The sequence below is a fragment of the Variovorax sp. JS1663 genome (assembly GCF_002157355.1).
Classification (GTDB): domain Bacteria; phylum Pseudomonadota; class Gammaproteobacteria; order Burkholderiales; family Burkholderiaceae_C; genus Variovorax.
The window spans coordinates 57,672-112,774 of sequence record NZ_LYMK01000003.1 but is presented as its reverse complement, the minus strand read 5'-3'; the positions used below and the strand labels follow the sequence as shown (position 1 = coordinate 112,774).

Genomic DNA, 55,103 nt, shown 5'->3' with positions numbered 1-55,103 from the left:
AACACGATCTGGATGCGGCGCAGCTCGTCCTTGTCGCGCTGCTGCAGCGCGGGCTCGAGCGCGCGGCCTCGGAACAGGATCTTGCCGTGGCTGGGCTTGATCAGCCCGGCCACCGCCCGCGCCAGTGTCGTCTTGCCCGAGCCGGACTCGCCGATCACGCCGATCGCCTGGCCGCGGTAGAGCTTGAGATCGATGGCCTCCAGGATCGGCTTGGCCGGGCGGCCCTGCGCATCCACCGGGCCGTAGCCGGCCGAGAGCTGCTGCACCTCGAGCAGCAGCTCGGCCTGGTCGTTCGCCGCCCGCCCCGATTCGCGCACCACCGGGCGCGCGGCGGCCAGCAGGCTCTTCGTGTAGTCGTCCTTCGGCGCGGCGAGGATCCGATCGGTCGCGGCCAGCTCGCGCATGCAGCCGCTGCGCAGCACCAGGATGTGGTCCGCCATCTGCGCCACCACCGCCAGGTCGTGGCTCACGTACACCGCGGTCGCGCGGCGCTCGCGCACCACCCGGCGGAAGGCGCGCAGCACCTCGATCTGCGTGGTCACGTCCAGTGCCGTGGTCGGCTCGTCCAGGATGACCAGGTCGGGCTCGCCGATCAGCGCCATCGCCGCCATCAGCCGCTGCAATTGCCCGCCGGAGACCTGGTGCGGGTAGCGCGCGCCGATGGTCTCCGGATCGGGCAGCGCCAGTTCGCGGAACAGCTGCACCGCCCTGGCCTCGGCCTCGGGCCGCTTGCACAGGCGGTGGATCACGGTGGGCTCCACCACCTGGTCCATGATGGTCCGCGAGGGGTTGAAGGAGGCCGCCGCGCTCTGCGCGATGTAGGCCACCGTGCGGCCGCGCAGAGCGCGCTGCTGCGCCGCATCGAGCGCCAGCACGTCGATGTCGCCGATGCGCACGCGCCCCCCCGCGATGCGGCAGCCTTGGCGCGCGTAGCCCATCAGCGCCAGCGCGGTGGTGGTCTTGCCCGAGCCCGATTCGCCGATCAGCGCCAGCACCTCGCCGGGCTTGACCGAGAAGCTCACCGGCTCGACCAGCGTCTGCGCGCCGGCCATGATGTGCAGGCCTTCGACTGTGAGAGGTGCTCCCATCAGCGTGCTCCTTTGTCGCGGGCGCCGCGGCCCGGCAGGTTGTCGATGACGAGGTTGACCGCGATGGTCAGGCTCGCGATGGCCAGCGCCGGCACGATCACCGAGGCGCCGCCCATGGCCAGCGCGCCGATGTTCTCGCGCACCAGCGAGCCCCAGTCGGCCGCCGGCGGCTGGATGCCCAGGCCCAGGAAGCTCAGGCTCGCCAGCAGCAGCACGATGTAGACGAATCGCAGGCCCAGGTCGGCCAGCATCGGGCCGACGATGTTGGGCAGGATCTCGCGCAGCATGATGTAGAGCGTGCCCTCCCCCCGGGTGCGCGCCACCGTCACGTAGTCGAGCGCGTTGATGTTGACGGCCAGCGAGCGCGCGATGCGGTAGGCGCCCGGCACGTAGATGATGCCCGCCATGACCACCAGCATCGGCACCGAGGAGCCGAAGCCCGCCACCATGATCAGCGCGAACATCTTGCTGGGGATCGCGGTGAGCGTGTCCAGGCCGCGGCTGAGCAGCGCATCGATCCAGCGGCCGCTGGCAGCGGCCAGCAGTGCCAGCACGGTCCCGGTGCCGCTGGCCAGCAAGGTGGCGACCAGTGCGACCCCGACCGTGTAGCGCGCGCCCTCGATGATGAGCGCCAGCATGTCGCGGCCGAGGTAGTCCGTGCCGAGCCAGTGCGCCGCGCTCATCGGCGCGAAGACGGCCGAGGTGCCCGTGGGATCCGTCCGGTGCGAGAGCAGCCAGGGTCCGAGCAGCGCGGCGAGCAGCCAGAACAGCAGCACTGCGAGGCCGAGCAGGCCGGAAGGGCCGAAGCCCGACAGCCAGCGCAGTGCACTGCGCCGCTTCCGGGGCGGCGGCGCCGCCGCGGTGGCGGCCGCGTTCACGGCCGATGGGGATGTAGACGATTCCATGGTCCCTGCCTCTTTTCAGCGGTGCCGCAGCCGGGGGTTGGCGACGATGCCGCAGATGTCGGCCGTCGTCACCAGGATCAGGTAGGCGCAGCAGAAGATCATGGCGCAGGTCTGCACCAGAGGCATGTCGCGCTGCGAGACGCCGTCGACCATCAGCTTGGCGATGCCCGGATAGTTGAAGATGGTCTCGACGATGATCACGCCGCCGAGCAGGTACGACAGGCTCAGTGCCACCGCATTGGCGATCGGGCCCACCGCGTTGGGCAGTGCGTGCGCCAGCACCATCCGCATCGGCGAGGCACCCTTGAGGCGCACCATCTCGATGTAGGGCGCTTCGAGCTGGTCGATGACCGCGGCGCGCGTCATGCGCATCATCTGCGCGACGATCACGCAGCACAGCACCATCACCGGCATGGCGAAGGCGCGCAGCAGCTGCCCGAGCGACTCGATGTCGTTGACGAAGGAGAGCGCCGGCAGCCAGCGCAGCTTGACCGCGAAGACCAGCACCGCCAGCGTCGCGACCAGGAATTCCGGCACCGACACCACGCCGACCGCCGCCGTCGAGGCCGCACGGTCGAACCAGGAGCCGCGCCAGACCGCCGAGGCGATGCCCAGCGTCAGCGCGATCGGCACGGAGAAGAGCGCGGCAACCGCCGCGAGCAGCAGCGAGTTGGGCAGCCGGCTGCCGACCAGTTCGGCCACCGGCACCTGCGTGGCCGTCGACACGCCGGGGTCGCCCTTCACCATGCCGAGCAGCCATTTCAGGTAGCGCTCGGGCGCGGGCACGTTCAGGCCCATCTGCGCCCGCAACGCGGCCAGCGCCTCGGGCGTGGCCTCCTGGCCGAGCTGTTCCTGCGCGGCATCGCCGGGCAGCACGGCGGTGATCGAAAAGACGATCACCGACACGGCGAGCAGCGAAACGAGCGCCAGCGCGATGCGCTGGGCCAGAAGCTTCAGGATGACGTGGTTCATATCGGTCCTCCAGCGCGCGGGACCTGCGGCGGCGCAGGCCTCATGCCTCCAGCCATACGTTCTCGGCGAAGTTGTAGCCCATGAGGCCGCCGAGCGGGATGGGCGACAGGCCCTTGAGCTTGGCGCTGTGGCCATCGATGCTCGCCAGGAACAGCGGGATGCCGATCCCGGCTTCCTGGTGGATCATGGTCTGCATGTCGGCATACATCTGCTTGCGCTTGGCCAGGTCGGTCTCGGCGCGCGAGGCCAGCAGCAGCTGGTCGAACTTCTCGCTCTTCCAGCGCGACTCGTTCCAGGCGGCACCCGACTGGAAGAACTGCGTCAGCAGCACGTCGGCGCTCGGGCGCGGGTTGACGTTGCCGAAGCCCACGTGGCTGTTGAGCCAGTGGTTGGACCAGTAGCCGTCGGCCGGCATGCGCTTGATGTCGAGTTCCAGCCCGGCGCGCTGCGCGGCCTGCTGCAGCATCACCGCGATCTCCACCGAGTAGAGCGCCGCCGGCGACACCACCACCGGCACCTTGCCGCCCACGCCCGCCTTCTGCAGGTGGAATTTCGCCTTCTCCGGGTCGAAGGGCCGCTGCGGCAGGCCGGCGAAGTAGAAGCGGTTGGTCGGGTCGATCGGCTGATCGTTGGCGACCACGGCGTAGTCGAGCGCGATGGTCTTCTTCATCTGCTCGCGGTCGAACAGGTGCTTCATGCCGAGCACGAAGTCCGGATTGGCGCCCGGCCCCACGTCCTTGCGCATCACCAGGTCAGAGTACTGGCCGGACTGCGTGACGAAGATGCCGTAGCCGGGCGTGCCCTTCACCCGCTCGACCGAGCGCGGATTGACCGAGCCGACCAGGTCCATGCCGCCGGACAGCAAGGCGTTGACGCGCGCGCTCTCGTCGCCGATGCCCACGAACTCGATCTCGTCGAGGTAAGGCTTGCCGGGCTTCCAGTAGGCATCGTTGCGCACCACCAGCGAGCGCACGCCGGGCTTGAACTCCTTGAGCTTGTAGGGCCCGGTGCCGATGCCGGCGTTGAAGTCGGTCGTGCCTTCCTTGACGATGTGGAAGTGGAAGGTGCCGAGGATCACGGGCAGGTCGGCGTTCGGCGCGCTCAGCACCACCGTCACCTCGTTCGGGCCGCTGGCCTTCACGCTCTCGATCTGGTCGGCCAGCACCTTGGCCTTGGAGGCGGTGGCCGGGTCCTTGTGGCGCATGATGGAGAACGCCACGTCGGCCGGGGACAGCGCCTTGCCGTCATGGAAGCTGACGCCCTTGCGCAGGGTGAAGACCCAGGTCTTCGCGTCGCGGGTATTGAAGGACTCGGCCAGCGCGGGCTGCGGCGTCAGGCTGCCGTCCAGCGAGGTCAGGCCGTTGTAGATCATGTTGCAGCGCGAGTAGTCGGTCTGGTTCGACTGCTTGGCCGGATCGAGCGTATCGGTGGCGGCGGCGGTGGCGCCCGCCACCCGGATGCGGCCGCCCTTGCGGGGCGTCTGCGCATGCGCGGTCATCGCGGTAGCGGCCAGGCTTCCGGCCAGCGTGGCCTGCATGCCGCCGGCCATCAGCATCGCAAGGATGTCGCGCCGGTTGGCGCCGCGCCGGAGCGAATCCATCACGCGCAGGCTTTCGCGCGGACCGACAAGATGGGCCAACGGGTTGTGGTTGTCGCTCATGGTGTGTGCTCCTGGGTAGACCTGTGGTTGTGGAAGAAAACGTGGGTGGAGGAATCGTTGCGCGGCGGCTCAGCCAAGACGGTCCTTGAGCCGGTAATACAGGCCCACCGCCGGCAGGAACCACGGCGGCCCGAAATGCCCGGGGATGGCGCGCCAGTCGCGGTCGCGCCACGGGTTGGCCTCGGCATCGCCGGCCATCACCGCGGCCATGCGCTGGCCCATGTGGACCGACATCTGCGTGCCATGGCCGCTGTAGCCCATCGAGTAGTAGAGGCCGTCGCGTTCGCCGGCATGCGGCAGCCGGTCCTGCGTCATGTCGACCAGACCGCCCCAGCAGTAGTCGAGGCGCACGTCTCGCAACTGCGGGAAGGTTTCGGCCAGCCCGGCGCGCAGGATCTCGCCGCTGGCGGCATCCGACTGCGGGCTCGAGACGGCGAAGCGCGCCCGTCCGCCGAAGACCAGCCGGTGGTCCGCGGTCAGCCGGAAGTAGTGGTGGATGTTGGCCACCGTCACGTAGGTGCGGCGCGCCGCCAGCAGGGCCTGCGCGCGCCCGGCGCCCAGCGGCTCGGTGACCACGATGAAGCTGCCGATCGGCACGATGCGCCGGCGCAGCCAGCCGAAGCTGCCGTAGCCGCCGTGGCGGCTGGCGCCGGTGGCCAGCAGCACCTGCTGCGCCTCGACCGTGCCGCGCGCGGTATGGAGCCGGTGCGCATGGCCGCCACCCAGGCGCTCGAGGCGCTGCACCGGCGTGGCGGTGTGGATCTGCGCGCCCTGGCGCTCGGCCGCCGCCGCCAGGCCCTGCGCGAAGCGGCCCATGTGCATCTGGCCGCTGCGCTTGTACAGCAGGCCGCCGTGGAAGCGCTCGCTCTGCACCTCGGCGTGCACGCGCGCGGCGTCCAGGATCTCGACGTCAGTGTCCACGCCGTCGGCCATCAGGCGCTCGGCGCTGCGCTGGAGCGCGGCCATCTGGTTCGGCCGGGTGGCGAGCTTGAGCTTTCCGTGACGCAGGAAGTCGCAGTCGATCGCTTCCTCGCGCACCAGGCGCTCCACCGTGTCCACCGCGTCGTCGTAGGCGTGGTACCAGGCGCGGGCGCGCGCCATCCCCACCTTGGCGGCGACATCGGCATAGTCGACCGCCAGGCCGTTGTTGACATGCCCGCCGTTGCGCCCCGAGGCCTCCGCGGCGACGCGCTCGCCGGCCTCGAGCACGACCACGCTCGCACCGCGCCGCGCCAGCGCCAGCGCCGCGGACAGGCCGGTGAAGCCGCCGCCGATGACGGCGACGTCGGCCCGGGCCGGCAGCCCGGCCCGGTGGCCTGCGAAGGCCGGCGCCGAGTCGGTCCAGTACGAATCGAGCTTCATGAGGTGGGTCGGACGCATGGGCGGGGCCGGAAGATCAGAGGCCGACGACGCCGGGCAGGCCGCCGATGTCCTTGATCTCGACATAGCGGTAGGCGGGATTTCCCGGCCCATGGCCGCGGTTGACGAAGACCTTGTTCACGATGCCCAGGTCGTCGGCCGACATCAGGTCGTAGCGCAGGCTGGAGGAGACGTGCAGCACATCCTCCGGGTTGCAGCCCAGCGAGTCGAACATGTACTCGAAGGCCTTCAGGCGCGGCTTGTAGGCCTGGGCCTGCTGCGCGGTGTAGACGCGGTGGAAGGGCGCGCCCAGCATCGCCACGTTCTTCTGGATCTGGTCGTCCGAGGCGTTGGACAGGATCACCAGCGGGATCTCCTTCGCCACCTTCGCCAGGCCGGCCGGCACGTCCGCATGCGGGCCCCAGGTGGGCACCGCGTCATAGTACTTCTGCGCCTCGTGGTCGAGGTACTGGATCTTCCACTTCCTGCACAGGCGCCGCACCGCGTTCTTCAGCACCACCTCGTAAGGCTGCCAGTCGCCCAGCACTTCGTCGAAGCGATAGGCGGTGAAGTCGGCGACGAACTGCTCCATCTGCTCGGCCGGGATACGGTCGGCGAACATGTCGCGCGCCAGATCGCCCATGCGGAAGCGCGTGAGGGTGCCATAGCAGTCGAAGGTGATGTACTTGGGACGGAAGCTCATGGTCTCGGATCCTCGTGTGTATGTGCCGGCTGCCGGCCGGGTCGGGTCGCTGGCTGCTGCATGGCTTGCGACAAATTCATGACGAAGCGATTGCAGCACGCGGTGGCGCAGGGGATGTAGGGAAATGGGGGCGTCGCGCACGATGAAGCTGCGGTTTGCAGGGGTGGCGACGGCATGCCATGCGGTCTGCCCTGCGGACGTGCGGCCATGCACCTTCGTGTGCCGCAGCAAGACCCGTGGGCACGCTCTTGATGCGCGATCCACGCGCAAAGCAGATTCTTCTTTCCGCACGCGAACAACAGCATCGTCATTCGCATGGCCGCATCGTTCCGGCATCACCCGATGCGTGCCCGCGCCTACGATCGGTCGCATGCTCCCGCGCAATCCGTTGCGTGGGTGGCGCAACAGAAGGATGCCCCCGTGACCTCTCCCCTGATCGAGCAGCTCGGACGCGCCGGCCGCCTGGATCGCATCTTCATCTCCGGCGAATGGGTCCTGCCTTCGGGGCGGGATCGAGCGCCCGTCATCGATCCCTCGACGGAGCAAGCCGTCGCCCACGTCGCGCTGGGCAGCGCGCAGGACGTCGCGGTCGCGGTGGACGCGGCCCGCCTCGCCTTCGCGACCTGGTCGGTGAGTTCCCCCCGAAGCAGGGCCACCCTGCTCGAGCGGATGCACCGCCTGATCCTGGAGCGCGCGGAGTCGTTCGCGCAGGCCATCTCGCAGGAGATGGGCTGCGCCATCGGCATGGCGCGCGGCACGCAGGTGCCGGTGGCGGCGGAGCACATCCGCGTGGCCGGCGAGCTCGCGGCCGGCTACCCCTTCCTCAGCCGTCGAGGCGACATGGCCATCGTGCGCGAAGCCATCGGCGTGTGCGGCCTCATCACGCCCTGGAACTGGCCGCTGTACCAGATCACCGCCAAGGTCGGCCCGGCGCTGGCCGCCGGTTGCACCGTGGTCCTCAAGCCCAGCGAGCTGTCGCCGCTGTCCGCCGCGCTGTTCGCGGACGTGACGCGCGACGCCGGCATCCCGGCGGGCGTGTTCAACCTGGTGAACGGCGAAGGACCGGAGGTCGGCGCCGCCCTCGCCTCGCACCCGGACGTGGACATGGTCTCCATCACGGGCTCCACCCGCGCCGGCGTGCTGGTGGCGCAGGCCGCGGCGCCCACCGTCAAGCGGGTGGCCCAGGAGCTGGGCGGCAAGTCGCCCAACCTCATCCTGGCGGATGCGGATCTTCCGCGCGCGGTGGCGGCGGGCGTCGCGGCCGGCCTGCGCAACGTCGGCCAGTCCTGCAGCGCACCGACCCGCATGCTGGTGCCGCGCGAGCGGCTCGCGGAGGCCGAACGGATCGCCGACGAGGCGGCTTCCGCGCTGGTCGTGGGCGACCCGCGCTCGCCGCAGACCACTCACGGCCCAGTGGCCAACCGGGCGCAGTTCAATCGCGTGCAGGAAATGATCGCCGCCGGGATCGCCGAAGGCGCACGCCTTGTCTGCGGCGGCCCCGGCCGGCCGCCCGGCCTGGAGCGCGGCTTCTACGTGCGTCCCACCATCTTCTCCGACGTGCTGCCGCAGATGCGCATCGCGCAGGAGGAGATCTTCGGGCCGGTGCTCTGCATCATCGCGTACGACAGCCTCGACGAAGCCGTGGAGATCGCCAACGGCACCGTCTATGGCCTGGGCGCGCACGTCCAGGGACGCGACCTCGCTGCCGCCCGCGCGGTCGCGGCCCGGCTGCGCTGCGGGCAGGTGCACATCAACAACCCCGCGTGGAGCCCCCATGCGCCCTTCGGCGGCTACAAGCGCTCGGGCAACGGACGCGAATACGGCGTCGAGGGCCTGGAGGAATATCTCGAGACCAAGGCCATCCTCGGCTACGGGGATGATCCAGCGGCCGATGCCGCTGGAGCCGGCGACGCAACGAACACCCGCATCCCGAAGGAACAACGACCATGACCGTGGCCCCAGGCATGTCGCAACCCCTCCCCTCGCAACCGCTTCGGCTCGTCGAAAGTTCGCCTGGCCTGCCGGCCCGTGCCGATGTCGTCGTGATCGGCGGGGGCATCATCGGCGTCTTCACCGCCTACTACCTCGCCCGGCGCGGGCTGTCGGTCGCCGTGGTCGAGAAGGGCCGCATCGGCGCCGAGCAGTCCAGCCGCAACTGGGGCTGGTGCCGCCAGCAGAACCGGGACGCACGCGAGTTGCCGATGGCGACCAGAAGCCTCCAGCTGTGGGAGCGCTTCTCCGCGGACAGCGGCGAGGACACCGGCTTCGACCGCCACGGACTGCTGTACCTCAGCGACGACGAGGCACAGATCGCGCAATGGGCGCGCTGGCGCGAGTTCGCGATCACCACCGGCGTGACCACGCACATGCTGAGCAGCCGCGAGGCGACGGAGCGAGGCCGCGCGACCGGCAGGGCGTGGAAGGGCGGCGTCTTCTCTCCCAGCGACGGCACGGCCGATCCGGCCAAGGCCGCGCCCGCGGTGGCAGCCGCGCTCATGAAGCTGGGCGGCACCGTTCTTCAGCACTGCGCCGCGCGCGGCATCGAACTCGAGGGCGGGCACGTCTGCGGCGTCGTGACCGAGGCCGGCACCATCAAGACCCGCACCGTGGTGCTCGCGGGCGGTGCGTGGGCCTCGTCGTTCTGCCACCAGCTCGGCGTGCGCTTCCCGGTGGCCACGGTGCGCCAATCCATCGTGCGCCTGGCGCCGGTGCCACAGGCCCTGCCCCATGCCCTGGCCGGCCCCAACGTCGCCGTCACCCGGCGGCCCGACGGCCACTACGTGCTGGCCATCAGCGGCCGTGGGCGCCTCGACCCCACGGCGCAGCTGGTGCGCTTCGCGCCGCACTTCGTTCCCATGTTCGCCAAGCGCTGGCGCAACGTGTTCCCCGGCGGCCTGGAAGGCATCCGCTGGGGCCACGAGACCCGCGCGCGGTGGAAGCTCGACACACCCACCCCCATGGAGCGGGCCCGCATTCTCGATCCGAAGCCCGATCCGGCGGGTGTGCGCGAAACCCACCGCCGCGCCGTCCACCTGCTGCCCGCACTGCGCGAAGCCCGCATCGCGAACACCTGGGCGGGCTACATCGACAGCACGCCCGACGGTGTGCCCGGCATCGGCGCCGTGCCCGAGGTGCCGGGACTGATCCTGGCCGCGGGCTTCTCGGGACACGGCTTCGGCATCGGTCCCGGCGCAGGCCACCTGATTGCCGACCTGGTCACCGGCGACAAGCCGATCTTCGATCCGGCGGCCTTCAATCCCGGCCGGTTCAAGCAGTCGTCCTGGGGCAAGGTGGCGGAGTTCTAGCCTTGCCGCCGCTGGTGCGGTGGCGATGACTGGGAGAACGGCTTCAGGCGAGCTTGTCCTTGAGCCGGTAATAGGCCCCTACCAGCGGCAGGAACCACGGTGGTCCGATATGGCCCGGGATCGCGGGCCAGTCGAAGTCTTTCCAGGGATTGAGTTCGGCGCGCGTAGACCAGCCCGCCGTAGAAGCGGTCCGACCCCACCTCGCGGGCCAGGTCGGCGCGGCTGACCATCTCCGTGTCGGGGTCGACGTTCGCCGCCAGCAGTTCCTGGCTGCGCGCCAGCTTGTCGTAGTGCTCGGGCTTGGCCGACATCGTGCCGTCGTCCTGGGCAAAGCCGTTGTTGCACATGCCGCCGTTGCGCCCGGAAGCGGCGTGCCCGATGGTCTCGGCTTCCAGGAGCACGACGCGTGCCCCCTTCTTGGCAAGGGCCAGTGCAGCCGAACAGCCCGTCAGGCCACCGCCGATCACCGCCGCATCGCAGTTGCCCTGCACCGGTCCTGCGGTGGCACTGCGGAAGGGCTCCGAGGGACCTGCAGGCCACGGGCTGGGCCAGGCGGGAGATCCTGGATCGGCTCATCCAGGCCGGTGACGGCCACGTGCTCGTGCGTGGCGGCGAGCCGCGCGGCTATGCCATTTCACGGCTGTTCGGCCGCGGGCACGTCATCGCTGTTGGATGGCGCCGACACGCACGAAGCCGCGCTTTTCATAAAGCGTCAGACCTTCGGCCGTCGAGTTCAGCGTGATGCGCCGCGGCCGAGCCGCCGCCAGCAACGCATCCATCAGCCGCGCACCGTGCCCCCGGCCTTGAGCAGCCTTGGCAACGATGATCATCCCCATCGAAGCATGGTCCTCGCCGTAGGCCCACCAGGCCGCCGTCGCGATCACCTTGCCGGCGCGGTTGCGGAGCACGAAGCCCTGGCCGAGTTCGAGCGCGAAGGCCCAGTCCTCGAGCCGGTAGGGCCAGGACATTTCCTGCGAAAGCTGGCACCACGTCGTCGTCGTGGTGGTCGGCGGGCGGGGTCGCTGTGGCGGTCATGGTTCGCGCACCGCGACGGCGTCGATCTCGACCGGATACCCGAAGTGCAATTCCGGCACCGGGACCACGGTGCGCGCGGGGCAAGCATCCGGCAGCATGGACGATCAGAGCCCCGGCGGGCTCAAGCCATGATCCACACCTTGCGCACGGTCTCGAGGGTGCGCCAGGTACCGGTATAGCCCGGCTTCATGATGAAGATGTCGCCGGCCTTGTAGGTGATGGGAGCCTGGCCGTCTTCGGTGATCTCGACCAGCCCGGACAGGATCAGGCAGAACTCCCAGGTCTCGCCCTTGATCGAGCGGTTGACGCCGGGTGTCGATTCCCACACGCCGGCGCGCACCTTGCCGTCCTTGGCGCTGTCGACGTCCCAGTTGCGGCACACGATGTCGCCTTCTAGGACGCGTTCCGCCGGCGGCCGGTATTCACGCGGCTCGCCGAGCCGATCGAGGTTGAAGTGGATGAGCAGGCTGCTTGACATTGGAAGTGGATCCTCGGGAAGTGGTGGGCTCGGGCACATCCGCAGGAACGCGCCGAGGCCTGTGGATGCTAGGCGTGCAAGCGCGGCATTTGTGTGCGTAAGCGCGGTTGTGGCCGCAGCGAATTGCGAATCTGCAGCCTCGCTCGGACGAAGCTTGCAAGTTGCGGCCAGGCCCGCATTCGATCTGGCGCGGGAGAAGAATGTCGTCCAAGATGGACGCGCATTTCTCTTCAGCAAAGACCATTCCGATGCTTGCCCAGACCTTCACGACCGCTGCCGATGGGGTGCTGCTGCGCCCCATGACTTCCGCCGACCTGCCCCGCGCCCATGCCCTGACGACCGAGATGCGCTGGCCGCACCGGCCCGCGGATTGGGAACTGGCCTTCAGCCATGGCGAGGGGCTGGTGGCCGAGCGCGATGGCGAGGTGATCGCCACCGGCCTGCGCTGGCGCTGGGGCGAGCGCCACGCCACCATCGGCCTGGTGGTCGTGAGCCCCGCCTGCCAGGGCCGCCGGATCGGCCATCGCATGATGAGCGCCCTGCTCGAAGGGCTGGACGGGCACACGGTGCTGCTGCACGCCACCGCCCAGGGGCGGGGCCTCTATGAACGGCTGGGCTTCATGCGCACCGGCGAGATCCGACAGCACCAGGGCGTGGCGCAGCCGGCGCCGCTGGTCGCGCCCGGGCCCGGCTGGCGGCTGCGGCCGGCCGGCCTGCAGGAGGCGCCCGCGCTCCAGGCACTCGATGCCGCGGCACGCGGCATGCCGCGCCATGCGCTGATCCAGGACTTGCTCGACAGCGCCGAAGCCTGCGTGGTCCTCGACCATGAAGGCGAGCCGAAGGGTTTCGCCATGCTGCGCCGCTTCGGCCGCGGCCATGCGATCGGCCCGGTCGTCGCGCCCGATGCCGAAGGCGCCAAGGCGCTGATCGCGCACCTGGCGGGCCTCAACGCCGGCCACTTCACGCGCATCGACATCGACTTCGCGAGCGGCCTGGCCGAATGGCTGGAGAGCTTCGGGCTGCTGCGCGTCGATGCACCCACCACCATGGTGCGCGGAGCGTCCGTGGCACCGCCGCCGGGCGCGCCGGCCCTGTTCGCCATCGTGATGCAGGCCCTGGGATGAGCAGCACGATGAGCGCCGCCACCTTCCTGTACAAGTCCGACCCCGCACGCGGCCGCCAATGGGCCGAGGTGTTCCGGCGCCGCGCGCCGGAGATCGACTTCCGCATCTGGCCCGACATCGGCGACCCGGCACAGGTGCGCTTCCTCGCGGCCTGGGAGCCGCCGCCGGACATCGCGGCGCGCTTTCCCGCGCTCGAGGTTCTCTTCTCCTCGGGCGCGGGCGTGGACCAGTTCGACTTCACCATCCTGCCGCCCGCGCTGCCGGTCGTGCGCATGGTGGAGCCGGGCATCGTGCGCGGCATGGTCGAGTACGTGACGCATGCGGTGCTCGACCTTCATCGCGACATGCCGGCCTACCGGCGCCAGCAGCAGGAAGGCCTGTGGCAGCCGCTGACGGTGCGGCCCGCGGGCGAACGGCGCGTGGGCGTGCTGGGCCTCGGCTCGCTGGGCCAGGCCGTGCTGGCGCAGCTGGTGGGGCTGGGCTTCGACTGCGCGGGCTGGAGCCGCTCGCAGCACCACGTCGATGGCGTGCAATGCCATGCCGGCAGCGAGGCGCTGCAGGACTTTCTCGCACGCACCGACGTCCTCGTGTGCCTGCTGCCGCTCACCGATGCGACGCGCGGCTTCCTCGATGCACGGCTGTTCTCGCTGCTGCCCCGCGGCGCGAGCCTGGTCCACGTGGGCCGCGGGCCGCAGCTGGTGGAGGCCGACCTGCTGGCCGCGCTCGCGAGCGGGCAGCTCGCCGAGGCGGTGCTCGACGTGACCGACCCCGAGCCGCTGCCGCAGGCGCATGCCTTCTGGCGCCATCCGAGGATCCGCCTCACGCCGCACATCGCCAGCATGACGCAGCCGCTGAGCGCGGCGGAGGTCGTGATCGACAACCTGCAGCGCTTCGAGCGCGGCGAGCCGATGCTCGGGCTGGTCGATCGCGCGCGCGGGTACTGAAAGCAGGATCTGCTGTGGCGGCGCACACAACCGCAGCCTTCATCGCGGCAGGGCCTCAATGCAGCATCCACATGAGGGTCGGCCGCCCTAAGCTTTCGGACATCCAACCGCCCTCCTTGCCGCCGCCATGACGCACCCCACCGCATTGCCCCACCACGCCGCGCTCGACGCGATCGACCGCGCCCACCTGATCCATCCCGTCTCGCCCTGGCGCGTGCACGAAGAGCGCGGCCCCATGGTGCTGGCCTCCGGCCGCGGCGCCTGGCTCACCGATGCCAACGGCCACGAGCTGCTCGATGCCTTCGCGGGCCTCTGGTGCGTGAACGTCGGCTACGGCCAGGAAAGCGTGGTGCAGGCCGCGGCCGAGCAGATGCGCCGCCTGCCCTACGCCACCGGCTACTTCCACTTCAGCAGCGAGCCGGCGATCCGCCTGGCCGACAAGCTGGTGCAGATCACGCCCGCCTCGCTCACCCGCGTGTACCTCACGCTGGGCGGCTCCGACTCCATCGACGCCGCGGTTCGCTTCATCGTCCAGTACCACAACGCGATCGGCAAACCTTCGAAGAAGCATTTCATCGCGCTGGAGCGCGGCTACCACGGCTCTTCCTCCACGGGCGCCGGCCTCACCGCGCTGCCGGCCTTCCACCGCGGCTTCGACCTGCCGCTGCCGACCCAGCACTACATTCCTTCGCCCAACCCGTACCGGCATCCGCAGGGCGCCGACCCGCAGGCGCTGATCGCCGCCTCGGTCGCGGCACTGAAAGCCAAGGTGGCGGAACTGGGCGCCGACAACGTGGCGGCCTTCTTCTGCGAACCCATCCAGGGCTCGGGCGGCGTGATCGTGCCGCCCCAGGGCTGGCTGAAGGCGATGCGCGAGGCCACGCGCGAACTCGGCATCCTGTTCGTGGTCGACGAGGTCATCACCGGCTTCGGCCGCACCGGCCCGATGTTCGCCTGCGAGGCCGAGGGCGTGGAGCCCGACCTGATGACGGTGGCCAAGGGCCTCACCGCCGGCTATGCGCCGATGGGCGCGACGCTGCTCTCGGAGAAGGTGTACGCGGGCATCGCCGACGGTGCGCCTGCGGGCGCCCCCATCGGGCACGGCGCCACCTACTCGGCGCACCCGGTGAGCGCGGCCGTCGCCCTCGAGGTGCTGCGGCTCTACGAGGAAGGCGGCATCCTCGCCAACGGCCAGCGCGTCGCGGCCCATTTCGCGGCCGGGCTCGATGCCCTTCGCGCGCATCCGCTGGTAGGCGATGCGCGGCATCGCGGGCTGCTGGGTGCACTGGAACTGGTGAGCGACAAGGCGGCCAGGCGCGGCTTCGACCCGGCGCTCGGCCTCGCGGACCGCATCTTCGCCACCGGCTACCGCAACGGCCTGGTGTTCCGCTCCTTCGGCGATCACATCCTCGGCTTCGCGCCGGCGCTGACCTTCAGCGAGGACGAGTTCGCGCAGATGTTCGCGCGCCTGAAGAAGACCCTGGACGAGGTGCTGGCCGCGCCCGACGTGCGCGCCGCGCTCGCCGACTGAGCGCCCGCCCACGCGCGTCGGCCGACGCAGAATCGAAGCCTTTCCAGCTCATCGAACCGCCATGTCAGAAGCCTTCAAGATCGACCGACTCGACCTGCGCATCCTCGCGCAGCTGCAGAAGAACGGGCGCATGACCAACGTGGACCTGGCCGATGCGGTGGGCCTGTCGCCCAGCCCCTGCCTGATCCGCGTGAAGCGGCTCGAGCAGGCCGGCTACATCGCCGGCTACGGCGCGCATCTGCGGCTCGAAAAGCTCGGCGACACGCTGACCGTGTTCACCGAGGTCACGCTGTCGGACCACCATCGCGAGGACTTCACCCGCTTCGAGACCGCGATCCGCGAGGTCGACGAGATCCTGGAGTGCCACCTGGTGAGCGGCGGCTACGACTACCTGCTGCGCTTCCTGACGCGCGGCGTCAACCACTACCAGGAGATCATCGAGGAGCTGCTCGAGCGCAACATCGGCATTGCGAAGTACTTCAGCTACATCGTCATCAAGTCGCCGTTCATCAAGACGCACTGTCCGATCGAGCGGCTGTTCCCCCACCCGCACTGAGCGCGCCATTCCCGCTCCATATCCGACACCCCGCCCCTCCCCGACCAGCGGACGTGCGGGAGGTCAGGCGGACGCAAGCTCGCGCTCGGCCACCTCGCACAGCCAGCGCACACCCAGCGGCAGCGCGTCGTCGTTGAAGTCGTAGCAGGGGTGATGCAGGGCACGCTCGCCCTCCGGCCCCGGGTCCGCGCGCCCCTGTCCCAGCCACAGGTAGGCGCCCGGGCAGTGTTGCAGCATGAAGGCGAAGTCTTCCGAGGTGAAGGCGGGACGCGCCATGTCGGCTTCGAGTCCGACCGCGCGGGCCGCCTCCAGTGCCAGACCGGCCTCCTCCGCGGTGTTGATGGTGGCCGGGTAATAGCGCTGATAGCGCAGCTCGGCCGTTGTACCGCTGGCCAGTGCCACGCCGTCGACCGTCGCCCGCAACGCGGCCTCGATGCGGTCCTGCGCGTCGGGGTCGAAGCTGCGCACGGTGCCGGTGATCGACACCTCTGCCGGCAGCACGTTGTGGCTGTGGCCGCCCTCGATGCGGGTGACCGACAGCACGGCCGATTGGCCCGGGTCGATGCGCCGCGAGACGATGGTGTTCAGCTGCGCGACCAGCTGGCTGGCCGCGAGGATCGCGTCGGGCGTGTGATGCGGCTGTGCCGCGTGCCCGCCGCGCCCGCGCAGCACGATGTCGAAGCGGTCGGCCGCCGCCATGATCGGCCCCGCGCGCGTCTGCGCCCGGCCCAGCGGAAGATCGGGCCAGTTGTGCAGCGCATAGACCGCGTCGCAGGGGAAACGCTCGAACAGGCCGTCCCCGATCATCCTGCGCGCGCCGGCCTGGCCCTCCTCCGCCGGCTGGAAGATGAAGTGCACGGTGCCGTCGAAGCGCCGTGTGCGCGCCAGCTGGCGGGCCGCGCCGATCAGCATGCTGGTGTGGCCGTCGTGCCCGCAGCCATGGTGCACGCCCGGCGCGCGGCTGGCATGCGCCGATCGGCCCAGCTCGACCATCGGCAGCGCATCCATGTCGGCGCGCAGGCCGATGCGCCTGCGGCCCGTGCCGCAGCGCAGCGTACCCACCACGCCGGTGCCGCCCACGCCCTCGCACACCTCCAGGCCGAGCAGCCGCAGTGCGCCGGCCACCACGCCGGCGGTTCGCCGCTCCTCGTAGGCGAGTTCGGGGTGCGCATGCAGGTCGCGCCGCAGCGATACCAGGTCCGGCAGCAGGTCCGCGACCGGCGCCGCGATGGCTTCGAGCGTCAACGCCCGGCCTTGGCGAAAGCCGCGTCGGCCGCGTCGGCCAGCTGGGCCAGGGTGTGGAAGTGGTAGTCGGGCTCCGTGCGCTCGGATTCGAGCGTGCCGCCGCTGCCCTCCTGCCCGTGGCGGCGCTCGATCCAGCAGGTGGTGATGCCCAGGCGCCTGGACACGCCGATGTCGTGGTACTGGCTCTGCGCCACGTGCAGGTTGTCGGCCTGCCTGCAACCCCACGCGCCCTCGTAGCGGCCTCGCGCATAGGCAAAGTAGCGCGGGTCGGGCTTCTCGCACAGCGCGTCGTCGCAGCTGAGCAGCATGTCGAAGGGCGAGCCCAGCGTCCGGTCGAAATGGGCCAGGGCCCATTGCTGGGCATTGGTCATGGTGACCAGCTTGTAGTGCTTGCGCAGGCGCTTCAATGCCTCCACCGAGTCGGGGAAGGCCGGCCATTGCGCCACCGAATCGCGCAGGCCGCGCGCCAGCGCATCGGTGTCGGGCAGGCCCAGCTTCGATGCGACGACATGCCAGCAACGCTCCAGGTCGTCGGGATACCAGGTCGCCTTGTCGTCGGCGCGCGCGCGGCGGTAGGCGGCGAGGAAGTCTTCGTCGGTGACCTGTGAATCGGGCACGGCAGCGCGCAGGTAGGCGAGCATGCCGCCTTCGAAGTCGATCAGCGTGCCGACGACGTCGAAGGTCAGAACCTTGAAATCTTGAAGTTGCATGGGCTGGAATCCGTGGCGAGGTGGAGGAAGAATCCTGGTCGCGACGAGCATAAGAGCGGCATCGCGCTCCTGCGCGCTGAACTGCCGGCCTTTCAAGGCACAGGATTGCGTAATGCCTCGGCTGCCGGCATCTTGTTCTGGATCGCTGGGCACGCTCCATCCGGTCCCCGCCGAGACGACACTGGCAGCCCCGCTCCCCTACGAAGGCCTCGATCCGCCCAGCCCCAACACCAGATCACGCACCCAGCGCTGCGCGCTCGAGGCCCGCGCCGCGCCCGGCGACAGCAGCACGATGCGCACGGGATCGATCTCGAACGGCGGAGGCTGCAGCGCGATGGCCGCGCGGGCGGCGCCTTCGAGATCGGAGAACACACCCTGCGCGAGCGTGGCCACCAGGGCCGAGCCTTCCAGCATGGCCGGCACGCGCAGGAAGCTGGGGACGATGCAGCGGATGTCGCGCCGGTGCCCGGCGGCCTTCAGCACCGCATCGACGGCGCTGTACTCCCCCTGCCCGACCGCCACGCGCAGGTGCGGCGCCGCAAGGTAGGCAGGCAGGTCCATGAGGGCGTCGTGCGCTCGCCGCGCACACGCGACCACGTAGGGATCGGCCAGGAGCTCATCGCACTGGATGGCGGGATCGGCCAGCACCGGGTTGCCGACGATCGCCATGTCGATCGCGTCGCCCAGCAGCATGCCTTCGGCGGCGTAGCGATCGATGGCGCGCACGGTCAGGCGCACGCCCGGCGCGCGGCGCTCCAGGGCCATCCAGAGGCGCGGCGAGAAAACCTTCTCGGCATAGTCCGTCATCCCGATGCGCAGCTCGAAGCCGTCGTGCAGCGGGTCGAAGAGGCGGCGCTCCTCGTGCAGCGAGTCGATCAGCGTCACGGCCTCCTGGATGGTGGGGTGGAGCTGCTGCGCGACCTGGGTCGGCCACATTTCGCCGCCGCGCAGCACGAAGAGCTCGTCGCGCAGCAGTTCGCGCAGGCGCGCCAGCGAATGGCTCAGCGCCGACTGCGTGCGGCCCAGGCGCCGCGCAGCCAGCGTGACCTGGCGCTCCTCGTAGATGGCGAGGAAGGCGAGCAGGTGCTGGATCTCCACGCCGAAGGGGCGGCCCCGCAGCGGGTGCCGGTGCGAGGCCGGTGCGCCATTCATGGGTTTCATACCGGGTTTCATCCATATTCATGCCGCCGGGGCCCGGAGGCAGGTGCCGCCACTAGCATCGATCGCACGCAGGCGGCATGGCGCCGCCATTCTCAATGCAATCGATCCAATCGATCCAATTCCAGGAGACAGCATGAGCCTCGTCATGGACCGCGTCGACGCCATCCCCGTGATCGACATCCAACCTTTCTTCAGCGGCTCGCCAGCCGGCCGTCGCGAGGTGGCCGCGGCGGTGCAGCGGGCCTGCGAAGGCCTCGGCTTCCTGGTCGTGACCGGCCACGGCGTGCCCGACGCGGTGATCGACGACCTGTACCGCGAAGCGCTCGCCTTCTTCGACCTGCCGCTGGAAGAGAAGAACCGCATCCGCAAGCCCGTCGGCACGGCCTACAAGGGCTACGGCGCGATGGGCGTGAAGACCATCGGCAAGCACATCGACCCGACGCTCAAGCCCTCGCTGCACGAGAGCTTCGCCATCGGCCCGCTGGACGTGGGCGACGACCCGTACTACACGCGCCCCGAGGCCGGCAACAACTTCGCGCCCAACCTCTGGCCCGAGCAGCCCGCGGCGCTGCGCCCGGCGATGACGGCCTACTACCGCGAGATGGAGCGGCTGTCCGCCGGCATCCTGCGCATCTTCGCCGAGGTGCTGGACCTCGATCCCGCCTACTTCGCATCGCGCATCGACCGCCACACCAGCATCCTGCGCACCATCCACTACCCGGCGCTCGAGCGGCCGCCGGAGAAGGGCGAGGAGCGCTCCGGCGCGCATTCCGACACCACGGCCATCACGGTGCTGAAGGTCGACGACGCGCCCGGCGGCCTGCAGGTTCAGCTGCCCGAGGGCGGCTGGCTCGACGTGCCGAAGATCGCGGGCGCCTTCGTGATCAACATCGGCGACATCATGATGCGCTGGACCAACGACCGCTTCGTCTCCACGATGCACCGGGTGGTGAATCCGCCCGAGGGTGCGGGTGCGCGCGCACGGCGGCTGTCGATTCCCTATTTCTGCATGCCCAACTACGACGCGCTGATCGAGTGCATTCCGAGCTGCGTGGGGGACGGTGCCCGCCACAGCCCGATCGCCTCCGGCCAGCTGCTGGCCGACCGCTACGCGGCGACCTACGCCAAGGACAAGTAGCACACCCCGCCCGCTTCCAGGAGTTGCCGCCATGACGCCTTCGACCTCTCCGACCCCAACGGCCCGCAGGATCTGGTGCCGGGCCTTCCTCGCAGCGGCGCTGGCCGCCGCGGGCGCGGCCGCCTGGGCGCAGGGCGCGACCGGCACGCCGATCCGCATCGTCGTGCCCTACCCGGCCGGCGGCGGCGCGGACATCGTCACGCGCCGCATCGCCGAACGGGCCAAGGACATCCTGGGCCAGCCCATCGTGGTCGAGAACAAGACCGGCGCGGCCACCGCCATCGGCGCGCTCGCCGTGCAGAACGCGCCGCCCGACGGGCACACGCTGTTGCTCGCCACTTCCACCACGCTGGCAGTCAACCCGAACCTGCAGCGCAATCTGGCCTACGCACCCGACAAGCTGGTGCCGGTGGCCGCGCTGCAGGCCGTGCCCTTCATGCTCGGCGTCAACCGGCAGTCGCCGATCGCCTCGCTGCGCGAGCTGCCGGCCTATGCCCAGGCGCATCCCGGCATGGTGAACTACGGCACGCTGGGCGTGGGCAGCTCCAACCACATGCTGGGCGGCCTGCTCGAGAAACGCGCACCGGGCCTGGTGTCGATCCACTACCAGAGCTCCGGCCAGGCGATGCTGGCGCTGGCGCGCGGCGACATCCATCTCTACTTCGACGGCATCTCGACCTCGGTGGCGCGCGTCAACGCCGGCGAGCTGCGCGGGCTGGCGGTGACCAGCCGCCAGCGCGTGCCGGCGGTGCCGGGCATTCCCACGGTGGAAGAGGCGGGCTTTCCGGAACTCGGCCTGTCCATCTGGTACGGGCTGGTCGCGCCGGCCGGCACGCCCGAGGCCGTGATCCGGCGGCTCAACGCTGCCTTCAACCAGGTACTCGCGCAACCGGAGGTCATCGGCTTCATGACAGCGGACGGCACCGCGCCGATGGCGATGACGCCGGAGGCCTTCGGTACGCTGATCCGCGAGGACCGGGCGGTGTGGAAGCGCGCGATCGACGCGCTGCAGATGCGGCTCGAGTGAGCCCGTCAGAACGGCGCGGACAGCGCGGCGCCCTGCTCCGCCTCGCCCGACTGCAGCGCGGCGAGCTGCCGGCGAAGCGCCTCGTTCTCGGCGGTGAGCTCGGCCACGCGGCGGCGCAGGGTCTGCAGCTCATCCTCGGGCTGCGCGGCCTCCTTCTGCGTTTCCTCCCCCTCCTCGCGCGGCTTGCGCCTGGATTCGCGCACGCGCTTGGCGGCCTGCTTGAGCTCGTCCTTGCCGGCGGCGACGGCCGCCACCTGCTCCTCGGCCGGCAGGCTGGCGACCGCGGCCGCGGCGTTGATCGAGATGGTGCCGGAGCGGACCGCCTGCACCAGTTCCGGCGCGGCCTGCTTCTGGATCTTCTCGATCATCACGACCTGGCTGCTGCGCAGGCGCGCGGCACGGGCCACGGCCTCGCGGCTGTCGAGCGGTGCGGCGTCCGCGCCGATGGCCGCAGGCGCGGAAGCGGGTGCCTCCTCCGCCTGGGGCGCCGCCTCGGGCGCGGGTGCGGCGGCCGCGCGCGTGCGCCGGTCCGCCACGATCTCCTTCTTGCGCAGCGCCAGCACGCCGCGCTGGAAGTCCGAGAGGCTGCGCCGGCCCAGGTGTTGGTCGATCATCCAGAGGTGCACGTCCTCGATGGAGCGGAAGCGCGTGTTCTGCACCGTCTGGAAGGGCAGGCCGTGTTTGCGGCAGATGCCGTAGCGGTTGTGCCCGTCCACCAGCACGTCGCCCCACAGGATCAGTGCGTCGCGGCAGCCTTCGTCGAGGATGCTGCGCTCCAGCGCTTCGTATTCTTCCGGCGACAACGGGTCGATGTAGGCCTTGAGTTCTTCGTTGACGACGATGTCCATGGGTGCGCGGTACCGGGCAGAGTGCAAAGGGCCCGCATTGTAGAGACGCCCATCAGGCCGCCGGCGCGCCCCGGCCCGGCCTGCTGCTGGTGCCGGGCTGGGATGACAACCACCGCGAGCGCTACCGCACGCTCGAGCAGGCGCTCTGCGCCGACGGCTGGGCCTGCCGCCTGGTCGACCTGCCGAACGCCGAATGGACCCGTGCCCAGCGCATGTCGGTCACGCGCGAGGACAACCTGCAGGACGTGCCGGCCGCCTTCGATGCGCTGGCCGCCGAGCCGGGCGTGGCGCGCAACGCGATCGGCATGGTGGGCGTCAGCTACGGCGCCTACCTGGCTGCGTTGGCGACTCGCCTTCGGCCGGTGCGCTGGTTGGCGCTGAGGGCGCCGGCGCTGTACCGCGACGACGGCTGGCCGCGGCCCAAGGAAGACCTGGACAAGGACGATCTCGCGGTCTACCGCCTGCTGCGGCTGAAGCCCGCGGACAACCGCGCGCTCGCTGCGCGTGGAAACCATCGACGGGGCGGATCACGCGCTCTCGCATCCCGATTGGGATGCGGCGTTCCGCCGGCTTCTGTTCGACTGGCTGGTGCCGCTGGGGGCCGGAGCGCATGCAGCCCTGGCGGGACGCCAGGCCTGAACCGCGCCCTGCCGCTCAGCCCAACGCCAGCCGCTCGTGCTGGTGGCCCAGGGTGCGCGACAGCGTCTGGGCCGCCTCGCGCAGCGCGTTGGCCACCGGCCCGCTCCAGCGGTGATCGAAGCCGGCCTTGTAGCCCAGCACCGTGATGGCCAGCACCAGCCGGCCCCGGTCGTCGAACACCGGCGCGGCGAAGGCGCTCATGCCGGCCATGAAGTCGCCTATGGCGCGCGCCATGCCGCGCTCGCGCACCTGTTCCACCGTCTCCACGGTCTCCGCCGGCGGCTCACTGGAATAACTCCGCCTGCGGCTGCGGTCGCCTTCGGAACGGCCGTGCGGCTCATGCCGTGCCTGCGCGCCAGCCGGGGCCTGGTGCGCCTTGAGCTGCTCGGGCGGCAGGAAGGCCGCGAACACGCGGCCGGTGGCCGAGCGGTCCAGCGGGAACACCGAGCCCAGCCCGATGTTGACCATCACCGGCAGCGCCGGCTGCTCCCAGCGCACCACCGTGGGCCCGAAGCTGCCCCAGACCGACACCGCCACCGTGTGGCCGAGCGCCCGGCACAGCCCCTCGGCCGCGCGGGTGGCCAGCGAGATGGGCTCGATGGTCGCGAGGCACGACAGGCTGAACTCCAGCGCCACCGGGCCCATCCCGTAGAGGCCCGTCTCCGGGTCCTGCGCCAGGAAGCCGGTGCGCAGGAAGCTCACCAGGTAGCGGTGCGCCTTGCTGGGCGCGATGCCGGCCTGTTCGGCGATGTCGGTGATCTTCATCGGGCGCCGGTGGTGGGCCACGATCAGCATCAGGTCCAGGCCGTTCTCAACGGACTGCACGCCGGCCTGGGGTGTCTTGTTCATCGCGGTGTCCTCCTGTCTCTCGGGAATTCTTGTTCGTTCATCCCGGGCCGACTGTACGAGATCGCAGCCCGCCGGGCGTCCTCGGATTGACACCGGGGTGCCACAGCATTTACGCTAAACGTAAATAATTTTCGCATCTCGTAAAGGCTTCGAGCATGCTGACTGGAGACATGCTGCGCCGCTCGGCGCACCGATTCCCCGACAAGCCGGCCATCGTGTTCTGCGGACCGCAGCGCAGCCAGCGCGTGCTCTACCGCGAGCTCGATGCCATGGCCGATCGGGTCGCGCACGCCGTGCTGGCACTGGGCCTGCCCAAAGGCTCGGTGGTCTCCATGCTGTGCCGCAACCTGCCAGCCTACGGCGCGGTGTTCTTCGGCGTGGCGCGCTCGGGCTGCGTGATCAACAACATCTCGGTGCTCTACGCGCCGGACGAGCTGGGCTACGTGCTCGCCAAGTCCGAGACGCGGGTGCTGATCTACGACGCGCAGTTCGCCGACAAGGTGGCGGCGGTGCGCGCTTCCTGCCCCGGCATCCGGCACTACGTCTCGATCGGCGGCAGCGCCGGCGAGGTGCCGGGCGCGATCGCCTTCGACCGCTTCATCCACGGGCAGCCCGAAACGCCGCCCGCGGTCGTCATCGACGAGCGGGACGCCTTCTGCATGACCTACACCGGCGGCACCACCGGCCATCCCAAGGGCGTGCTGATGAACCACCGCGCGCGCGCCATCACGGCCCACACGGTGGCGGTGGAGGAGCACCTGGAGGCGGACGACGTGGTCGCGATCGTCACGCCGCTGTTCCACGTGGCGGCGCTCAACATCATGTTCCAGCCGGCCATCCTGGTCGGCGCCACCGCCGTCTTCGTCACGCCCTGGTCGCCCGCCGCCTTCGTCGATGCGGTGGAGGCCGAGCGCATCACCGCCACCTTCATGGTGCCGACGCAGGCCAATGCGCTGGCCATGCTGCCCGGCCTGGAAGACCGCCAGCTGAAGAGCTGGACCAAGCTCTCCTTCGCCGGCGCGCCCATGCCCGACTGGGTGCAGGTGGAGCTGATGCGCCGCCTGCCGCAGCTGCGGCTGACGCAGATCTACGGCCAGTCGGAGATGGGCGTGATCGCCGCCCTGCCCTGGCAGCGCGCGCGGGACAAGCTGGGCACGGTGGGCCGCCAGCCCTACAACGTGGACGTGGCGGTGCTGCGCCCCGACGGCACGCCGGCCGAGCCGGGCGAGCTGGGCGAGGTGGCCTCGCGCGGCGACAACCTGATGATCGGCTACTACGGCGAGCCGCGGCAGACGGCCGAGTTCTTCCGGCTCGGCGAGGGATGGGGCCTGTCGGGCGACGTCGGCGTGATGGATGCCGAGGGCTACATCACGCTGATCGATCGCGCCAAGGACATGCTCATTTCCGGCGGCGAGAACGTCTATCCCAAGGAGATCGAGCAGGTGCTGTACGAGCTGCCCGAGGTGGCGGAATGCGCGGTCTTCGGCATCCCGGACGAGAAGTGGGGCGAGGTGCCGGCCGCGTACATCCAGCTCAAGCCCGGCAGCCGCCTGGACGAGGCGCGCGTCCTCGCCCAATGCGAGCAGAAGCTGGCGCGCCACAAGCGCCCGCGGGTGGTGCGCTTCGTCGAGGACTTTCCCAAGACACCCATCGGCAAGATCCAGAAGAACCTGCTGAAGGAACCGTACTGGGCCGGAAGGAAGAAGATCTAGCCTCCCGCAACCCGAGAAGGACCGAACCATGGCCAACGAAGCCCCCTACGCCCACTACAGCGCGCTGAGCCTGCGGCGCCATCCCGACGGCATCCTCGAGGTGGTGATGGGCGCCGCGCAGAGCGCCAACAAGAAGCTCTCCACCGCCGACCACAACCTGCACCGCGAGCTGGCCTCCATCTGGAGCGACATCGACCGCGACCCCGAGACCCGCGTGGCCCTGATCCGCGGCGAGGGCAAGGGCTTCTCCGCCGGCGGCGACCTGGGCCTGGTGGAGGACATGGCCAACGACTTCCAGGTGCGCGCCCGCGTCTGGCGCGAGGCGCGCGACCTGGTCTACAACGTGATCAACTGCTCCAAGCCCGTGGTCTCGGCCATGCACGGCCCGGCCGTGGGCGCGGGGCTGGTGGCGGGGCTTCTGGCCGACGTGTCGATCGCCAGCACCACCGCGCGCATCATCGACGGCCACACCCGCCTGGGCGTGGCGGCGGGCGACCATGCGGCGATCGTGTGGCCGCTCCTGTGCGGGATGGCCAAGGCCAAGTACTACCTGATGCTGTGCGAGGCGGTGTCCGGCGAGGAGGCCGAGCGCATCGGCCTGGTTTCGCTGGCGGTGCCGGAGGACCAGCTGGTGCCCAAAGCCTTCGAGGTGGCCAGGAAGCTGGCCAATGGCTCGCAGACGGCCATCCGCTGGACCAAGTACGCGCTCAACAACTGGCTGCGCCTGGCGGGCCCGAGCTTCGACAGCTCGCTGGCGCTGGAATTCATCGGCTTCTCGGGGCCGGACGTGCACGAGGGCATCGCCTCGCTGCGCGAGAAGCGCGACCCGAAGTTCGATCCCTCCTGCCCCTTCTAGGAGAGCACGCCCATGGACCTCGGCATCGCAGGCCGCACGGCGCTGGTGCTCGGCGGCACGCGCGGCCTGGGCCATGCCTGCGCGCGGGCGCTGGCCGAGGCCGGCGTGCGCGTGATCCTCAACGGGCGCGACGCGGCCCACGGCGCGGCGGCGGCGCGCGCGCTCTCGCCGCTGGCGGTCTTCGTGCCCGGCGACATCGGCCGCGAGGACGAGCGCACGCGGCTGGTGGAGGCAGTCTCGCGCGTGGACGCGCCATCCATCATCGTCACCAATGCCGGCGGCCCGCCGGCCGCGCCCTTCGAGGAGACGCGCCTCGAGGCCTGGCGCGCCAGCCACGAGACCAGCGTGATCGGCCCGCTGGAGGTGGTGCGCGCCTTCCTGCCCGCGATGCGCGCGGCGCGCTTCGGCCGCATCCTCAACATCACCTCCTTCGTGGTGAAGGAGCTCTATCCGAACATGGCGCTGTCCAACAGCCTGCGCGTGGGCCTGACCGGCGCCATGGGCTCGCTGGCACGCGAGGTGGCGCCGCACGGCATCACCGTCAACGGCCTGCTGCCGGGGCTGATGGACACCGGCGCGCTGCAGCGCGTGATCGCCGACCGCCAGCGCCGCATGAACCTGGACGAAGCCGCGGTGCGCGAAGACATGGCCCGCAGCATCCCGATGCAGCGCCTGGGCACGGCCGAGGACTTCGGCGGCCTCTGCGCCTTCCTGGCCTCCGTGCACGCGGGCTACATCACGGGCCAGAACATCTGCGTGGACGGCGGGCTGACCCGCAACGTGATCTGAAGCCGGACGGCCCCTGGGCTGCCACCACAACGAAGGAGACATCGACGTGAACAGACTCGCATGGCTGGGTGGCGCGGCCGCCCTCGGCATCGCCTCGCTGGCCCAGGCGCAGCCCCAGGGTGACGGTGGCATCTCCGACGGCGCGGTGCGCATCGGCGTCATCACCGACATGGGAGGCGTGCTCTCGGAGCTCTCGGGCCGCGGCTCGGCGATGGCGGTGAAGATGGCGGTGGAGGACTTCGGCGGCCAGGTGCTGGGCAAGCCCATCGAGGTACTGGAGGTAGATCACCAGAACAAGGCCGACATCGCCGCCAACAAGGCGCGCGAGTGGTTCGACGTGCAGAAGGTGGACATGATCACCGACCTCACCAACTCCGCGGTGGCGCTGGCCGCGGTGGACATGGCGAAGCAGAAGAACCGCGTCGCCATCGTCAACGGCGCGGGGGCGCTGCGCCTGACCAACGAGAGCTGCACGCCCAACAGCATCCACTACGCCTGGGACACCTATGCGATGGCCAACGGCACGGCCCGCGCGATCGTGAAGAACGGCGGCGACAGCTGGTACTTCCTGACCGCCGACTACGCCTTCGGCCACCAGATCGAACGCGACGTGACCGAGGTGGTCACCAGCTCCGGCGGCAAGGTGGTGGGCACCTCGCGCCATCCGTTCAACGCGAGCGACTTCTCCTCCTTCATGGTGGCGGCCAAGGGATCGGGCGCGAAGATCATCGGCCTGGCCAACGGCGGCAGCGACACCATCAACGCGATCAAATCGGCGCAGGAGTTCGGCATCGACCCGGCGAAGCAGAACCTGGCGGGGCTGGCGGTCTTCATCACCGACATCCACGGCGTGGGGCTCAAGGCCGCGCAGGGCGTGATACTGACCGAGGCCTTCTACTGGGACGCCAACGACGAGACCCGCCAGTGGTCGCGCCGCTTCTTCGAGCGTATGAAGAAGATGCCCACCGCGATCCACGCGGCCAACTACTCGTCGACGATGCACTACCTGCGCGCGGTGCGCGATGCCGGCACCGACGCGACCGGCCCGGTGATGGCGAAGATGAAGGCCACGCCGGTGAACGACTTCTTCGCGAAGAACGGCCGCATCCGCGAGGACGGGCGGATGGTGCACGACATGGTCCTGATGCAGGTCAAGAAGCCGGGCGAGTCGAAGTACCCGTGGGACTACTACAAGCGGCTGGCGACCATCCCGGCAGCGGAGGCCTTCCAGCCGCTGGAGAAGTCGAGCTGCCCGCTGGTGAAGAAGGGATAGGCGACCAGCGCCGGCCGGAAATCTCGCCAATGTTCCCGGCCCACCATGGGATACCGGGTCGCGCTGGTAGATATGCAGTCCCTTGTCTGCATGCGACCTTTCGACCATGGCTTTCCGCACGCTGTGCCATCTTGTCTTCCTGCTGATCGTGCTGTCGCTCACCTGGCTGGACGCCGCCGCGGATCCCCGCCCGAGTTACCGCCCTTTCGAGGTCAAGTCCGGCAATCGGCAGTTCACGGCGCGCGTGTTCGTGGCCGACAAGCAGGGCGGGGAGCGCGCGTGGCAGTGGCGCTATCGCCTCCAGGTCGTGTCCACCCAGGACGATGCGGTTCAATGGGAGCACGACTACGTCTACGACGGCCACCCGGGCGGCGATCTCTCCGACGATGGCCGCTATTTCGCCGACACGAGCATCGGGTACCGCGACGTCGGTCAACTGGTGAGCATCTACCGCGCGCAAGGACAGCATCATTTCTCGGCCGCCGATCTCCATGTCAGGCCGACCGGCCTGGAAGGCACGAGGTCTCGTTTGCCGTGGCTGCATGACGTTCACTTCGTGAACGACGAGTCCGGCGCCGCGCGCTTCGTGGTCGAGACGCTCGAGGGTTCGCGCTGCATCCGGCTGCGGCCCGAGATCCTGGTCGAGGATGCATGCACGGGCGAATGACCGACGGTCACGACCTTTCCGCCAGCGCGGCCAGCCGTCTTCCGGTTTCTTCCGACGCGAGAGACGCTTCGTAGGCGGCCCGGCCCGACACCTCGTCCCATTCGCCCGCGCAGATCGCATCGATGTGCTGCTTCATCGAGCGGACCGCCTGGGCATCGCAGCGCGCGATCTGGTCCCGGTAGAGCGCGATGCGCGCGGGCAGCTCCTCCGCTTCCACCAATTCCGTGAGGAACCCGTTTCGAAGCAGCTCCTCGCTCTCCAGTGTCATGCCCGTGAGAAAGATCTTCTTGGCCGTCGAGCAGCCCAGCCGCGTGACGAAGCGTCGCAGGCCGCCGGGGTAGTAGTGCAGGCCGAAGCGCGCGGCGGGCATGAACAGCCGGCAGCCGCGCACGCCGATGCGGAAGTCGCAGGCCAGCGCCAGGTCGGTGCCGCCGCCATAGGCGCTGCCGTTCAGCGCGCACAGCGTCGGCACCGCCAGCGACTCCAGCGCATCGAGCATGTCCTCGAAGGACCGGTCCAGGCGCGCGCCGATCTGGCCGAGGGTGTAGCCGGAGCAGAAGGTCTTCTCGCCCTCGCCGGTGAGCACGAGCAGACGCACCGCGGGATCGCTTCGGACTTGATCGAGGTGGCTCAGGAAGACCGCCGGGTCGTCCGGGTCGATGCGGTTGTGCTGCGCGGGACGGCGCAGCGTGAGGGTCGCCACCGCGTCCGCGATCTCCAGCGTGGGCGCCGCGCCCGCGTTCATTGGCGTACCTTCGCCTTCGGCTGCGCTGCGGGCCCCGTTCCGAGCGGCGGGGCGGGGGCTCACGCTTGCACTCCGGCGTCGTGCTGCACGATGACGCCCCGGCGCGCCAGCGCTTCGAGGTCGCGCGGCGCGTAGCCGTGTTCCCGCAGCACCTCGAAGGTGTGCTCCCCCAGCACGGGCGGCGCGCGGCGGATCGACCCGCCCAGGCGGCCGTCGAAGCTGACCGGGCTGCCCACCTGGCGGATCGGGCCGAGCTGCGCGTGCTGCACCTCCTCCACCAGCCGCGCGTGGCGCACCTGCTCGTCGGCGAAGACGTCGGCCAGGTTGTTGATGGGCCCGGCCGGGATGTCCGCCGCGAGCAGCCGCGCCGTCCATTCGCTGCGGCCGCGCGCCTTCAGCTTCGCCTCGATGAGGGCCTTGAGCTCGATGCGGCGCTCCATCCGCGCGGCGTTGGTGGCGTAGCGGGGATCGTCGGCCAGGTGCTGCAGCTCGAGCACCTCGCACAGCCGCCTCCACATCTCCGCCGTCGCCGGCGCAATGTTCAAAGGGCCGTCGGCCGTTTCGAAGACGCCATAGGGCGCGATCACCGGGTGCGTGTTGCCGGCGAGCGCCGGCACCTCGCCGAGGCTCAGGTAGCGCTGCGCCTGCACGCTCATGAGCCCGACCAGGCCGGCCAGCAGCGAAGTCTCCACGCGCCGTCCGCGGCCGGTCGCATGCCGCTCGCCCAGCGCGGCGAGCACACCGATCGCGCACCACATGCCGGCGGTCTGGTCGCCGATCGCCACCCCGACGCGCACCGGGCCGGACTCCGCGCTGCCGGTGACGCTCATCAGGCCCGAATAGCCCTGGGCGATCTGGTCGAAGCCCGGGCGGCCGGCGGCCGGCCCGGTGCGGCCGAAGCCGGTCACGCTGGCGTAGACCAGGCGCGGATTGGCGGCTGCCAGCGTCTCGTAGGCCAGGCCCATGGCTTCCATGGCGCCGCTTCGGAAGTTCTCCACCACGACGTCGCAGCGCCCCGCCAGATCGCGCAGCAGGTCCAGCGCGGCGGGATCGCGGAAGTTGACGGCGATGCCGCGCTTGTTGCGGTTGCCGCTCAGGTAGTAGGCGCTGGTGCCGCGGTCGAAGGGCCCCCACTCGCGGATCATGTCGCCGCCGGCGGGCTCGACCTTGATCACGTCGGCACCGAGGTCGCCGAGGATCATGGTGCAGAAGGGCCCCGCCAGCGCGCGGGTGAGATCCAGGACGCGCACGCCGGCCAGGGGCAGGGAATTGGGATCGGTCACGTTTTCTCCACTTGTCACATCGCGGAACCCACTCTATATTGCATACAACGGAAATGCAACCGTTGTGCAATCAAGGAGCCCCCATGCGCAAGCCCAACATCCTTTTCATCATGGCGGACCAGCTCTCCGCCCTCGCCCTGCCGTTCCACGGCAACCCCGTCGTGAAGGCGCCGCACCTGCAGGCGCTGGCGGAGCGATCCGCCGTCTTCGACAACGCCTACTGCAACTTCCCGCTGTGCGCGCCGGCGCGCTTCTCGCTGCTGGCGGGCCAGTACGCGACGCGCATCGGCGCCTTCGACAACGCGTGCGAGTTCCAGGCCGCCACGCCGACGCTGCCCTACTACCTGGCCCGGCAGGGCTACAAGACCATCCTCGGCGGCAAGATGCACTTCGTGGGCCCGGACCAGAAGCACGGCTTCGCGGAGCGGCTGACCACCGACATCTACCCGGCGGATTTCGGCTGGGTGGCCGACTGGAACGAAGGCGAGTTCAGCTTCTATTCGCCGGGCCACAACCTGAGTACCGTCGACGAAAGCGGCCCCTGCTTCCGCAGCCTGCAGCTCGACTACGACGAGGAGGTGGAGGCCAAGGCCGTGCAGCGCCTGTACGACCTCGCGCGGGAAGACGAGCAGCCCTTCTTCATGTGCATCTCCTACACGCACCCCCACCCGCCGTACAGCATCCCGCCGGAGTACCTGGACCGGTACAAGCCGGAAGAGATCAACCTGCCCATCGTCGGCGACATGCCGATGCACGAGCGCGACAAGCTGAGCCAGTGGGTGCAGTACTCCCACGGCCTCGACAAGCAGGGCGCGACCGAGGAGCAGATCCGGCGCGCGCGCCACACCTACTACGCGATGGTCAGCTACATCGACGACAAGGTCGGGCGCCTGCTGGACACGCTGCAGCGCGCGGGCTTCGCGGACAACACGATCGTGGTGTTCACCACCGACCACGGCGACATGCTGGGCGAGCGCGGCATGTGGTTCAAGCGCGTGTTCTTCGACTGGTCGGCCAAGGTGCCGCTGATCGTGTTCGATCCCCGCGCGCACAAGCCGCGCCGGATCGCGGAGCCGGTCTCGCACGTGGACCTGCTGCCGACGCTCGTGCAGTACGCCACCGGCGAGACCGCGCCGGCCTGGGTCGAGCCGATCGACGGCCGCAGCCTGGTGCCGCTGGTCGCCACCGGCGACCCCACGGGCGAGGCGGAAGCCTTCTCCGAGTACACGGCCGAAGGCGTGACCGGCCCGTGCTGCATGCTGCGCCGCGGCAAGTACAAGTACGTCTACACGCACGGCCATCCGGATCTGCTGTTCGACATGGAGGCCGATCCGAACGAGCTCGTCGACATCGCGCAGCAGCAGCCGCAGGTGCTCGCCGAGCTCAAGGCACGCGTGCTCTCCCGCTGGGACCCGGGGGCGATCACGCAGCAGGTGCTCGCCAGCCAGGCGCGGCGCAAGTTCATCAACTCGCTGCCCGAGGCGAGCCAGCCGGTGTGGGACTACCAGGCCAGCACCGACGACACGCGCCGCTTCGTGCGCCGCGGCAGCGCCCGGGTGATCAAGGTCAAGAAGCGCTGGCCGCCGCTGGCCGGCACGGCGAACGGGAAGGAGAACGGGGCATGACCCAGCAGCAGCTCATCGCGGACACCGATCCGCACCGCCTCGCCCGCACCATCAGCGGCTTCAACCTGATCGGCGGCGAACTGACCCCGGCGCGCTCGGGTCGCACCTTCCCCGTCGTCAACCCGGCCAACGGCCGCGAGATCGGCCAGGCCGCCCACAGCGACGCGGGCGACGTGGAACAGGCTGTCGCCGCAGCGGCCCGTGCCCAGCCGGCGTGGGCCGCCATGGCTGCCCGAAAACGCGGCACCCTGGTGGCCGAATGCGCCCGCCTGCTCGCGGGCCACGTGGAGGAACTGGGGCGCCTGGTCGCGCTAGAAACCGGCAAGGCCCTGCGCACCGAGAGCCGGGTGGAGGCCTCGGTGGTCGCCGACGCGCTGCAGTTCTACGGCGGCCTCGGCTCGGAGCTCAAGGGCGAGACCGTGCCCTTCGACCCCGGCATGCTGACCTTCACCCAGCGCGAGCCGATCGGCGTGGTGGGCGTCATCATTCCGTGGAACGCGCCCATGATGCTGATGGCGCTGAAGATCGCGCCGGCGCTGGTGGCCGGCAACACGGTCGTCGTCAAGTCGGCGGAGGAAGCCCCGCTCGCGGTCCTGCGCGTGTGCCAGATCCTCAACCAGAAGCTGCCGCCGGGTGTGCTGAACATCGTCTCCGGCGACGGCCCCGTGTGCGGTGCGCCGCTGGTCGCGCATCCGCAGGTGGGCAAGGTGACCTTCACCGGCTCCGTCGAGACGGGCCGCATCGTCGCGCGCACCGCCGGCGAGAAGCTGATCCCGGTCACGCTCGAGCTGGGCGGCAAGAGCCCGATGATCGTGATGGACGACGCGGACCTTCCCCGGGCCGTCACCGGCGCGGTCAGCGGCATGCGCTTCACCCGCCAGGGGCAGAGCTGCACCGCGGCCAGCCGCATCCTCGTGCACGAGAAGGTCCACGACGCGTTCGTTGCCCAGCTCAAGGCGCGCGTCGATGCGATGAAGATGGGCGACCCGCTGGACGAGGCAACGGACATCGGCACCATCATCTCGCGCGCGCAGCTCGACAAGGTGCTCGGCTACATCGAGAGCGGCCGCGCGGAAGCCGGCGCGACGGCGCACGAATGCGCGCAGCTGCCCAGCGGCGATGCGCTTCGGGAGGGCCTGTTCGTGCGGCCGGTCATCTTCACCGGGCTGGGCAACGGCTCCCGCCTCGCACGCGAGGAGATCTTCGGGCCGGTGACCTGCGTGATCCGCTTCTCCAGCTACGAGGAGGCCATCGCGATGGCGAACGACAGCGACTACGGGCTGGCGGCGACGATCTGGACGCGTGACCTGAAGACGGCCCTGGACGCCACCCGGCGGCTGCACGCCGGCTTCGTGCAGGTGAACCAGAACATCGTGGTCCAGCCCGGCCTGTCCTACGGCGGCGTCAAGCAATCGGGCCTGGGACGCGAGGCTTCGCTGGAAGCCATGCTGGACCACTTCACCCACAAGAAGACCGTGCTCCTCAACATGAGCTGAGCCCGGTCCCGGTTCCCAATCCAAAAAGGAGACAAGCATGGCTGTGATCGGATTCATCGGACTGGGCAACATGGGCTTGCCCATGGCGTGCCGCTTGAAGGAGGCAGGGCACGCGGTGCGCTGCTTCGACCTGGACGCGGGCGCCATGGAACGGGCGCACGAGGCGGGGCTGCAGCGATCCGCCTCGACCTCGGAGGCGGTCGCCGGCGCGGAGGTGGTGATCACGATGCTGCCCAGCGGCCGCCACGTGCTGGAGGTGATCAACGACCCGGCGCTGCGCTTCGAAGCCGACGCGCTCGTCATCGACTGCTCGACGATCGATGTCGAGTCCTGCGCGGCCTTCCACGCGGCCCTGGGCGGCAAGGGCCTGCTGACGCTCGACGCCCCGGTCTCCGGCGGCGTCGGCGGCGCGGCCGCGGGCACGCTGACCTTCATGGTGGGCGGATCCGACGACGCCTTCGGGCGTGCCCTCGCGCTGCTGCGCGCGATGGGCCGGAACATCGTTCATGCCGGTGCGGCCGGTGCCGGACAGGCCGCGAAGATCTGCAACAACATGCTGGCGGGCATTTCCATGCTCGCGGTGTCGGAGGCGCTGTACCTGGCCAAGCGCCTGGGCCTCGATCCGCAGAAGTTCTTCGAGATCGCCTCGACCTCGTCGGGCCAATGCTGGGCGCTCACCAGCTATGCCCCCGAACCCGGGCTGGTCCCTTCGGCGCCGGCCAACCGCGGCTACGAGGGCGGCTTCGCCTCCGAGCTGATGCTGAAGGACCTGCGGCTGGCCGAGCAGGCCGCGGTCGCGAGCCGCTCGCCCGCGCTGCTGGGCGCGGCGGCGGCCTCGGTCTACGCCATGCACTGCGCCGCCGGGCGGGGACGCCTGGATTTCTCTTCCGTCATCCAGATGCTCGGCACCGCGCAGCCCGCGGGCCGCTGAACAACCGCACGCAGGAGACATGCATGACCACCAGCCGCCGCACCTTCAACAGCGGAATCGCCGCGCTGCTGTTCACCGGCACCTCCGCCTTCGCGCAACGGGAGACGGGCAAGCTGATCGTCGGCTATCCGGCCGGCCAGTCCGTGGACGCGGTCGCCCGCGTCCTCGCCGAGCGCCTGGGGCCGGCGATCGGCCGCTCCCTGATCGTGGAGAACATGCCCGGCCTGGCCGGCAGCGTCGCGCTCGCGGCCGTCTCGCGCATGCCCGCGGACGGCAGCGTCATGACGCTGTCCGCCTCCGCCGCCATCGCCGGCAATCCCTTTCTGTACAGGAACGTGCACTACGACAGCCTGAAGGACTTCGAGCCGATCGGGCTGATCTACGACGCGCCGCTGGTGCTGATGGTGAACAGCGCGCTGCCGGTGCAGTCGATGCAGGAGCTGGTCGCCTACGCGAAGGCGAACCCGGGCAAGGTGAACTACTCGTCGCCGGGCAACGGGTCGGTGTCGCACCTCGCCATGTCGGAACTCATGCGGCGGGCCGGCATCGAGATGACGCACGTGCCCTACCAGGGCGCGGCCAAGTCGCTCACCGACCTGGCCGCCGGCCAGGTCCAGGTGTCCTTCGACGCCTACGGCGCGGCCCAGCCCTTTCTCTCGGGCGGCAGGGTGCGCGCGGTCGCCGTCAGCTCGCACGAGCGCATCTCCGTGCTGCCGGCGGTGCCCACCGTCGCGGAGAGCGGCCTGGCCGACTTCGACCTGGTGCCGTGGGTCGGCCTGCTGGCACCCGCCGGCCTGCCGAAGGCCACCGTCGACAAGGTCAGCGAGGAGCTCGCGAGGATCGTGCGCTCGCCGGACTTCTCCCAGCGGATCGTGGCGCTGGGCGGACGTGTCCGCTCCAGCACCGCGGCCGAATTCAAGCGCTTCGTGCGGCTCGAGGTCGAGCGCTGGGCCGCGATCGTCAAGAGCTCCGGGGCCCGGCTGGAGTGACGCGATGATCACACTCGGATCCGCCGCGCTCGCGGACGAAACCCGGCACCACCGGGTCCTGGACAACGGCTTCGGCTTTCATCGCAGCGAGTGGATGCAAAGCGGCCGAGGCCCCGGCCTGTCTCCCACCGTGTTCCTCGTGGAGCAGCCACCGGGTTCCGTGCTGGCGCCACACTTTCACATGCAGAACCAGTTCCAGGTCTTCCAGGCCGGCTCCGGCCTGCTGGGCCGGCACGCGGTGGGCCCGGGCTCCGTGCACTACGCGGGCGCCTTCACGGGCTACGGGCCGCTGGCGGCGGGACCGGAGGGCCTGAGCTACTTCACGATCCGCGCGGTCTTCGAGACGGGCGCGAACTTCCTGCCGGCGGCACGGGAGCGGATGCGGCAAGGACCGCGGCGGCACGCGCAAGGCCCGACGCACGAACCCCTGGCGCCGGAGGCGCTGCGCGGCCTGGCATCGGCACGCCGGGTCCCCCTGATCGCGCCGCAGGGCAATCTCGAAGCCTATGCATTGCAGCTGCCGCCCCTCGCGCCGGTCGAGCCGGGGGAGCCCGGCGGCTCCGGCCAGTTCCAGCTGGTGCTGGCCGGTGCGCTCGAGACCCCGCAGGGCCGGCTGCAGACGTGGGAAAGCCGCTACCTGTCGCCGGGCGAGGAGGCCACCGGCTGCACGGCTGGCGCGGACGGACTGCACCTGCTGGTGCTGCAGATGCCCGCGAACGCGCACGAATACGCCGAGGAATGAAGCCTCAGGCGTCTCTTGTATAAAGATTGCATGACATCCGTGAAGTCCACCGCGCTCAGAACGCGAGGCCCCCAGCCCCTGTCGGCCGAGCAGGTCTGCGAGCGCATCCGCGCGGCCATCCTCAGCGGCGAGCTGAAGCCGGGATCGAAGCTCACCGAACAGGATCTCGCGGCCGAACTCGAAGTGAGCCGCACGCCGATCCGCGAAGCGATCCGCCAGCTGGAGGTGGAACGGCTGGTCACCCGCACGCCCTTTGTCGGCGTCACGGTGACCCGGCTCTCGCCGGAAGAGGTGATCGAGCTGCTGGACATCCGCGAAGTGCTCGAAGGGCTGGTGGCCCGGCTGGCCACGCAGCACATGGACAGCCTGCACCTGCAGCGCCTGAAGAAGCTGCTGCAGCAGCTGGCCGCCAGCGCCCGCAAGGCCGACGTCGGCGCCTACCTCGACCAGGCGCTGGCCTTCCGGCGCGTGCTGGTGGAATGCTGCGGCAGCGCCACCCTGTCGGAGCACGTCATGGCGATCGAGAACCGCCTGCGCCTGACGGCCAGCCGCACCGCGCTGCTGCCGGGACGCATGGAAGCGGCCATCGATGAGCACGAGAAGCTGCTGGACGCGATCACGCGAGGCGATGCCGAGGCGGCCGAGCGGCTCAACCGGGAACGCATCCGGCATATCCGCGATGCGGTGGCGAAGACGATCTCGTTTTCCGTCCTCTAGCCTGCGGCGCGGCGGCAGCGGTCAGGCGACAAGCTGTCAGCCTTCGCGCGACGCTGCGCAAGCACCTTTCATCCCCGCTCAGATCATCCTGCGTTGCCAGGCACAGGCGTGTTGAGCAGCTGCTGCTCCCACAGGAAGGCGATGCCGCTGCCGCCGGCATGCTGGGTGATCACTTCCGTCAGTGCAGCGGCTTGCTCGGTCCGAGCCCAATCGCGCTGCCATTCGGCCGCGAGCGCCATCCAGGTCATCATGTTCGCGCCGGCCGCGATCATGCGTTGGATGGCGACCTCATGGGCCTCGACCGAAACACCGCCCGACGCATCGGTGATCACGGTGACGTCCCAGCCTTCGCCGAGGGCCTGGATTGCCGGCATCGCGACGCACACCTCGGTCCACAGGCCCGCGATGACCAGCTGCTTGCGGCCCGTCGCCTTCACCGCGTCCACCACCTTCCGATCCTCCCAGGTGTTGATGAACGTCCGGTCGATCACTTCCTGGCCGGGGAATACGTCCGTAATCTGGGGAAAGAGGAGCCCGCCTCGGGCCGCGATCACCGTGGTCAGTATGGTAGGGACGCCGAAGGCCTTGGCGGCCTTCGCCAGCCCCGCCGTGTTGTTGATCACCATCTGCGGTTCGTGGCTGTTCACGTTCGCGAGCTGATAAGGCTGGTGGTCGATCAGAACAAGCACCGAATCTTCTGGACGAAGAAGCGAAGCAAGGCCGTTGCGGAAAGTCATTGATGCATCCTTTGTTGCCGCTTTGAGCGGGGTTGATCTACGGAAACGTTCGCCGGCGGGAACGTTGCCTGGACGCATTGTGTTGTTCCCAGATTCGGTGCGGTAGTACCATTTCACGGCGAGCTGTGTCGCGAAAAGAGGAACGCTCAGTTGGACATCGAGGAGCTACAGACATTCGTAGAGGTTGCGGATGCAGGCGGGATCTCGTCTGCTGCGCTTCGGCTCGGCGTGGCCAAGTCGATCGTCAGTCGTCGCCTGTCGCGGCTTGAAGCGGAATTCGGCGTCCAGCTGCTTTCGCGATCCACTCGCGGGGCGGCGCTCACAGAAGCCGGGGCCACATTGCGAGACTATGCAGCCAGGGTCTGCGCCGAGATCGACGCGGCCAGGGAAGCGATCCTGCCCGCCGGCGACCTTCGCGGCCGTTTGCGCGTCGCCGCGCCGCTTTCTTTCGGCCCGATCCACTTCGCTCCGATCTTCGCGGAAATGGCACGACGCCACCCTCGGCTCCACATCCAGGCCTGCTACAGCGATCGCTTCGTCGACCTCATTGCGGAGGGCTACGACTGTGCGATACGGGTCGGCCATCTTCAGGACTCCGGCTTGATCGCAAGACGCATCGGTCGCATCCACGGGAAGCTGGTCGCAAGCCCGGACTATGTCAAGGCGCATGGGTCGCCGGAAACCCCAGAGGAACTCGCCGCCCATCAATCCCTCATGCAAGGAACCGAGGCCTGGCAACTGATGGACGGCGACAGGATCATCACGGTTCGTCCGCAGGGGCGCTTCAAGAGCGACAACGGCACAGCGCTGGTCGCGGCCGCCACGGCAGGACTCGGCATCGCCTACCTGCCCGATTGGCTCACCCATGAGCATTTGGCCTCCGGGGCACTGGTGCCGGTCATGACACGTCATCCACCGCCCCCGGCAGGTGCCTATGTCATCCGCCCGCCAGGTCAGCATCCCGCACGGAAGATTCGGGTGCTCACCGAGCTCCTGATCGAGTGTTGCGACCGGTCTCCACACCTTGCGGGAGCTGCACCGGTCTGAGTGCGCATCGACGTTGATGCGCGGTTACGCCAACACCACCTTCGTGCTGACAGCCTCCACTCAAGTCCGATAGCTGCTGCCCCGCTCTCGCTCCAGCTTGCGCAGCAGCCCCGGCCACTCCAGCTTGCCGACCTCGATGACGCCGCCCGGCCCCAGCAGCCTGCGGCCCTGGGCGCGGGTGTGCAGGATGGTGGCCTCGGACAGCTCGTGAAGAGGCACGCCGCCGGCCTGCCCGTCGATCTGGTACTGGCAGGCCGTCTCCAGGCGCAGCATCCAGCAGAAGGCCTCGCCCACGCTGCGGCCGACCGTGAGGGCGCCGTGGTTGCGCAGGACCAGCACGCGGCCTTCGGGGCCGAGGTCGCGCACCAGGCGCTCGCGCTCGTCCTCGTCGAGCGCCGCCCCTTCGTAATCGTGGTAGCCGAGGAAGTCCAGCATCACGCAGGCCTTCTGGCTCAGCGGGCGCAGTCCCTGCGCCTGCATCGCGATCGCGTTGTTGGCGCGGGTGTGGCTGTGCATGACGCACACCAGGTCCGTCTGGGCCATGTGGATGGCGCTGTGGATGATGAAGCCGGCCGGGTTGAGCAGCGACGGATCCCCTTCCACGACGCGCCCATCCAGGTCCACCTTGAGCAGGGCCGAGGCCGTCATCTCGTCGAACAGGGTGCCCAGCGGATTGACGAGGAAGTGGTGCTCCGGGCCGGGCAGCATCACGGAGATGTGGGTGGAGGCCACGTCCGACATGCCGTAGAGGTCCGTCAGCTGGAAGCAGGCCGCGAGTTCGCAGCGCAGTTGCCATTCGTCGGTGGTCATGCCCTCGGGCACCATGTGCGCGGAAAGTTGCGCGGAGTCTCTGTTCATTTCCTTGTTTCCTTCAGGGGGTGGGGGTCGCCGTCCAGCGATCGCGACATCGCGATCCAGCGCGCGAGATCCGCCTGGACGAAGCCCAGCGTCTCGTCAGGCGGTGCGGGTTGAACGATCAGGCCGAGCTCCGCGAAGCCGGCCCGCACCTCCGGAGCCGCCAGGGCGTCCGACAGGGCGCGCGCGAGCGCAGCGACGACGTCCGGCGGCAGCTTGGCCGGCCCCATCAGCGCGAACCAATTGGAAATGGCCAGCCCGGGCATTCCCGCCTCGGCGACGGTGGGCACCTCGGGCAGCGATGCAAGCCGCGCGGGTGACGTGACCGCCAACGCCTTGATCTTGCCGGACTGCACCTGCTGGAGCACCAGGGGCACGGTCATCGCGGTGACGCCGATCTCGCCGCGGACCAGGTCCGTCATGACCTCCGGCTGTCCCCGATAGGGCACATGCGTGAGGTCGATCTTCTGCTGGCTCTTGAGCAGCTCCATCGTGAAGAAGGGCGTGGTGCCGGCGCCGGCAGAGCCGTAGTTCAACTGGCCTGGCCGTGCCCGGGCGACGTCGACGAGCTCGGGCAGGGTGCGGGCCGGCAGGCCCTGGCTCGCGATGATGGCCTGCGGGATGGTGCCGATCATGCCGATGGCGCTGAAGGCGGTCTGCGGTTGCCAGGAGGCTGTCGCCGAGCCGGGCGGTGCCATGGTCGTCGGACCGCTGGCCACGACCAGCGTGTACCCGTCGGGAGCCGCCCGCGCCACCGCCGAATAGCCGATGCTGCCGGCCGCACCCACCCGGTTCTCGACGATGAAGCTCTGCTTGAAGCGCTCGGAGAAGTTCTGCGCGAGGCGACGCGCGATGACGTCGACGATGCCCCCCGCCGGGAAGGCGGACACGATCGTGACCGGGCGTTCCGGATAGCCCGCGGCAGTGGCCGTGCCGCCCGGCACCAGGCTTGACGCAAGCAGCAGGCAGACCGCGCCCGCGCTCAGGCTGCGGCGCACGGAGGCTGCGGTGTTCGAGGTCGAATCGCGCATGGAACTCTCCTTCGGTGTCATGGCACGAGGGCGCCGTCAATCCTCACTGCGGAACCCCGAGGCCTGCACCAGGGGACGCCAGAACTCGCGCTCCGAGTTCAGCGCGCGGGCCACGGCGGCGCCGGGAAGGCCGGTGGCTTCCATGCCGGCGCGCGTCATCGCGGCCCGGACCTGCGGCTGCTGCATCGCGGCAACGAAGGCGTGCTCCAGGCGCTGCACCACGTCGGGCGGGGTGCCGGCGGGCACGAAGGCGCTGTAGGAGGCACCTGCATGCTCGAAGGCATCGATGCCGGCCTCGCGCGCAGTGGGAACGTCCGGCAGAGAGGGATTGCGGCGCGTGCCGGAGACCGCCAGGATGCGCACCTTGCCGCCGCGATGGAGTTCGAGCTGGCTGGCCAGGGCATCCATGGCCAGCGGGACATGCCCGCCGACCAGGTCCGTCACGAGCGGCGCGCCGCCCTTGTAGGCCACCGGCTTGAGCGGGACGTTGATGGACTTGCCCATGCCGAGGACTGCGAAGTGCAGCAGGCCACCGAGCGAGGTGAGCCCCACGTTGCCCTGTGCCGGATTGGCGCGCACCCAACCCACGTACTCCTGCAAGGTCCGGTAGGGGCGATCCGCGCCGGCGGATATCACCACGGGGACCTCCGCGAGATGGGCCACGGGGATGAAGTCGCGGTCGACGTCGTAGGCCAGCTGCCGGTAGGTCATCGGGAAGATGATCAACGGCGCGTTGGAGGACAGGAGCACCGTCCTGCCATTGGGCGCCGACCGCTTCACGTGTTCGATGGAGATGCGCGTGGCAGCGCCGGGACGGTTGTCCACGATGACCTGCTCCTCGCCGGCGAGGCGCAGCTGCTCGGCGAGCGCCCGCGCCAGTATGTCGAGCGCCCCGCCCGGAGGAAATCCGACGATGAGCCGCAGCGGATTGGCGCCGCCAGCCAGTGCCTGCGCCTGCGCCGGACCGGCCGCAACGACGGCCGCGATCCAAGCGGCGGAAAGGAACATCCTGATCGCATTCATGCATGCACCTCCATGTCCGGCCGGCGGGAAACGATGTTCCGCGCGGCTTCGAAGACCGCCGCGGCGGCAAGAAGATCCGACTCGCCGCGCAGGCGCCCCACCAGTTGCAGGCCGATCGGCAGCCCGTCCTCGCCGAAGCCGCAAGGCAGGGTGATGGCGGGATGACCGGTCAGGTTGAAGGGCATGGTCCAGGGGAACCAGTTCGGGCGCAGCTCGTCGAAGCGCCGCCCGTCGATCTCGACCGGGCCGAACAGGTCCTGGTCGATCGCGACGGCCGTGCGCGACAGCGTCGGGACCGCGATGAAGTCGTTGTCGCGCAGCAGGTCCTGCACATGCCGGAAGAGCCGCGTGCGAGCGAAGTTCGCCTGCTGGTAGTCGACGGCCGTGTAGTCCTTCGCGAGCGCGATCTGCTGGAGGAAGGACGGAGTCAGTTGCTCCGGCCGCTCCTCGGCCATCCTTCCGAAGCGGGCCTTCCAGACCGTGTGATTGACGGTGCGCCAGAGGGGCTCGACGTCGAAGGCCGAGGTGGTCTTCATCTCGGTGGTCTCCGCGCCCAGTTCGGACAAGAGCCGCAGCGAGGACGCGAAACAGGACGCCACGTCCGACGCGATCGGCCGGCCGGACGGCATGCCCGCGAACAGGATGCGCTTGCCGCGCAGGTCAGCAACGGCGCGCATCGCCTCGAGATGGTCCTGCGCGCGGACACCCGCAGACCAGGGATCACAGGGATGCTCCCCCGCCATGGCCTGCAGCATGAGCGCGGTGTCCGCGACCGTGCGCGAGATGGGCGTGACGTAGGTGAGATTGCCGATGACGTCCTCCGCCTGCGAATGCGGGACCACGCCGATCGACTGCTTCAGCCCGACGACGCCGTTGCAGGCAGCCGGGATCCGCGTGGAGCCGCCACCGTCCGTCGCGACACCGATCGGCGCCAGCCCCGCCGCCACGGCCACTGCGGCACCGCCGCTCGATCCACCACTCGTGCGATCGGGATGCCACGCATTGCGCGTGCGTCCGAACAGGGGCGCGTCGGTCAGGCACTTGGCGCCGAACTCCGAGGTGGTGGTCTTGCCGATGAGGATGGCTCCCTGCTGTCGCAGCCGGGTGATCGCCGCCGCGTCCTCGCTCGGCACGTTGTCCGCGAACAGCAGCGAGCCGAAGGTGGTCTTCACGCCCTTCGTGTTCACGAGATCCTTGCAGGCATAGGGAATGCCGTGGAGCAGCCCGAGAGGCTCGCCTCGCATGACGGCCTGCTCGGCGGCCTTCGCGTCGCGCAGGGCTTCGTCCGCACACAGCGTGATGAAGCAGTTGAGTCCCGGCTGCAGGCGCGCGGCGCGATCCAGCACGGCCCGCGTCAGCTCGACGGGAGAGACCTCGCGGCGCGCGATCGCCTCGCGCAGACGCACCGCAGTCCACAAGCACAGTTCCTCGGCCATCCAGGCTACCTTTCTCGGGCGCCGGCGGCTTCAGCCGGCATGCGACGAAGGTTGCCAGCCGGTGATGGCACGGTCCAATACTCGTTCACAATTCACTCATACTGGAATCGTATGGGCATGGACCTCAAGAGCCTGCGTTACTTCGTGGCCGTGGCGGAAGCCCGCAGCGTGGGCAAGGCGGCCCAGCGGCTGCACATGGCGCAGCCGCCGCTGTCCGTGCAGATCCGCAACCTGGAGGCCCAGGTCGGCACGCCGCTGTTCCTGCGCGAATCGACGGGGATGCGGCTGACCGACGCGGGCAGCGCCCTGTTCGTGCGGGCCCGCGAAGCGCTGGCCCTGGCGCACGACGGCTACGAGGCCGCGCGCGCGATCGGCACTGGCCGGCGCGGCCGGCTCGCGGTGGGCTACATGTTCTCGCTGGGCTATGCCGTGCTGCCCAGGCTCGTCCCGCTCCTGCGCCGTTCGCTGCCGGACGTCGAGCTGCAGTTCGTCGAAATGAGTGCCGTCACTTACGAGGCGCACATCGTCGACCACAAGGTCTCCGTCGGCCTGTGCATGCCGCCGATCCAGCGCCCGGAAGTGGCCAGCACCATCGTCGGCACGCAGCCGCTGCGGCTGGCCATGCCTGCACGCGCCCCGCTCGCGCGGCTGGCCTCGGTCCCCATCGAGCGGCTCCAGGGCCAGAAGCTGATCGCCCTGCCGACCTTCCAGGAGAACGCGGACATGTCGCTGGTGGCCGCGCTGCTGCGCCGGCACCAGGTGACGATGCAGGTGGTCGAGCGCGTGGAGACCGTGCACGCGGCGCTGGCGCTGGTGCTCGCCGGCGAGGGCTATGCCGTGGTCCCCGAGTGCGCCGCGGTCGGCCGCCCGCCGGGCGTCGCCTTCCGCAAGCTCAAGGGCGTGAACGAAGGCTTCGAGGTGGCGGTCTGCCGGCGCCGCGACCTGGACAGCCCTTTCGTCGAGCCGTTCATCGCCGCCGCGAGGCGGGCGCTGGCGTGAAGATGTCACGAGGCTCGTGATACCGTCCCTCGCGGCCGGAGCGAACGATCGCCCACGTGCCCGGTCTGCCCGCATGAATCCCGCCAACTTCCTCCTCGATGCCGCGCTGCGCGGCATGCTGCTGGCCCTGCTCGCGCTGCTGGCCTTCGTGCTGGCGCGCGACCGCCCGCGCCTTCCGGCCGCGCGCACGGCGGTGGCGATGATGCTGGGGCTGGCCCTGCAGGTCATCAGTTCCACGCCGCTGTTCGAGCACACCGTGCCGCGCCTGTGGCAGGCACCGCTGGTCGCCGTCTCGGTGGGCAACGCGGTGCTGTTCTGGATCTTCGTGCAGGCGCTGTTCGACGACGACTTCGCGTTCAGGCCCCTGCATGCCGCGGCCTGGCTCGCGGTCGCGGCGCTGGCGGGCGTCAATTGCGCCTGGGTGGCCGGCAGCGCCTCGGTGCTGGCGCCGGTCACGATGGGCCTGCAGCGCGGCGTGCCGCTGCTGTTCGCGGTGCTGGCCACGATCGCGGCGGCAGCGCACTGGCGCGCGGACCTGGTCGAGGGGCGGCGGCGCCTGCGCGCCTTCATCGTGGTGACGGGCGTGGCGTACACGCTGGCGATGCTGCTGGCGCGGCTGGCCTCGCCGCGCGGCCGGCTCTCCGACACGATGGCGACGATCGACGTGGCGATGCTGCTGATCATCGTGGCGGCGACTGCGCTCTGGATGCTGCGCCTGGCAGGCACCGAGCTGTTTCCCTCGGCGCGCGCGGCCCGGGTCGCCGACACGGCGCCGGCGAAGGCCGAAACGGAAGACCACGCCCCGGACGCCGCGCCCGACCCCGCCGAGCAGGCGCTGGCCGAGGCCCTGCATCGGCTCATGACGGTCGAGCGCGCCTACCGCACCGAAGACCTGACGGTCGCCGGACTGGCCGCGCGGGTCGGCGCGCCCGAGTACCGGCTGCGGCGCCTGATCAACCAGCGCCTGGGCCACCGCAACTTCAACGCCTTCGTCAACGGCTTCCGGCTGGAAGAGGCGCGTACCGCGCTGGCCGATCCGGCGCGGCGCGGCCTGCCGGTGCTGAGCATCGCGCTGGAGGCGGGCTTCCAGTCCATCGGACCCTTCAACCGGGCCTTCAAGGCCGCCACCGGCCTCACGCCGACCGAGTACCGGCGAGAAAAGCTGGCCGATTCCTGAATTCGGCGAGCCGAAACATGCGTTTCGTCGCATTCGGCAAGACGCGGCCGGCGCGCCGCGGCATCGTCCGCATCACCGTGGGCAGGGGGCCTTCGGATCAAGAAGAGGAGTGAACGATGCGTTTCCTGCATGTGCTGGCAGCCACGACGATGCTGCTTTCCGGCCTGGCCCAGGCCGCCATGGGCCTCGGCGAGATCGCCGCGACGGCCGAGGACGGCCCGGTCACGCTGTACTACCCGTCCGGCGACGCCGAGCAGACGGTCCGGCGCGGGCCTTTCACACTCCAGGTGGCGCCGCAGGGCCAGCCCGTGCGCGGCAACGGCCGGCTGGTGGTGATCTCGCACGGCTCGGGCGGCTCGCCCTCGGTGCACGCGGACCTGGCGCGCCGCCTGGTGGAGGCCGGCTTCGTGGTCGCCATGCCCGAGCACCGCGGCGACAACTACAGGGACACGGGCCACCCGGGGCCCGACAGCTGGGTCCGGCGACCGGCCGAGGTCTCGCGCGCCATCGACGCGGTGGGCCGCGACCCGCGCTTCGCGCCGCTGCTGCAGCTTGACGAGGTGGGCGTCTACGGCATGTCGGCCGGTGGCCACACGGCCCTGAGCCTGGCGGGCGGGCGCTGGTCACCGGGCGGCTTCAAGCGGCATTGCGAGGCCCACCTGGCGCAAGACTTCCAATCCTGCGTCGGCCTGTTCACCCGGCTGACCGGCGGCTGGCTGGACGGCCTCAAGCTCTGGGCCGCGCGGACGGTGATCGGCCTGCGCTTCGACGACGACACGCCACGCGTGCATGCCGACCCGCGCGTGGCGGCGGTGGTGGCGGGCGTGCCCTTCGCGGCCGACTTCGACATGGCCTCGCTGGCCACGCCGCGCGTGCCGCTGGGCCTGGTCACCGCGGGACAGGACCGCTGGCTGATCCCGCGCTTCCACAGCGACCGGGTGGTGGCGGCGTGCACGCCCTGCGAGCGCATCGCCGACCTGCCCGGCGCCGGTCACGGCTCGCTGCTGTCGCCGCCGCCGCCCGGGCTCACGGGGCTCGTCGGCGACATGCTGAACGACCCGCCGGGCTTCGACCGCAGCCAGATGGCGCAGGTGGATCGGCGAATCACCGCCTTCTTCGAGAAGCACCTGCTGCGCGAAGGTGCGGCGCGCGAAGCCGCGCCCTGAGTCCGCGCATCACCCGTCCAGCGCCACCTCGCGCGCGTGGTTGCTGCGCACCCAGCTGATCTGGCCCGCCTGCGCGTTGTGCGCCTGCCAGGCGCGGAATTCCGGGTCGGCGGACAAGGGATCGACGGCCTTGGCGAAGTCGGCCGCACTGTCGAACTGCACGCTGAGCACGTAGTTGCCCAGCTCGCCGGCGGTGATGGCCCAGAGCTGCGGGCGGCCCGCGCCGTGCTTGCGCCAGAGCGCGGCCCCCTGCTGCATCGTCGTCACGACGGCGGCCAGATCGGCGCCCGGGTTCAGCTTGAAGACGTAGCGGGCTTCGTATGCCATGGCAGCCTCCTGTGCACTGGGGGGAAAGCCGGTCATTGAAGCACCGCGGGCGTGCCGGCGCAACATTCCCTGACAAGGGCGCGGCGCCGGACGGCTTGCGCAAGCCCGCGGATCGTGCAAGGCTTGCACCGCGCCGCACGGCCGGCGCCCATCACCCCAGGAGGTGCGCCATGTCCCAGTCCCCACTCGACAAGGACCAGGTCGTCGATGTCCTGAATCGCCTGCTGGAGGCGGAACTGGCCGGCGTGGTGCGCTACACCCACTACTCCTTCCTGGTGTTCGGCTTCTCGCGCATCCCCATCGTGTCCTGGCTGCGGGCACAGGCCGATGAATCGCTGCTCCATGCCCAGCAGGTCGGGGAATGGATCACGACCCTCGGCGCCTATCCGTCGTTGGGCATCGGCCCGCTGCTCGATTCGCACCAGCACGACATGGCGGCCATCCTGCAGGAGTCGCTGGCGACCGAGGGCCGCGCGCTCGGGCTGTACCGGCAACTGCTCGCGCTGGTCGAGGGCCGCTCGGTGGCGCTGGAGGAATTCGCCCGGCAGATGATCCATGCCGAAGAGCTGCACGCCGCGGACGTCGACAAGATGCTGCGCAAGCCGGGCGAGGTGCGCGCCTTTGCGGAGCGCACCGGCTGACTCACTGACCGTGCGCTTCACCGTCGCAACGCCTCGGGCCCGGCCCTGCGACGACTGAAGCGCATCGACCAGCGCACGGTTGTCGGCGCCATGGCAGGTGGCCTGCACGATCACGTTGCGCTCGCAGCCCAGGTGGTCGCGCAGGGCCGACAGCTGGTCCTTCGGGTCGTTTCGATGTAGCGCAGGCCGGCCTTGGCCAGCGACTCGCGCATCGCGTACATGTCCAGGCCCAGCTCGCCGGCCGTGAAGCGCTCGCGCTTGCCGGCCTCGTTGGCCTCGCGTTTCTCGACCGCATCAGCGATGGGTCGGCGATGCCCGCGATCTGCTGGTTGCGCCAGTTTTCCGACGCCTTGGGCGCGGTCGTGTAGTGGCCGCGGCAGTCGATGATCATGGCGCCAGTGTGATCCCCGCCAGGCCATCGGCTGAGCCGCCACGCTACCCGGCGGCGGCCGTGTTCAGCGCATGCGGCCCGCTCACCAGCTGCTCCTTCAGGAATTCCACGCACACCCGCACCTTCGCCGAGCCGGCCGAGCGCGTGCTGGTCATGGCCCAGATGTCCGCCGACTCGTGGTGGGAGGGCAGCACCCGCACCGCGCGGCCGTCGAGCAGGGGCTGCGCGACGTCCCAGACCGAGAGCAGGCAGATGCCCTTGCCGTCCAGGCTCCAGCCCTTCACCACGTCGCTGTGGTTGGAGCTGAAGCGGCTGGTCACCTTGACCGACTCGATGCCCTTGGGCCCGATCAACCGCCAGATGCCGAAGGGCTGGTCGCGCTCGCGGTACAGCAGGCACTCGTGCTCGGCCAGCTCGGCCACCGAGCGCGGATGGCCGCGCTGCGCCAGGTACTCGGGCGAGGCACACAGGATGCGGCGGCTCTCCACCATGCGCTGCGCGATCAGGTGCGGCTGGGTCGGATCGCCCACGCGGATGTCGAGGTCGAAGTTCTCGGTGATCAGGTCCACCCGCCGGTCGAGCAGCTCGAGCCAGACCTCGAGGCGGGGATGGCGCCTGCCGAGCAGGGACAGGATCGGCGCCACGTGCTCGCGGCCCAGGCGCTGGCTGGTCGCGATGCGCAGCTGCCCCGAGGGCTCCTTCTTGGCGCTGCTGAAGGCCTCCGACATCGCGTCCGCATCGTTGAGGATGCGCTGGGCCCACTGGTAGGCCCGCTCGCCGTCCTCGGTGATCACCACCCGCCGCGTGGTCCGGTGGAACAGGCGCACGCCCAGCTGCGATTCGAGGATCGCGATGCGCTTGCTGATGTGCGCCGGCGTCGTGCCGATCTCCAGCGAGGCGGCCGCGAAGCCGGAGCGGCGTGCCACCTCGCAGAACACTTCCAGGTCCTTCAGGTCCATCGCGGCTTTATCAACGAATCGTTGATTCCGAGTCAACTGGATGAGGATTGTATGTCTGTGCGTTGTTACTAGACTTCGCCCCAGTCGCATCCCTCACCCAGCAGGACCCATGAGCAAACTCCCCATCGCCGTGATCGGCGCCGGCCTGATCGGCCGGACCCACATCGACTGCGCGCTGAACAGCCCCGGGGTCGAACTGGCCGGCATCGCCGACCCGACGCCTGCGGCCGCCGAGATCGCACGCGCGGCCGGCGTGCCCTGCTTTCCCGACTACCGCAGCCTCCTCGCGCAGCTGAAGCCGCGCGGCGTGGTGGTCGCCACGCCGAACGTGACGCACGCGCAGATCACCGTCGACTGCCTCGAGCACGGCTGCGCGGTGCTGGTCGAGAAGCCGATCGCCGACACGCTGGAGGACGCGCGGCGCATCTGCGAGGCCTCGCGCGCCGCCAGCCTGCCGGTGCTGGTGGGCCACCAACGCCGGCACAACACGATCATGCGCAAGGCCAAGGCGATCGTCGGCGCCGGCGCGCTCGGCCGGCCGGTGAGCGCGACCGTTCTGTGCACCTGGCTCAAGCCGCGCGACTACTTCGACGTGGCGTGGCGCCGCCAGCAGGGCGGCGGCCCGATCCTGATCAACCTGATCCACGACATCGACCTGATGCGCCACCTCTACGGCGAGATCGAGGCAGTGCAGGCACTGGCCTCGAACGCGGTTCGCGGCTTCGAGGTGGAGGACACGGCCGCGGTGCTGCTGCGCTTTCGCAACGGCGCGCTCGGCACGGTCACGGTGTCGGACACCGCGGCCGCGCCGTGGAACTGGGACCTGAGCGCCGGCGAGGCGGAGCGCTTCCCGCGGCAGGACATCAACGCGCATTTCTATTCGGGCACGGAAGGCTCGCTGACCCTGCCGCGCCTGGAGCTGTGGCGCTATCGCCAGGACCAGGGCGCGGCCCAGGGCTGGCACGACCCGCTGACGGTGGAACGCACCGTCGTGCACACCGGCGACCCGTACGTCGAGCAGATGCGCCACTTCGCCGCCCTGATCGAGGGACGGGAAGAGCCGGTCTGCTCGGCACTCGATGGCCTGCGCACGCTGGAGGCCACGCTGGCGGTGACGCAGGCGGCAGCGACCGGAAGCCAGGTCGTGCTGACCGGCTAGCGACGACGCGGGCCGCGGGCGCCGGGACAGCCCGCATCGATCGAAAAAGAAATCGCTCACGAGACAAGAGCCACACCATGAACTACCGATTCGACTTCGCCGTGCTGCTGCCGCACTGGGAGCAGTTTGCAGAGGGCTGCTGGCTGACGCTGCGCCTGTCGGCCATCGCGGTGGCGATCGGCCTGGCCGTCGGTCTGGCCACCGTGCTCGCCAAGCGCGCCTCGGTCCCGCCGCTGCGCTGGCTGGCCGAGACCTACATCGAGACCATCCGCAACACGCCCTTCCTGGTCCAGGTCCTGTTCATCTTCTTCGGCCTGCCCTCGCTCGGCATCAGCCTCACGCCGAACACGGCCGCGGTGCTGGCACTCAGCCTGAACCTGGGTGCCTTCTCGGCGGAGATCATCCGCACCGGCATCGAGTCGGTCCCGCGCGGCCAGTTCGAGGCCGGCGCCGCGCTCGGGCTGAGCCCCTTGCAGACCTTCCGCCACGTCGTCTTCAAGCCCGCGCTGCGCACGGTCTACCCGGCACTGGCGGGGCAGTTCGTGATGCTGCTGCTGACCACCAGCATCGTCTCGTCGATCTCCGCGGAGGAGCTGACCTCGGTGGCGCAGAACGTCGACTCGGCCACCTTCCGCAGCTTCGAGGTCTACATCGTCGCGGCGCTGCTCTACCTGGCGATGTCGACGATCTTCTCGACCGTCTTCAAGGCGATCGACCGGCTGTACTTCTCCTATCCCACCAAGTGAGGCGTCCATGATCCGTGAGTTCACGCTGACCGAGTTCTGGGTGATCGCGAGCGGGCTCTGGGCCACGCTGCTGCTGTCCGCCATCGCCTTCCTCGGCGGCGGGCTGGCCGGGTTGGGCGTGGCGCTGGCCCGCACGGCGCCGGTGAAGGCGCTGCGCATCGCGGCCGGCGTGTTCATCGACTTCTTCCAGGGCACGCCGATGCTGCTGCAGCTGTTCCTGGTGTTCTACGGCCTGCCGGTGCTCGGGCTGAAGGTCAACGTGTGGATCGCCGCGGCCGTGGGGCTGACGCTGCATGCCGGCGCCTTCCTCGGCGAGATCTGGCGCGGCGGCATCCAGGCCGTGCCGCGCGGGCAGACCGAGGCGGCCGATGCGCTGGGCCTGGACTACTGGACGCGCATGCGCCACGTGGTGCTGCCGCAGGCGCTGCGCATGTCCTTCGCACCGACGGTGGGCTTCCTGGTGCAGCTGATCAAGGGCACCTCGCTGGCGGCCATCATCGGCTTCGTCGAACTCTCGCGCTCGGGCCAGCTGGTGTCCAGCATCACCTACAAGCCGCTGCTCGCCTTCGGGCTGGTGGCGGCGTGCTACTTCGCGATCTGCTTTCCGCTGTCGCGCTACAGCGCGCGCCTGGAAAAGCGCTTCGCCGTCGCCGGCTGATTTCCTTCCCGCACCCGCTTTTCGCATTCACTCAAAGGAGACACACCATGACCGTACGATTCACCCGCCGCGCCGCCGTCGCACTGACGATGGCGCTCGCACTCGGCGGCCTCGCGCAGGCGCAGAAAGTGGCCGACATCAAGAAGTCCGGCGTGCTCAAGGTCGGCGCGCAGGTGGCCCAGGTGCCCTGGGGCTTCAGCGACAAGAGCAACAAGCTGACGGGCTACGACATCGAGTTCGCCGAGATGCTGGCGAAGGACCTGGGCGTCAAGCCCGAGTTCACGCCGGTGACGGTGGCCAACCGCACGGCGGCGCTGCTGACGGGCCAGGTCGACGTGCTGGCCGCGGTGGTTACGATCCTGGCCGACCGGCAGAAGGTGGTGCTGTTCTCGCGCCCCTACTCGTACCTGGAGACCGTGCTGATCGGCAAGACATCGCTCGCGCCGGTGAAGGACTACACCGAGCTCAAGGGCCTGCGCGTGGGCGTGCCGCGCGGCAGCGTGCAGGATTCGGCGGTGACGCAGGCGAAGACCGGCGCGACCATCCAGCGCTTCGACGACGACGCCGCGGCCGTGCAGGCGCTGCTGTCGGGCCAGGTGGACCTGGCCGGCGCGGCGCACACGCAGCTCGGCTCGATCGCGCAGATCGCGGGCCCCGGCAAGTACGACATCAAGCTGGTGCTGGCGCGCGGCTTCCAGGGCGCCGCCGTGCGCCCAGGCGAGCGCGAATGGGTGAACTACATCAACGACTTCATCGCCCGCAAGATCGCCAGCGGCGAGCTGAACGCGCTCTACAAGAAGTGGATCGGGCAGGACATGAACCGCGAGATGCCGGCCACCGGCGAGACCGAGGCCGCCCTGCCCGTGGTGGTCGCCAAGTGAGCACGCACCGGGAGCCAGGACGATGACCGCCAGGGACTCCGGCATCGCGCCGGACCGCACCGTGCCGCGCGCCGCCGGCAGCGACACCATCATCACGATGGAGAACGTCAGCAAGTGGTACGGCGCGGTGCGCGTGCTGACCGACGTCGACCTGAAGGTGCGCCGGGGCGAGCGCATCGTGATCTGCGGGCCCTCGGGCTCGGGCAAGTCGACCACGATCCGCTGCATCAACCGGCTGGAGCCCTACCAGAAGGGCCGCATCGTGGTCGACGGCATCGACCTCGGCGCCGATGCCAGGAACGTCAACGCGGTGCGCGCCGAGGTCGGCATGGTGTTCCAGCAGTTCAACCTGTTCCCGCACCTGACCGTGCTGGAGAACTGCATGCTCGCGCCGACGAAGGTGCGCGGCGTCCGCAAGGACGAGGCCGAGGCCACCGCGATGAAGTACCTCACGCGCGTGCGCATCCCCGACCATGCGGGGAAGTACCCGGCGCAGCTCTCGGGCGGCCAGCAGCAGCGCGTGGCGATCGCCCGGGCGCTGTGCATGACACCGAAGATCATGCTCTTCGACGAGCCCACCTCCGCACTCGATCCCGAGATGGTCAAGGAGGTGCTGGACACCATGATCGGCCTGGCCGAGGAAGGCATGACCATGCTGTGCGTGACGCACGAGATGGGCTTCGCGCGCAGCGTCGCCGACCGGGTGCTGTTCATGGACCGCGGCGAGATCGTGGAGCAGGCGCCGCCGGAAGAGTTCTTCATGAATCCGAGGCACGAGCGGCTGCGCGACTTCCTCGGCCAGATCCTCCACAAGTGATGCGATGACCATGACCGACCTGGCCCTTGCCCATCTCACGGTGCTCGACGTGGCGCCGCCGGCGTTGTTCGATCTCGCGGCCCGCGCCGGCTACCAGAAGGTCGGCATCCGCATCCTGCCGGCCGCGCCCGGCGCGGTCTCGTATCCGATCGACCGGGCCACGGTGATCGAATGGCGCCGCCGCATGGCCGATGCCGGCGTGGGCGCGCACGACGTCGAGTTCCTCCCGCTGACGCCGGACGTGTGCGTGCATGACCATGCGCAGGCCCTGGCGCTGGCCGCAGAGCTCGGCGCGAAGCGGTTCAGCGTCTCCGGCGACGACGCGGACACCGATCGCCTGGCCGAGCGCTTCGGCACGCTGTGCGACCTGGCCGCCGACGTTGGCATGGGGGTGGACCTGGAGTTCATGCGCTTCCGCATCGTCGGCACGCTGCCGCAGGCGCTGGACGTGATCACCCGCGCCGGGCGGCGCAATGGCCGGCTGCTGATCGACCTGCTGCACCTGTTTCGCTCCGGCGGCACGGCGGCGATGCTGCGGGCCGTGCCGGCCGAGGCCTTCGGCTCGGTGCAGCTGTGCGACGCGCGCCGCGAGGATCCGACGAATGCCGGCATCGTGGAGGAGGCGCGCGAGGGGCGGCTGTTTCCGGGCGAGGGCGAGCTGCCGCTCGCGGCGTTCATGGACGCGCTGCCCGGTGGCATCGCGGTGAGCGTGGAGGTGCCGGCCGCCCGCACGCATCCGGCGCTCGGGCCGGCGGAATGCGCGGCGGCCGCCTGCGCCGCATCGCGGCGGCTGCTCGCCGGCTGGCGGCCTTCACGCTGATCGCGGTCGTCCGGCGCCCGAGGTGGTGGCACAGAGCTGGTCGAGCAGGATCTGCTGGTCGGTGCTGAGCTGCTTTGGAAACATGGGCACCAGCGTGACCCACTGGTCGCCGCGCGCACCGCCGCGTTCCACCGGAAATCCCTGGCCCTTCAGGCAGTAGGACACCCGGCTGCGACTCGGCTGCAAGGGCTGGAGGCCTGCGAGGGTCGGCACCTGGACCGGGCGCTCCGCGATCCATGCGAAGCCATCGATCGGGACCTCGCATCGAAGGGTGCCGTCGTCATCGAGCTTGAAGACCTCGTGCGCCAGGAACTCGACACGGATTTCCAGATCGGCAGGCAGCCGCTCGGGCCGCAGGCGCCGCCCGTCGACATGGAGCAGATCGCCATGGCGCACGCCCTGCGGAATGCGGACCTTGACCTGGTAGCTGCGCGCGGCCGTCTTCCCGCTGCCCCGGCAGGCCGCACACGGCTGCCTCGCGATCCCGCCGCCCAGGCAGGCCTCGCACTCGGCCAGGCCGGTCGGCCAGCCGAAGAAGGAACGCTTGTGCACGGCGCCCGATCCGCCGCAACGGGCGCAGTTGCCGCCCAGCACCTGGTGGCCTGCGCCCGCGCAGGTCCGGCAGGTCTCGGTGACCTTGCCGCGCAGCACCTTGATGCAGCCGGCCGCGGCCTCCTCGAGCGTCAGCTTCACCTTGCGGTGGATGGGCCGCCGCTGCCGGCGCGTGCCGGCGTCGTCGCCGAATGCGGTCTCGCCGCCGTCCTGCTCGTCGTGGCCGGCACCGGGGTCCGTCGCCGGGTGGGGTGCGGCATCGTCGGCATCGGCTGCCGAGGCTTCGGAAACGGCGCGGAAGCCGGCCCGGCGGATCTCTTCGAAGGCCTGGTTGATGCGCTGCATCCTCGTCACGGCATCGGCGCTGCCATTGCGGTCCGGATGCCATTGCGAGGCCAGCCGGCGCCACGCCGCCTTCACCTCGCCCTCGCTCGCGCCGGCTGCCAACCCCAGTTCGGCGAATGCGTCGTCGGTGCCCAAGCCCAAGTCCTCGTCGCGGCAGGCCGTCCGGGACGAAGGTCCATGGAGGCGGCGGCACCGTCCGCGGGAATGCTATCCGAAAGACGTGACGCGAAATCA

54 protein-coding genes and 4 pseudogenes (1 of these 58 only partly in view) are annotated in these 55,103 nt (G+C 70.0%); 31 read left to right on the top strand and 27 right to left on the bottom strand.

Features of this window, described 5'->3' with window-relative positions; all coding sequences use genetic code 11:
* The 6 genes from A8M77_RS04250 to A8M77_RS04225 form a co-directional block, all read right to left on the bottom strand.
* Positions 1–1,088 carry the 5' portion of an ABC transporter ATP-binding protein gene (locus A8M77_RS04250; protein ID WP_086920305.1) on the bottom strand. Its footprint begins 547 nt before the window's first position, so 1,088 of the gene's 1,635 nt are visible here — the first part of the coding sequence; the start codon lies at positions 1,086–1,088; its stop codon lies off the left edge, out of view.
* The gene (locus tag A8M77_RS04245) at positions 1,088–1,993 is read right to left on the bottom strand and encodes an ABC transporter permease (RefSeq protein WP_086920304.1); all 906 of its coding nucleotides are present in this window, start codon (positions 1,991–1,993) and stop codon (positions 1,088–1,090) included. The genes A8M77_RS04250 and A8M77_RS04245 overlap by 1 nt, the downstream gene beginning before the upstream one ends.
* A 15-nt stretch (positions 1,994–2,008) precedes the next feature.
* Positions 2,009–2,965 carry an ABC transporter permease gene (locus tag A8M77_RS04240; protein ID WP_086920303.1) on the bottom strand — a complete coding sequence of 319 codons (957 nt, stop codon included), beginning with the start codon at positions 2,963–2,965 and terminating at the stop codon, positions 2,009–2,011.
* Positions 2,966–3,005: 40 nt separating this feature from the next.
* On the bottom strand, positions 3,006–4,625 hold the full coding sequence (locus tag A8M77_RS04235) for an ABC transporter substrate-binding protein (RefSeq protein WP_086920302.1): 1,620 nt from the start codon (positions 4,623–4,625) through the stop codon (positions 3,006–3,008).
* Positions 4,626–4,694: 69 nt separating this feature from the next.
* Positions 4,695–5,987: an NAD(P)/FAD-dependent oxidoreductase gene (locus A8M77_RS04230; RefSeq protein ID WP_086920301.1), complete on the bottom strand. Its 1,293-nt coding sequence runs from the start codon at positions 5,985–5,987 to the stop codon at positions 4,695–4,697.
* 34 nt (positions 5,988–6,021) lie between these two features.
* A complete protein-coding gene (locus A8M77_RS04225) occupies positions 6,022–6,687 on the bottom strand; it encodes a haloacid dehalogenase type II (RefSeq protein WP_086920300.1) in 666 nt (221 codons plus the stop codon).
* Between the two features lie 420 nt (positions 6,688–7,107).
* Between A8M77_RS04225 and A8M77_RS04220 the strand changes: the two genes are divergently transcribed.
* Both A8M77_RS04220 and A8M77_RS04215 read left to right on the top strand, forming a co-directional pair.
* Positions 7,108–8,637, top strand: a complete 1,530-nt coding sequence (locus A8M77_RS04220) for an aldehyde dehydrogenase family protein (protein WP_086920434.1) — start codon at positions 7,108–7,110, stop codon at positions 8,635–8,637.
* Positions 8,634–9,992 (top strand): NAD(P)/FAD-dependent oxidoreductase, encoded by a 1,359-nt coding sequence (locus tag A8M77_RS04215; protein ID WP_443270186.1) that lies wholly within the window; start codon positions 8,634–8,636, stop codon positions 9,990–9,992. Before A8M77_RS04220 ends, A8M77_RS04215 begins: the two co-directional genes overlap by 4 nt.
* 158 nt (positions 9,993–10,150) lie before the next feature.
* Here A8M77_RS04215 and A8M77_RS04210 read toward each other — a convergent pair.
* The 3 genes and pseudogenes from A8M77_RS04210 to A8M77_RS04190 form a co-directional block, all read right to left on the bottom strand.
* Positions 10,151–10,516 (bottom strand): annotated as a pseudogene (locus A8M77_RS04210) (FAD-dependent oxidoreductase); the annotation flags it as partial.
* A 135-nt stretch (positions 10,517–10,651) separates the two neighbouring features.
* Positions 10,652–10,960 (bottom strand): GNAT family N-acetyltransferase, encoded by a 309-nt coding sequence (locus A8M77_RS04200; RefSeq protein ID WP_086920299.1) that lies wholly within the window; start codon positions 10,958–10,960, stop codon positions 10,652–10,654.
* A gap of 188 nt (positions 10,961–11,148) precedes the next feature.
* Complete coding sequence (locus tag A8M77_RS04190; RefSeq protein ID WP_086920298.1) at positions 11,149–11,505, bottom strand: cupin domain-containing protein; 357 nt, start codon at positions 11,503–11,505, stop codon at positions 11,149–11,151.
* Positions 11,506–11,753: 248 nt separating this feature from the next.
* On the opposite strand from A8M77_RS04190, the gene A8M77_RS04185 reads away from it, so the two are divergent.
* The 4 genes from A8M77_RS04185 to A8M77_RS04170 all read left to right on the top strand — a co-directional run bounded on the left by A8M77_RS04185 (position 11,754) and on the right by A8M77_RS04170 (position 15,660).
* The gene (locus A8M77_RS04185; RefSeq protein ID WP_086920432.1) at positions 11,754–12,629 is read left to right on the top strand and encodes a GNAT family N-acetyltransferase; all 876 of its coding nucleotides are present in this window, start codon (positions 11,754–11,756) and stop codon (positions 12,627–12,629) included.
* Between the two features lie 8 nt (positions 12,630–12,637).
* On the top strand, positions 12,638–13,573 hold the full coding sequence (locus A8M77_RS04180) for a 2-hydroxyacid dehydrogenase (protein ID WP_086920431.1): 936 nt from the start codon (positions 12,638–12,640) through the stop codon (positions 13,571–13,573).
* A 127-nt stretch (positions 13,574–13,700) separates the two neighbouring features.
* Positions 13,701–15,104: an aspartate aminotransferase family protein gene (locus A8M77_RS04175; protein WP_086920297.1), complete on the top strand. Its 1,404-nt coding sequence runs from the start codon at positions 13,701–13,703 to the stop codon at positions 15,102–15,104.
* A 61-nt stretch (positions 15,105–15,165) separates the two neighbouring features.
* Positions 15,166–15,660 (top strand): Lrp/AsnC family transcriptional regulator, encoded by a 495-nt coding sequence (locus A8M77_RS04170; protein WP_086920296.1) that lies wholly within the window; start codon positions 15,166–15,168, stop codon positions 15,658–15,660.
* 63 nt (positions 15,661–15,723) lie between these two features.
* Here A8M77_RS04170 and A8M77_RS04165 read toward each other — a convergent pair whose 3' ends face one another.
* From A8M77_RS04165 to A8M77_RS35080, 3 genes are all read right to left on the bottom strand, one after another.
* Positions 15,724–16,905: a M20 aminoacylase family protein gene (locus A8M77_RS04165; protein ID WP_086920295.1), complete on the bottom strand. Its 1,182-nt coding sequence runs from the start codon at positions 16,903–16,905 to the stop codon at positions 15,724–15,726.
* Complete coding sequence (locus tag A8M77_RS04160) at positions 16,902–17,615, bottom strand: HAD-IA family hydrolase (RefSeq protein WP_086920294.1); 714 nt, start codon at positions 17,613–17,615, stop codon at positions 16,902–16,904. The genes A8M77_RS04165 and A8M77_RS04160 overlap by 4 nt, the downstream gene beginning before the upstream one ends.
* A gap of 198 nt (positions 17,616–17,813) precedes the next feature.
* Positions 17,814–18,776: a LysR family transcriptional regulator gene (locus A8M77_RS35080; RefSeq protein ID WP_158100883.1), complete on the bottom strand. Its 963-nt coding sequence runs from the start codon at positions 18,774–18,776 to the stop codon at positions 17,814–17,816.
* A 133-nt stretch (positions 18,777–18,909) separates the two neighbouring features.
* Here A8M77_RS35080 and A8M77_RS35075 point away from each other — a divergent pair, with 133 nt between their 5' ends.
* A complete protein-coding gene (locus A8M77_RS35075; protein ID WP_158100882.1) occupies positions 18,910–19,914 on the top strand; it encodes an isopenicillin N synthase family dioxygenase in 1,005 nt (334 codons plus the stop codon).
* A gap of 31 nt (positions 19,915–19,945) precedes the next feature.
* On the top strand, positions 19,946–20,941 hold the full coding sequence (locus A8M77_RS04140) for a Bug family tripartite tricarboxylate transporter substrate binding protein (protein ID WP_086920293.1): 996 nt from the start codon (positions 19,946–19,948) through the stop codon (positions 20,939–20,941).
* Between the two features lie 5 nt (positions 20,942–20,946).
* On the opposite strand, the gene A8M77_RS04135 is transcribed toward A8M77_RS04140, so the two are convergent.
* Both A8M77_RS04135 and A8M77_RS04130 read right to left on the bottom strand, forming a co-directional pair.
* Positions 20,947–21,789 (bottom strand): plasmid replication/partition related protein, encoded by an 843-nt coding sequence (locus A8M77_RS04135; protein ID WP_086920292.1) that lies wholly within the window; start codon positions 21,787–21,789, stop codon positions 20,947–20,949.
* Between the two features lie 121 nt (positions 21,790–21,910).
* Positions 21,911–22,096 (bottom strand): hypothetical protein, encoded by a 186-nt coding sequence (locus A8M77_RS04130; protein ID WP_086920291.1) that lies wholly within the window; start codon positions 22,094–22,096, stop codon positions 21,911–21,913.
* Between the two features lie 197 nt (positions 22,097–22,293).
* Between A8M77_RS04130 and A8M77_RS37180 the strand changes: the two genes are divergently transcribed.
* Positions 22,294–22,428 carry a hypothetical protein gene (locus A8M77_RS37180; RefSeq protein ID WP_272947421.1) on the top strand — a complete coding sequence of 45 codons (135 nt, stop codon included), beginning with the start codon at positions 22,294–22,296 and terminating at the stop codon, positions 22,426–22,428.
* Between the two features lie 15 nt (positions 22,429–22,443).
* Here A8M77_RS37180 and A8M77_RS04125 read toward each other — a convergent pair whose 3' ends face one another.
* On the bottom strand, positions 22,444–23,277 hold the full coding sequence (locus A8M77_RS04125) for an IclR family transcriptional regulator (protein ID WP_086920290.1): 834 nt from the start codon (positions 23,275–23,277) through the stop codon (positions 22,444–22,446).
* A 155-nt stretch (positions 23,278–23,432) separates the two neighbouring features.
* Between A8M77_RS04125 and A8M77_RS04120 the strand changes: the two genes are divergently transcribed.
* The 5 genes from A8M77_RS04120 (at position 23,433) to A8M77_RS04100 (ending at position 28,574) form a co-directional block, all read left to right on the top strand.
* Positions 23,433–24,989, top strand: coding sequence for a class I adenylate-forming enzyme family protein (locus A8M77_RS04120; protein WP_086920289.1), 1,557 nt, complete (start codon positions 23,433–23,435; stop codon positions 24,987–24,989).
* A gap of 28 nt (positions 24,990–25,017) precedes the next feature.
* Entirely contained in the window at positions 25,018–25,845 is an 828-nt protein-coding gene (locus A8M77_RS04115) for an enoyl-CoA hydratase/isomerase family protein (protein ID WP_086920288.1), read from the top strand.
* Between the two features lie 12 nt (positions 25,846–25,857).
* The gene (locus tag A8M77_RS04110) at positions 25,858–26,634 is read left to right on the top strand and encodes an SDR family oxidoreductase (protein ID WP_086920287.1); all 777 of its coding nucleotides are present in this window, start codon (positions 25,858–25,860) and stop codon (positions 26,632–26,634) included.
* 46 nt (positions 26,635–26,680) lie between these two features.
* Positions 26,681–27,907 carry an ABC transporter substrate-binding protein gene (locus A8M77_RS04105; RefSeq protein ID WP_443270174.1) on the top strand — a complete coding sequence of 409 codons (1,227 nt, stop codon included), beginning with the start codon at positions 26,681–26,683 and terminating at the stop codon, positions 27,905–27,907.
* Between the two features lie 106 nt (positions 27,908–28,013).
* The gene (locus A8M77_RS04100) at positions 28,014–28,574 is read left to right on the top strand and encodes a hypothetical protein (RefSeq protein ID WP_086920285.1); all 561 of its coding nucleotides are present in this window, start codon (positions 28,014–28,016) and stop codon (positions 28,572–28,574) included.
* A gap of 7 nt (positions 28,575–28,581) precedes the next feature.
* Here A8M77_RS04100 and A8M77_RS04095 read toward each other — a convergent pair whose 3' ends face one another.
* On the bottom strand, positions 28,582–29,382 hold the full coding sequence (locus A8M77_RS04095) for an enoyl-CoA hydratase/isomerase family protein (protein ID WP_143694542.1): 801 nt from the start codon (positions 29,380–29,382) through the stop codon (positions 28,582–28,584).
* Positions 29,379–30,602: a CaiB/BaiF CoA transferase family protein gene (locus A8M77_RS04090; protein WP_086920283.1), complete on the bottom strand. Its 1,224-nt coding sequence runs from the start codon at positions 30,600–30,602 to the stop codon at positions 29,379–29,381. The genes A8M77_RS04095 and A8M77_RS04090 overlap by 4 nt, the downstream gene beginning before the upstream one ends.
* Before the next feature lie 83 nt (positions 30,603–30,685).
* Between A8M77_RS04090 and betC the strand changes: the two genes are divergently transcribed.
* From betC to A8M77_RS04060, 6 genes and pseudogenes are all read left to right on the top strand, one after another.
* Complete coding sequence (gene betC, locus A8M77_RS04085) at positions 30,686–32,227, top strand: choline-sulfatase (protein ID WP_086920282.1); 1,542 nt, start codon at positions 30,686–30,688, stop codon at positions 32,225–32,227.
* On the top strand, positions 32,224–33,723 hold the full coding sequence (locus tag A8M77_RS04080) for an aldehyde dehydrogenase family protein (protein ID WP_086920281.1): 1,500 nt from the start codon (positions 32,224–32,226) through the stop codon (positions 33,721–33,723). The genes betC and A8M77_RS04080 overlap by 4 nt, the downstream gene beginning before the upstream one ends.
* A 31-nt stretch (positions 33,724–33,754) precedes the next feature.
* Positions 33,755–34,654: pseudogene (gene mmsB / locus A8M77_RS04075) on the top strand (3-hydroxyisobutyrate dehydrogenase); the annotation flags it as partial.
* A 23-nt stretch (positions 34,655–34,677) separates the two neighbouring features.
* Positions 34,678–35,643: a Bug family tripartite tricarboxylate transporter substrate binding protein gene (locus tag A8M77_RS04070; protein WP_086920279.1), complete on the top strand. Its 966-nt coding sequence runs from the start codon at positions 34,678–34,680 to the stop codon at positions 35,641–35,643.
* A gap of 4 nt (positions 35,644–35,647) precedes the next feature.
* A complete protein-coding gene (locus A8M77_RS04065) occupies positions 35,648–36,385 on the top strand; it encodes a hypothetical protein (protein WP_086920278.1) in 738 nt (245 codons plus the stop codon).
* A 30-nt stretch (positions 36,386–36,415) separates the two neighbouring features.
* Positions 36,416–37,102 carry a GntR family transcriptional regulator gene (locus tag A8M77_RS04060; RefSeq protein WP_086920277.1) on the top strand — a complete coding sequence of 229 codons (687 nt, stop codon included), beginning with the start codon at positions 36,416–36,418 and terminating at the stop codon, positions 37,100–37,102.
* Positions 37,103–37,185: 83 nt separating this feature from the next.
* Here A8M77_RS04060 and A8M77_RS04055 read toward each other — a convergent pair whose 3' ends face one another.
* Positions 37,186–37,839, bottom strand: a complete 654-nt coding sequence (locus tag A8M77_RS04055) for a hydrolase (RefSeq protein WP_086920276.1) — start codon at positions 37,837–37,839, stop codon at positions 37,186–37,188.
* Positions 37,840–37,989: 150 nt separating this feature from the next.
* Here A8M77_RS04055 and A8M77_RS04050 point away from each other — a divergent pair, with 150 nt between their 5' ends.
* Complete coding sequence (locus tag A8M77_RS04050) at positions 37,990–38,886, top strand: LysR family transcriptional regulator (protein WP_086920275.1); 897 nt, start codon at positions 37,990–37,992, stop codon at positions 38,884–38,886.
* A 60-nt stretch (positions 38,887–38,946) separates the two neighbouring features.
* On the opposite strand, the gene A8M77_RS04045 is transcribed toward A8M77_RS04050, so the two are convergent.
* Genes A8M77_RS04045 through A8M77_RS04030 form a run of 4 tightly spaced genes read right to left on the bottom strand, consistent with a single transcriptional unit; the run spans position 38,947 to position 43,231 of the window.
* The gene (locus A8M77_RS04045; RefSeq protein ID WP_202820601.1) at positions 38,947–39,744 is read right to left on the bottom strand and encodes a class II aldolase/adducin family protein; all 798 of its coding nucleotides are present in this window, start codon (positions 39,742–39,744) and stop codon (positions 38,947–38,949) included.
* Positions 39,741–40,772 (bottom strand): Bug family tripartite tricarboxylate transporter substrate binding protein, encoded by a 1,032-nt coding sequence (locus A8M77_RS04040; RefSeq protein WP_158100881.1) that lies wholly within the window; start codon positions 40,770–40,772, stop codon positions 39,741–39,743. Before A8M77_RS04040 ends, A8M77_RS04045 begins: the two co-directional genes overlap by 4 nt.
* Positions 40,773–40,808: 36 nt before the next feature.
* Positions 40,809–41,795: a tripartite tricarboxylate transporter substrate-binding protein gene (locus A8M77_RS04035; protein ID WP_086920273.1), complete on the bottom strand. Its 987-nt coding sequence runs from the start codon at positions 41,793–41,795 to the stop codon at positions 40,809–40,811.
* Positions 41,792–43,231, bottom strand: coding sequence for an amidase (locus A8M77_RS04030; RefSeq protein WP_086920272.1), 1,440 nt, complete (start codon positions 43,229–43,231; stop codon positions 41,792–41,794). The genes A8M77_RS04035 and A8M77_RS04030 overlap by 4 nt, the downstream gene beginning before the upstream one ends.
* A 117-nt stretch (positions 43,232–43,348) precedes the next feature.
* On the opposite strand from A8M77_RS04030, the gene A8M77_RS04025 reads away from it, so the two are divergent.
* From A8M77_RS04025 to A8M77_RS04015, 3 genes are all read left to right on the top strand, one after another.
* A complete protein-coding gene (locus tag A8M77_RS04025) occupies positions 43,349–44,230 on the top strand; it encodes a LysR family transcriptional regulator (RefSeq protein WP_086920428.1) in 882 nt (293 codons plus the stop codon).
* Between the two features lie 73 nt (positions 44,231–44,303).
* Positions 44,304–45,407 carry an AraC family transcriptional regulator gene (locus tag A8M77_RS04020; RefSeq protein WP_086920271.1) on the top strand — a complete coding sequence of 368 codons (1,104 nt, stop codon included), beginning with the start codon at positions 44,304–44,306 and terminating at the stop codon, positions 45,405–45,407.
* 116 nt (positions 45,408–45,523) lie between these two features.
* Positions 45,524–46,573, top strand: coding sequence for an alpha/beta hydrolase family protein (locus tag A8M77_RS04015; RefSeq protein ID WP_086920270.1), 1,050 nt, complete (start codon positions 45,524–45,526; stop codon positions 46,571–46,573).
* 9 nt (positions 46,574–46,582) lie between these two features.
* Here A8M77_RS04015 and A8M77_RS04010 read toward each other — a convergent pair whose 3' ends face one another.
* Entirely contained in the window at positions 46,583–46,900 is a 318-nt protein-coding gene (locus tag A8M77_RS04010) for an NIPSNAP family protein (protein WP_086920269.1), read from the bottom strand.
* Positions 46,901–47,070: 170 nt separating this feature from the next.
* Between A8M77_RS04010 and A8M77_RS04005 the strand changes: the two genes are divergently transcribed.
* Complete coding sequence (locus A8M77_RS04005) at positions 47,071–47,541, top strand: ferritin-like domain-containing protein (RefSeq protein WP_086920268.1); 471 nt, start codon at positions 47,071–47,073, stop codon at positions 47,539–47,541.
* On the opposite strand, the pseudogene A8M77_RS36730 reads toward A8M77_RS04005, so the two are convergent.
* The 3 genes and pseudogenes from A8M77_RS36730 to A8M77_RS03995 form a co-directional block, all read right to left on the bottom strand.
* Positions 47,467–47,703, bottom strand: a pseudogene (locus A8M77_RS36730) (hypothetical protein); the annotation flags it as partial. The gene A8M77_RS04005 and the pseudogene A8M77_RS36730 sit on opposite strands and share 75 nt — an antisense overlap.
* 8 nt (positions 47,704–47,711) lie before the next feature.
* A pseudogene (locus A8M77_RS04000) lies at positions 47,712–47,843 on the bottom strand (4-carboxy-4-hydroxy-2-oxoadipate aldolase/oxaloacetate decarboxylase); the annotation flags it as partial.
* 133 nt (positions 47,844–47,976) lie between these two features.
* A complete protein-coding gene (locus A8M77_RS03995) occupies positions 47,977–48,891 on the bottom strand; it encodes a LysR substrate-binding domain-containing protein (protein WP_086920267.1) in 915 nt (304 codons plus the stop codon).
* A gap of 109 nt (positions 48,892–49,000) precedes the next feature.
* Here A8M77_RS03995 and A8M77_RS03990 point away from each other — a divergent pair, with 109 nt between their 5' ends.
* The 6 genes from A8M77_RS03990 (at position 49,001) to A8M77_RS03965 (ending at position 53,972) form a co-directional block, all read left to right on the top strand.
* Positions 49,001–50,050 (top strand): Gfo/Idh/MocA family protein, encoded by a 1,050-nt coding sequence (locus A8M77_RS03990; RefSeq protein ID WP_086920266.1) that lies wholly within the window; start codon positions 49,001–49,003, stop codon positions 50,048–50,050.
* A 77-nt stretch (positions 50,051–50,127) separates the two neighbouring features.
* Complete coding sequence (locus A8M77_RS03985; RefSeq protein WP_086920265.1) at positions 50,128–50,796, top strand: amino acid ABC transporter permease; 669 nt, start codon at positions 50,128–50,130, stop codon at positions 50,794–50,796.
* A 10-nt stretch (positions 50,797–50,806) separates the two neighbouring features.
* Positions 50,807–51,454, top strand: coding sequence for an amino acid ABC transporter permease (locus tag A8M77_RS03980; RefSeq protein ID WP_443270254.1), 648 nt, complete (start codon positions 50,807–50,809; stop codon positions 51,452–51,454).
* A gap of 47 nt (positions 51,455–51,501) precedes the next feature.
* A complete protein-coding gene (locus tag A8M77_RS03975) occupies positions 51,502–52,335 on the top strand; it encodes a transporter substrate-binding domain-containing protein (RefSeq protein WP_086920263.1) in 834 nt (277 codons plus the stop codon).
* Between the two features lie 22 nt (positions 52,336–52,357).
* Complete coding sequence (locus tag A8M77_RS03970; RefSeq protein WP_086920262.1) at positions 52,358–53,152, top strand: amino acid ABC transporter ATP-binding protein; 795 nt, start codon at positions 52,358–52,360, stop codon at positions 53,150–53,152.
* 4 nt (positions 53,153–53,156) lie between these two features.
* Positions 53,157–53,972 carry a sugar phosphate isomerase/epimerase family protein gene (locus A8M77_RS03965; protein WP_086920261.1) on the top strand — a complete coding sequence of 272 codons (816 nt, stop codon included), beginning with the start codon at positions 53,157–53,159 and terminating at the stop codon, positions 53,970–53,972.
* Here A8M77_RS03965 and A8M77_RS03960 read toward each other — a convergent pair.
* Positions 53,964–55,004, bottom strand: coding sequence for a DnaJ C-terminal domain-containing protein (locus tag A8M77_RS03960; protein WP_238136707.1), 1,041 nt, complete (start codon positions 55,002–55,004; stop codon positions 53,964–53,966). The genes A8M77_RS03965 and A8M77_RS03960 overlap by 9 nt on opposite strands.
* Between the last annotated feature and the right edge of the window lie 99 nt (positions 55,005–55,103).

Bases quoted from the DNA above. Each gene is read 5' to 3' on its own strand.
- A8M77_RS04245 (WP_086920304.1), bottom strand. From the start codon at position 1,993: ATGGAATCGTCTACATCCCCATCGGCCGTGAACGCGGCCGCCACCGCG.
- A8M77_RS04240 (WP_086920303.1), bottom strand. From the start codon at position 2,965: ATGAACCACGTCATCCTGAAGCTTCTGGCCCAGCGCATCGCGCTGGCG.
- A8M77_RS04235 (WP_086920302.1), bottom strand. From the start codon at position 4,625: ATGAGCGACAACCACAACCCGTTGGCCCATCTTGTCGGTCCGCGCGAA.
- A8M77_RS04230 (WP_086920301.1), bottom strand. From the start codon at position 5,987: ATGAAGCTCGATTCGTACTGGACCGACTCGGCGCCGGCCTTCGCAGGC.
- A8M77_RS04225 (WP_086920300.1), bottom strand. From the start codon at position 6,687: ATGAGCTTCCGTCCCAAGTACATCACCTTCGACTGCTATGGCACCCTC.
- A8M77_RS04215 (WP_443270186.1), top strand. From the start codon at position 8,634: ATGACCGTGGCCCCAGGCATGTCGCAACCCCTCCCCTCGCAACCGCTT.
- A8M77_RS04200 (WP_086920299.1), bottom strand. From the start codon at position 10,960: ATGTCCTGGCCCTACCGGCTCGAGGACTGGGCCTTCGCGCTCGAACTC.
- A8M77_RS04190 (WP_086920298.1), bottom strand. From the start codon at position 11,505: ATGTCAAGCAGCCTGCTCATCCACTTCAACCTCGATCGGCTCGGCGAG.
- A8M77_RS04185 (WP_086920432.1), top strand. From the start codon at position 11,754: ATGCTTGCCCAGACCTTCACGACCGCTGCCGATGGGGTGCTGCTGCGC.
- A8M77_RS04180 (WP_086920431.1), top strand. From the start codon at position 12,638: ATGAGCGCCGCCACCTTCCTGTACAAGTCCGACCCCGCACGCGGCCGC.
- A8M77_RS04175 (WP_086920297.1), top strand. From the start codon at position 13,701: ATGACGCACCCCACCGCATTGCCCCACCACGCCGCGCTCGACGCGATC.
- A8M77_RS04170 (WP_086920296.1), top strand. From the start codon at position 15,166: ATGTCAGAAGCCTTCAAGATCGACCGACTCGACCTGCGCATCCTCGCG.
- A8M77_RS04160 (WP_086920294.1), bottom strand. From the start codon at position 17,615: ATGCAACTTCAAGATTTCAAGGTTCTGACCTTCGACGTCGTCGGCACG.
- A8M77_RS35080 (WP_158100883.1), bottom strand. From the start codon at position 18,776: ATGAAACCCATGAATGGCGCACCGGCCTCGCACCGGCACCCGCTGCGG.
- A8M77_RS35075 (WP_158100882.1), top strand. From the start codon at position 18,910: ATGAGCCTCGTCATGGACCGCGTCGACGCCATCCCCGTGATCGACATC.
- A8M77_RS04140 (WP_086920293.1), top strand. From the start codon at position 19,946: ATGACGCCTTCGACCTCTCCGACCCCAACGGCCCGCAGGATCTGGTGC.
- A8M77_RS04135 (WP_086920292.1), bottom strand. From the start codon at position 21,789: ATGGACATCGTCGTCAACGAAGAACTCAAGGCCTACATCGACCCGTTG.
- A8M77_RS04130 (WP_086920291.1), bottom strand. From the start codon at position 22,096: ATGCCGATCGCGTTGCGCGCCACGCCCGGCTCGGCGGCCAGCGCATCG.
- A8M77_RS04125 (WP_086920290.1), bottom strand. From the start codon at position 23,277: ATGAACAAGACACCCCAGGCCGGCGTGCAGTCCGTTGAGAACGGCCTG.
- A8M77_RS04120 (WP_086920289.1), top strand. From the start codon at position 23,433: ATGCTGACTGGAGACATGCTGCGCCGCTCGGCGCACCGATTCCCCGAC.
- A8M77_RS04115 (WP_086920288.1), top strand. From the start codon at position 25,018: ATGGCCAACGAAGCCCCCTACGCCCACTACAGCGCGCTGAGCCTGCGG.
- A8M77_RS04110 (WP_086920287.1), top strand. From the start codon at position 25,858: ATGGACCTCGGCATCGCAGGCCGCACGGCGCTGGTGCTCGGCGGCACG.
- A8M77_RS04100 (WP_086920285.1), top strand. From the start codon at position 28,014: ATGGCTTTCCGCACGCTGTGCCATCTTGTCTTCCTGCTGATCGTGCTG.
- betC (WP_086920282.1), top strand. From the start codon at position 30,686: ATGCGCAAGCCCAACATCCTTTTCATCATGGCGGACCAGCTCTCCGCC.
- A8M77_RS04080 (WP_086920281.1), top strand. From the start codon at position 32,224: ATGACCCAGCAGCAGCTCATCGCGGACACCGATCCGCACCGCCTCGCC.
- A8M77_RS04070 (WP_086920279.1), top strand. From the start codon at position 34,678: ATGACCACCAGCCGCCGCACCTTCAACAGCGGAATCGCCGCGCTGCTG.
- A8M77_RS04065 (WP_086920278.1), top strand. From the start codon at position 35,648: ATGATCACACTCGGATCCGCCGCGCTCGCGGACGAAACCCGGCACCAC.
- A8M77_RS04060 (WP_086920277.1), top strand. From the start codon at position 36,416: ATGACATCCGTGAAGTCCACCGCGCTCAGAACGCGAGGCCCCCAGCCC.
- A8M77_RS04055 (WP_086920276.1), bottom strand. From the start codon at position 37,839: ATGACTTTCCGCAACGGCCTTGCTTCGCTTCTTCGTCCAGAAGATTCG.
- A8M77_RS04045 (WP_202820601.1), bottom strand. From the start codon at position 39,744: ATGAACAGAGACTCCGCGCAACTTTCCGCGCACATGGTGCCCGAGGGC.
- A8M77_RS04040 (WP_158100881.1), bottom strand. From the start codon at position 40,772: ATGCGCGATTCGACCTCGAACACCGCAGCCTCCGTGCGCCGCAGCCTG.
- A8M77_RS04035 (WP_086920273.1), bottom strand. From the start codon at position 41,795: ATGAATGCGATCAGGATGTTCCTTTCCGCCGCTTGGATCGCGGCCGTC.
- A8M77_RS04030 (WP_086920272.1), bottom strand. From the start codon at position 43,231: ATGGCCGAGGAACTGTGCTTGTGGACTGCGGTGCGTCTGCGCGAGGCG.
- A8M77_RS04025 (WP_086920428.1), top strand. From the start codon at position 43,349: ATGGACCTCAAGAGCCTGCGTTACTTCGTGGCCGTGGCGGAAGCCCGC.
- A8M77_RS04020 (WP_086920271.1), top strand. From the start codon at position 44,304: ATGAATCCCGCCAACTTCCTCCTCGATGCCGCGCTGCGCGGCATGCTG.
- A8M77_RS04015 (WP_086920270.1), top strand. From the start codon at position 45,524: ATGCGTTTCCTGCATGTGCTGGCAGCCACGACGATGCTGCTTTCCGGC.
- A8M77_RS04010 (WP_086920269.1), bottom strand. From the start codon at position 46,900: ATGGCATACGAAGCCCGCTACGTCTTCAAGCTGAACCCGGGCGCCGAT.
- A8M77_RS04005 (WP_086920268.1), top strand. From the start codon at position 47,071: ATGTCCCAGTCCCCACTCGACAAGGACCAGGTCGTCGATGTCCTGAAT.
- A8M77_RS03995 (WP_086920267.1), bottom strand. From the start codon at position 48,891: ATGGACCTGAAGGACCTGGAAGTGTTCTGCGAGGTGGCACGCCGCTCC.
- A8M77_RS03990 (WP_086920266.1), top strand. From the start codon at position 49,001: ATGAGCAAACTCCCCATCGCCGTGATCGGCGCCGGCCTGATCGGCCGG.
- A8M77_RS03985 (WP_086920265.1), top strand. From the start codon at position 50,128: ATGAACTACCGATTCGACTTCGCCGTGCTGCTGCCGCACTGGGAGCAG.
- A8M77_RS03975 (WP_086920263.1), top strand. From the start codon at position 51,502: ATGACCGTACGATTCACCCGCCGCGCCGCCGTCGCACTGACGATGGCG.
- A8M77_RS03970 (WP_086920262.1), top strand. From the start codon at position 52,358: ATGACCGCCAGGGACTCCGGCATCGCGCCGGACCGCACCGTGCCGCGC.
- A8M77_RS03965 (WP_086920261.1), top strand. From the start codon at position 53,157: ATGACCATGACCGACCTGGCCCTTGCCCATCTCACGGTGCTCGACGTG.